General features: G+C 65.7%; 56 protein-coding genes, 2 tRNA genes and 1 pseudogene (1 of these 59 only partly in view). 23 read left to right on the top strand and 36 right to left on the bottom strand.

Features of this window, described 5'->3' with window-relative positions; translation table 11 throughout:
- On the bottom strand, window positions 1–1,260 hold the 5' portion of the coding sequence (locus AC5W54_RS14470) for an NCS2 family permease (RefSeq protein WP_495962786.1). It extends 45 nt beyond the left edge of the window; 1,260 of the gene's 1,305 nt are visible here — the first part of the coding sequence; its start codon is at window positions 1,258–1,260; its stop codon lies off the left edge, out of view.
- A gap of 187 nt (window positions 1,261–1,447) precedes the next feature.
- Window positions 1,448–2,077 carry a riboflavin synthase subunit alpha gene (locus AC5W54_RS14465; protein ID WP_495962785.1) on the bottom strand — a complete coding sequence of 210 codons (630 nt, stop codon included), beginning with the start codon at window positions 2,075–2,077 and terminating at the stop codon, window positions 1,448–1,450.
- A 421-nt stretch (window positions 2,078–2,498) separates the two neighbouring features.
- Here AC5W54_RS14465 and AC5W54_RS14460 point away from each other — a divergent pair, with 421 nt between their 5' ends.
- The 4 genes from AC5W54_RS14460 (at window position 2,499) to AC5W54_RS14445 (ending at window position 5,616) form a co-directional block, all read left to right on the top strand.
- Window positions 2,499–3,626, top strand: a complete 1,128-nt coding sequence (locus AC5W54_RS14460) for a methionine ABC transporter ATP-binding protein (protein WP_495962784.1) — start codon at window positions 2,499–2,501, stop codon at window positions 3,624–3,626.
- Window positions 3,607–4,260, top strand: coding sequence for a methionine ABC transporter permease (locus AC5W54_RS14455; protein ID WP_495962783.1), 654 nt, complete (start codon window positions 3,607–3,609; stop codon window positions 4,258–4,260). Before AC5W54_RS14460 ends, AC5W54_RS14455 begins: the two co-directional genes overlap by 20 nt.
- A 73-nt stretch (window positions 4,261–4,333) precedes the next feature.
- Window positions 4,334–5,146 (top strand): MetQ/NlpA family ABC transporter substrate-binding protein, encoded by an 813-nt coding sequence (locus AC5W54_RS14450; protein WP_495962782.1) that lies wholly within the window; start codon window positions 4,334–4,336, stop codon window positions 5,144–5,146.
- Entirely contained in the window at window positions 5,143–5,616 is a 474-nt protein-coding gene (locus tag AC5W54_RS14445; protein WP_495962781.1) for a GAF domain-containing protein, read from the top strand. The genes AC5W54_RS14450 and AC5W54_RS14445 overlap by 4 nt, the downstream gene beginning before the upstream one ends.
- A gap of 41 nt (window positions 5,617–5,657) precedes the next feature.
- On the opposite strand, the gene AC5W54_RS14440 is transcribed toward AC5W54_RS14445, so the two are convergent.
- From AC5W54_RS14440 to AC5W54_RS14420, 5 genes are all read right to left on the bottom strand, one after another.
- Window positions 5,658–5,734, bottom strand: a tRNA-Val gene (locus AC5W54_RS14440).
- 35 nt (window positions 5,735–5,769) lie between these two features.
- Window positions 5,770–5,846: transfer RNA gene (locus AC5W54_RS14435), tRNA-Val, on the bottom strand.
- A gap of 204 nt (window positions 5,847–6,050) precedes the next feature.
- A complete protein-coding gene (locus tag AC5W54_RS14430; RefSeq protein ID WP_495962780.1) occupies window positions 6,051–7,730 on the bottom strand; it encodes a glycerol-3-phosphate dehydrogenase/oxidase in 1,680 nt (559 codons plus the stop codon).
- 112 nt (window positions 7,731–7,842) lie between these two features.
- Window positions 7,843–9,348 carry a glycerol kinase GlpK gene (gene glpK / locus AC5W54_RS14425; RefSeq protein WP_495962779.1) on the bottom strand — a complete coding sequence of 502 codons (1,506 nt, stop codon included), beginning with the start codon at window positions 9,346–9,348 and terminating at the stop codon, window positions 7,843–7,845.
- 76 nt (window positions 9,349–9,424) lie between these two features.
- Entirely contained in the window at window positions 9,425–10,246 is an 822-nt protein-coding gene (locus AC5W54_RS14420; RefSeq protein WP_495962778.1) for an MIP/aquaporin family protein, read from the bottom strand.
- A 548-nt stretch (window positions 10,247–10,794) separates the two neighbouring features.
- Here AC5W54_RS14420 and AC5W54_RS14415 point away from each other — a divergent pair.
- From AC5W54_RS14415 to AC5W54_RS14405, 3 genes and pseudogenes are all read left to right on the top strand, one after another.
- The gene (locus tag AC5W54_RS14415) at window positions 10,795–11,553 is read left to right on the top strand and encodes a DeoR/GlpR family transcriptional regulator (protein WP_495962777.1); all 759 of its coding nucleotides are present in this window, start codon (window positions 10,795–10,797) and stop codon (window positions 11,551–11,553) included.
- 143 nt (window positions 11,554–11,696) lie between these two features.
- A pseudogene (gene glpD / locus AC5W54_RS14410) lies at window positions 11,697–12,671 on the top strand (glycerol-3-phosphate dehydrogenase); the annotation flags it as partial.
- Window positions 12,672–12,829: 158 nt separating this feature from the next.
- Window positions 12,830–13,198, top strand: coding sequence for a glycerol-3-phosphate dehydrogenase C-terminal domain-containing protein (locus AC5W54_RS14405; protein ID WP_495962776.1), 369 nt, complete (start codon window positions 12,830–12,832; stop codon window positions 13,196–13,198).
- A 74-nt stretch (window positions 13,199–13,272) separates the two neighbouring features.
- Here AC5W54_RS14405 and AC5W54_RS14400 read toward each other — a convergent pair whose 3' ends face one another.
- Window positions 13,273–13,956 carry a helix-turn-helix domain-containing protein gene (locus AC5W54_RS14400; RefSeq protein ID WP_495962775.1) on the bottom strand — a complete coding sequence of 228 codons (684 nt, stop codon included), beginning with the start codon at window positions 13,954–13,956 and terminating at the stop codon, window positions 13,273–13,275.
- 311 nt (window positions 13,957–14,267) lie between these two features.
- Between AC5W54_RS14400 and AC5W54_RS14395 the strand changes: the two genes are divergently transcribed.
- Complete coding sequence (locus tag AC5W54_RS14395; RefSeq protein WP_495962774.1) at window positions 14,268–14,729, top strand: hypothetical protein; 462 nt, start codon at window positions 14,268–14,270, stop codon at window positions 14,727–14,729.
- Window positions 14,730–14,747: 18 nt separating this feature from the next.
- Here the strand turns inward: AC5W54_RS14395 and AC5W54_RS14390 are convergent, their stop codons facing one another.
- Both AC5W54_RS14390 and AC5W54_RS14385 read right to left on the bottom strand, forming a co-directional pair.
- Window positions 14,748–15,503, bottom strand: coding sequence for a helix-turn-helix domain-containing protein (locus AC5W54_RS14390; RefSeq protein WP_495962773.1), 756 nt, complete (start codon window positions 15,501–15,503; stop codon window positions 14,748–14,750).
- 151 nt (window positions 15,504–15,654) lie between these two features.
- Window positions 15,655–17,034, bottom strand: coding sequence for a class II fumarate hydratase (locus tag AC5W54_RS14385; RefSeq protein ID WP_495962772.1), 1,380 nt, complete (start codon window positions 17,032–17,034; stop codon window positions 15,655–15,657).
- Between the two features lie 145 nt (window positions 17,035–17,179).
- Between AC5W54_RS14385 and AC5W54_RS14380 the strand changes: the two genes are divergently transcribed.
- The 4 genes from AC5W54_RS14380 (at window position 17,180) to ehuB (ending at window position 20,369) form a co-directional block, all read left to right on the top strand.
- Window positions 17,180–18,217 carry an alpha/beta hydrolase gene (locus AC5W54_RS14380; RefSeq protein WP_495962771.1) on the top strand — a complete coding sequence of 346 codons (1,038 nt, stop codon included), beginning with the start codon at window positions 17,180–17,182 and terminating at the stop codon, window positions 18,215–18,217.
- 136 nt (window positions 18,218–18,353) lie between these two features.
- A complete protein-coding gene (locus tag AC5W54_RS14375; protein ID WP_495962770.1) occupies window positions 18,354–18,710 on the top strand; it encodes a phasin family protein in 357 nt (118 codons plus the stop codon).
- 144 nt (window positions 18,711–18,854) lie between these two features.
- Entirely contained in the window at window positions 18,855–19,397 is a 543-nt protein-coding gene (locus AC5W54_RS14370) for a hypothetical protein (protein ID WP_495962769.1), read from the top strand.
- Window positions 19,398–19,502: 105 nt separating this feature from the next.
- Window positions 19,503–20,369, top strand: a complete 867-nt coding sequence (gene ehuB, locus AC5W54_RS14365; RefSeq protein WP_495962768.1) for an ectoine/hydroxyectoine ABC transporter substrate-binding protein EhuB — start codon at window positions 19,503–19,505, stop codon at window positions 20,367–20,369.
- Window positions 20,370–20,388: 19 nt separating this feature from the next.
- Here ehuB and hda read toward each other — a convergent pair whose 3' ends face one another.
- Together hda and AC5W54_RS14355 are read right to left on the bottom strand one after the other, a co-directional pair.
- Window positions 20,389–21,090: a DnaA regulatory inactivator Hda gene (gene hda, locus AC5W54_RS14360; RefSeq protein WP_495962767.1), complete on the bottom strand. Its 702-nt coding sequence runs from the start codon at window positions 21,088–21,090 to the stop codon at window positions 20,389–20,391.
- Entirely contained in the window at window positions 21,087–22,163 is a 1,077-nt protein-coding gene (locus AC5W54_RS14355) for an AI-2E family transporter (RefSeq protein WP_495962766.1), read from the bottom strand. The genes hda and AC5W54_RS14355 overlap by 4 nt, the downstream gene beginning before the upstream one ends.
- Before the next feature lie 163 nt (window positions 22,164–22,326).
- Between AC5W54_RS14355 and purM the strand changes: the two genes are divergently transcribed.
- Window positions 22,327–23,391: a phosphoribosylformylglycinamidine cyclo-ligase gene (gene purM, locus AC5W54_RS14350; protein ID WP_495962765.1), complete on the top strand. Its 1,065-nt coding sequence runs from the start codon at window positions 22,327–22,329 to the stop codon at window positions 23,389–23,391.
- Entirely contained in the window at window positions 23,388–24,128 is a 741-nt protein-coding gene (gene purN / locus AC5W54_RS14345) for a phosphoribosylglycinamide formyltransferase (RefSeq protein ID WP_495962764.1), read from the top strand. Before purM ends, purN begins: the two co-directional genes overlap by 4 nt.
- Window positions 24,129–24,322: 194 nt before the next feature.
- Here purN and AC5W54_RS14340 read toward each other — a convergent pair whose 3' ends face one another.
- Together AC5W54_RS14340 and AC5W54_RS14335 are read right to left on the bottom strand one after the other, a co-directional pair.
- Window positions 24,323–26,365 carry a TRAP transporter permease gene (locus AC5W54_RS14340; RefSeq protein ID WP_495962763.1) on the bottom strand — a complete coding sequence of 681 codons (2,043 nt, stop codon included), beginning with the start codon at window positions 26,363–26,365 and terminating at the stop codon, window positions 24,323–24,325.
- A 120-nt stretch (window positions 26,366–26,485) separates the two neighbouring features.
- Window positions 26,486–27,505, bottom strand: a complete 1,020-nt coding sequence (locus AC5W54_RS14335; protein WP_495962762.1) for a TAXI family TRAP transporter solute-binding subunit — start codon at window positions 27,503–27,505, stop codon at window positions 26,486–26,488.
- Between the two features lie 319 nt (window positions 27,506–27,824).
- On the opposite strand from AC5W54_RS14335, the gene AC5W54_RS14330 reads away from it, so the two are divergent.
- Complete coding sequence (locus AC5W54_RS14330) at window positions 27,825–28,607, top strand: IclR family transcriptional regulator (protein ID WP_495962761.1); 783 nt, start codon at window positions 27,825–27,827, stop codon at window positions 28,605–28,607.
- A 15-nt stretch (window positions 28,608–28,622) separates the two neighbouring features.
- Here AC5W54_RS14330 and ilvB read toward each other — a convergent pair whose 3' ends face one another.
- From ilvB to AC5W54_RS14290, 8 genes are all read right to left on the bottom strand, one after another.
- Window positions 28,623–30,422 carry a biosynthetic-type acetolactate synthase large subunit gene (ilvB, locus tag AC5W54_RS14325; RefSeq protein WP_495962760.1) on the bottom strand — a complete coding sequence of 600 codons (1,800 nt, stop codon included), beginning with the start codon at window positions 30,420–30,422 and terminating at the stop codon, window positions 28,623–28,625.
- Window positions 30,423–30,424: 2 nt separating this feature from the next.
- On the bottom strand, window positions 30,425–31,168 hold the full coding sequence (locus tag AC5W54_RS14320; protein ID WP_495962759.1) for a 4-carboxy-4-hydroxy-2-oxoadipate aldolase/oxaloacetate decarboxylase: 744 nt from the start codon (window positions 31,166–31,168) through the stop codon (window positions 30,425–30,427).
- 96 nt (window positions 31,169–31,264) lie between these two features.
- Entirely contained in the window at window positions 31,265–32,158 is an 894-nt protein-coding gene (locus AC5W54_RS14315; RefSeq protein WP_495962758.1) for a TauD/TfdA dioxygenase family protein, read from the bottom strand.
- A gap of 28 nt (window positions 32,159–32,186) precedes the next feature.
- Window positions 32,187–33,155 (bottom strand): Bug family tripartite tricarboxylate transporter substrate binding protein, encoded by a 969-nt coding sequence (locus tag AC5W54_RS14310; protein WP_495962757.1) that lies wholly within the window; start codon window positions 33,153–33,155, stop codon window positions 32,187–32,189.
- Between the two features lie 98 nt (window positions 33,156–33,253).
- Window positions 33,254–34,399, bottom strand: coding sequence for an alpha-hydroxy acid oxidase (locus AC5W54_RS14305; RefSeq protein WP_495962756.1), 1,146 nt, complete (start codon window positions 34,397–34,399; stop codon window positions 33,254–33,256).
- A 51-nt stretch (window positions 34,400–34,450) separates the two neighbouring features.
- Entirely contained in the window at window positions 34,451–35,962 is a 1,512-nt protein-coding gene (locus AC5W54_RS14300; protein WP_495962755.1) for a tripartite tricarboxylate transporter permease, read from the bottom strand.
- A gap of 45 nt (window positions 35,963–36,007) precedes the next feature.
- Complete coding sequence (locus AC5W54_RS14295) at window positions 36,008–36,454, bottom strand: tripartite tricarboxylate transporter TctB family protein (RefSeq protein WP_495962754.1); 447 nt, start codon at window positions 36,452–36,454, stop codon at window positions 36,008–36,010.
- Between the two features lie 356 nt (window positions 36,455–36,810).
- Window positions 36,811–38,058 carry an MFS transporter gene (locus tag AC5W54_RS14290; protein ID WP_495962753.1) on the bottom strand — a complete coding sequence of 416 codons (1,248 nt, stop codon included), beginning with the start codon at window positions 38,056–38,058 and terminating at the stop codon, window positions 36,811–36,813.
- A gap of 117 nt (window positions 38,059–38,175) precedes the next feature.
- Between AC5W54_RS14290 and AC5W54_RS14285 the strand changes: the two genes are divergently transcribed.
- Genes AC5W54_RS14285 through AC5W54_RS14255 form a run of 7 tightly spaced genes read left to right on the top strand, consistent with a single transcriptional unit; the run spans window position 38,176 to window position 43,875 of the window.
- Complete coding sequence (locus tag AC5W54_RS14285; protein ID WP_495962752.1) at window positions 38,176–38,955, top strand: enoyl-CoA hydratase/isomerase family protein; 780 nt, start codon at window positions 38,176–38,178, stop codon at window positions 38,953–38,955.
- On the top strand, window positions 38,952–40,568 hold the full coding sequence (locus tag AC5W54_RS14280) for an acyl-CoA mutase large subunit family protein (RefSeq protein ID WP_495962751.1): 1,617 nt from the start codon (window positions 38,952–38,954) through the stop codon (window positions 40,566–40,568). The genes AC5W54_RS14285 and AC5W54_RS14280 overlap by 4 nt, the downstream gene beginning before the upstream one ends.
- Window positions 40,569–40,617: 49 nt before the next feature.
- Complete coding sequence (locus AC5W54_RS14275; protein ID WP_495962750.1) at window positions 40,618–41,013, top strand: cobalamin-dependent protein; 396 nt, start codon at window positions 40,618–40,620, stop codon at window positions 41,011–41,013.
- Entirely contained in the window at window positions 41,010–42,188 is a 1,179-nt protein-coding gene (locus AC5W54_RS14270) for a CaiB/BaiF CoA transferase family protein (protein WP_495962749.1), read from the top strand. The genes AC5W54_RS14275 and AC5W54_RS14270 overlap by 4 nt, the downstream gene beginning before the upstream one ends.
- A gap of 3 nt (window positions 42,189–42,191) precedes the next feature.
- Entirely contained in the window at window positions 42,192–43,139 is a 948-nt protein-coding gene (locus AC5W54_RS14265; RefSeq protein WP_495962748.1) for an ArgK/MeaB family GTPase, read from the top strand.
- On the top strand, window positions 43,133–43,696 hold the full coding sequence (locus AC5W54_RS14260) for a cob(I)yrinic acid a,c-diamide adenosyltransferase (protein ID WP_495962747.1): 564 nt from the start codon (window positions 43,133–43,135) through the stop codon (window positions 43,694–43,696). Before AC5W54_RS14265 ends, AC5W54_RS14260 begins: the two co-directional genes overlap by 7 nt.
- Window positions 43,693–43,875 (top strand): DUF1289 domain-containing protein, encoded by a 183-nt coding sequence (locus tag AC5W54_RS14255; RefSeq protein WP_495962746.1) that lies wholly within the window; start codon window positions 43,693–43,695, stop codon window positions 43,873–43,875. Before AC5W54_RS14260 ends, AC5W54_RS14255 begins: the two co-directional genes overlap by 4 nt.
- Window positions 43,876–44,016: 141 nt before the next feature.
- Here AC5W54_RS14255 and dcd read toward each other — a convergent pair whose 3' ends face one another.
- The 6 genes from dcd to AC5W54_RS14225 form a co-directional block, all read right to left on the bottom strand.
- Window positions 44,017–44,583, bottom strand: coding sequence for a dCTP deaminase (dcd, locus tag AC5W54_RS14250; protein ID WP_495962745.1), 567 nt, complete (start codon window positions 44,581–44,583; stop codon window positions 44,017–44,019).
- A gap of 235 nt (window positions 44,584–44,818) precedes the next feature.
- Window positions 44,819–45,622, bottom strand: coding sequence for an iron-sulfur cluster carrier protein ApbC (gene apbC, locus AC5W54_RS14245; protein ID WP_495962825.1), 804 nt, complete (start codon window positions 45,620–45,622; stop codon window positions 44,819–44,821).
- Between the two features lie 150 nt (window positions 45,623–45,772).
- Window positions 45,773–46,744: a coiled-coil domain-containing protein gene (locus AC5W54_RS14240; RefSeq protein ID WP_495962744.1), complete on the bottom strand. Its 972-nt coding sequence runs from the start codon at window positions 46,742–46,744 to the stop codon at window positions 45,773–45,775.
- A 106-nt stretch (window positions 46,745–46,850) separates the two neighbouring features.
- Window positions 46,851–47,612, bottom strand: coding sequence for an RNA pseudouridine synthase (locus AC5W54_RS14235; protein WP_495962743.1), 762 nt, complete (start codon window positions 47,610–47,612; stop codon window positions 46,851–46,853).
- A 97-nt stretch (window positions 47,613–47,709) separates the two neighbouring features.
- On the bottom strand, window positions 47,710–48,321 hold the full coding sequence (locus AC5W54_RS14230; RefSeq protein ID WP_495962742.1) for a hypothetical protein: 612 nt from the start codon (window positions 48,319–48,321) through the stop codon (window positions 47,710–47,712).
- Window position 48,322: 1 nt separating this feature from the next.
- A complete protein-coding gene (locus AC5W54_RS14225; RefSeq protein ID WP_495962741.1) occupies window positions 48,323–48,997 on the bottom strand; it encodes a spermidine synthase in 675 nt (224 codons plus the stop codon).
- Window positions 48,998–49,198: 201 nt separating this feature from the next.
- Here AC5W54_RS14225 and AC5W54_RS14220 point away from each other — a divergent pair, with 201 nt between their 5' ends.
- Complete coding sequence (locus AC5W54_RS14220) at window positions 49,199–50,134, top strand: YihY/virulence factor BrkB family protein (RefSeq protein ID WP_495962740.1); 936 nt, start codon at window positions 49,199–49,201, stop codon at window positions 50,132–50,134.
- 13 nt (window positions 50,135–50,147) lie between these two features.
- Here AC5W54_RS14220 and AC5W54_RS14215 read toward each other — a convergent pair whose 3' ends face one another.
- From AC5W54_RS14215 to AC5W54_RS14180, 8 genes are all read right to left on the bottom strand, one after another.
- Window positions 50,148–50,375, bottom strand: coding sequence for a lipopolysaccharide assembly protein LapA domain-containing protein (locus AC5W54_RS14215; protein WP_495962739.1), 228 nt, complete (start codon window positions 50,373–50,375; stop codon window positions 50,148–50,150).
- 132 nt (window positions 50,376–50,507) lie between these two features.
- Entirely contained in the window at window positions 50,508–50,741 is a 234-nt protein-coding gene (locus AC5W54_RS14210) for a hypothetical protein (protein WP_495962738.1), read from the bottom strand.
- A gap of 44 nt (window positions 50,742–50,785) precedes the next feature.
- The gene (gene ureG, locus AC5W54_RS14205; RefSeq protein WP_495962737.1) at window positions 50,786–51,424 is read right to left on the bottom strand and encodes an urease accessory protein UreG; all 639 of its coding nucleotides are present in this window, start codon (window positions 51,422–51,424) and stop codon (window positions 50,786–50,788) included.
- A gap of 21 nt (window positions 51,425–51,445) precedes the next feature.
- Window positions 51,446–52,144, bottom strand: a complete 699-nt coding sequence (locus tag AC5W54_RS14200; protein WP_495962824.1) for an urease accessory protein UreF — start codon at window positions 52,142–52,144, stop codon at window positions 51,446–51,448.
- Window positions 52,134–52,679: an urease accessory protein UreE gene (locus AC5W54_RS14195; protein WP_495962736.1), complete on the bottom strand. Its 546-nt coding sequence runs from the start codon at window positions 52,677–52,679 to the stop codon at window positions 52,134–52,136. The genes AC5W54_RS14200 and AC5W54_RS14195 overlap by 11 nt, the downstream gene beginning before the upstream one ends.
- A 161-nt stretch (window positions 52,680–52,840) precedes the next feature.
- A complete protein-coding gene (gene ureC, locus AC5W54_RS14190) occupies window positions 52,841–54,544 on the bottom strand; it encodes an urease subunit alpha (RefSeq protein WP_495962735.1) in 1,704 nt (567 codons plus the stop codon).
- Window positions 54,541–54,876 (bottom strand): urease subunit beta, encoded by a 336-nt coding sequence (locus AC5W54_RS14185; RefSeq protein ID WP_495962734.1) that lies wholly within the window; start codon window positions 54,874–54,876, stop codon window positions 54,541–54,543. Before AC5W54_RS14185 ends, ureC begins: the two co-directional genes overlap by 4 nt.
- A gap of 13 nt (window positions 54,877–54,889) precedes the next feature.
- Complete coding sequence (locus AC5W54_RS14180) at window positions 54,890–55,192, bottom strand: urease subunit gamma (RefSeq protein ID WP_495962733.1); 303 nt, start codon at window positions 55,190–55,192, stop codon at window positions 54,890–54,892.
- Between the last annotated feature and the right edge of the window lie 281 nt (window positions 55,193–55,473).

The following is a 55,473-nucleotide window of genomic DNA, read 5'->3' as shown; positions in this document are numbered from 1 at the left end:
GATCACCGCCGGGTTGAGGTCCTGGAAGCGACCGGACAGCGTCTTGATCGCAGCATAACTGATGAAGCCCAGGGCGATGCCCTCGGCGATCGAAAAGGTCAGCGGCATGGCCAGGGCGGCGATCAGCACCGGCGCGGCATCGGTGGGATCTTCCCAGTTGGCTTGGGCGAGGCTGCCGGCCATCAGGACGGCCACGTAGAGCAGTGCCCCGGCGGTGGCGTAGGCCGGGATGGAGCCCGCCAGCGGGGCGAAGAAGAGACTGACCAGGAACAGCACGGCCACCACCACGGCGGTCAGGCCGGTGCGTCCGCCCGAAGCGATGCCGGCGGTGGACTCGATGTAGCTGGTGGTGGTCGAGGTGCCGAGTACCGCGCCGGCCATGGAGGCACCGCTGTCGGCCATCATGGCGCGACCAAGCCGGGGCAGCTTGCCGTCCTTGTCGAGCAGGCCGCCGCGATGGGCCACGCCCACCAGGGTGCCCGAGGTATCGAACAGGTCGACGAACAGGAAGGCGAAGATCACGCTGAGCATGGCGATGTCCAGCGCGCCCCAGAGGTCGAGCGCCATGAAGGTGGGAGCGATGGAGGGCGGCATGGAGACCAGCCCCCCGAACTCGTTGTGCCCCAGCAGTATCGCCAGGAGGGTGATGGCGAGGATGCCGATCATCACCGCCCCGGTGACCCGGAGATAGGCCAGCGCGGTGATGGCGAAGAACCCCAGCAGCGCATAGATCGCCGGCGGCTGCGACAGGTCGCCCAGGGTCACGTAAGTGGCCTGACTGGCGACCACGATGCCGGCGTTCTGCAACGCGATCATCGCCAGGAAGAGGCCGATACCCGCGGCGATCCCCAGGCGCAGGGAGAGCGGGATCGAATTGATGATCCACTCGCGCACCCGGAACACGCTGAGCAGGAAGAAGCAGAAGCCGGAGAAGAACACCGCCCCCAGCGCCGCCTCCCAGGTGTAACCCATGCCGAGTACCACGCCGTAGGTGAAGAAGGCGTTGAGCCCCATGCCCGGCGCCTGGGCGATCGGATAGTTGGCCCACAGCCCCATGATCAGGCAGCCGAAGGCGGCGGCCAGGCAGGTGGCGACGAACACGGCGCCGGCATCCATGCCGGTCTGGGAAAGGATGCTGGGATTGACGAAGATGATGTAGGCCATGGTCAGGAAGGTGGTGATCCCGGCGATGACCTCGGTCTTCACATTGGTATTGTGCTCGGCCAGCTTGAAGTGGCCGTCGATCAGGCGTTTCAGCATGGGTCGCGTTCCTGCGCGGTGGACAGCGTCGTCCTGGGTGCGAGAAAAGCCGCCCATGGTACCCAATGCCCCGTCGCGATGCGAGACGGCGGGCCCACCATGATACGGCTCGGTCTGCCTTATATAAGCAACCAACGGGCCACTCGCCAGCCGGGCCGCCAACGCAGACTCGACGGAGCGCCCTGCGTCATCCCCCGCGTGCCGCCAGCACCCGCTCCACGGTCTCGACGATGGCCTGGGTCTGGGGATCGATCTCGATGTTGACGACATCGCCGGGCACCCGGTCGACCAGAATGGTGCGCGCCAGGGTCTCGGGGATCAGGTCGACGCAGAAGCGCGGTCCACGGGTGGCCGTGGCGGGCCTTACCGCGCCGATGGTCAGGCTGATGCCGTCCACCCCGATGTAGCCCTTGTCGAACAGGAAGCGCCCCAGGGCGTGGGGCAACTCGAACCACAGGCGCCGGTTGTTGGGCGCCTCGTCGAGCTCGACCAGCTCGGCCATGGCCATCACATGGCCGGACATGGCGTGACCGCCGATCTCGTCGCCGAAGCGCGCCGCGCGCTCGATATTGACGCGGTCCCCCACCTCGAGCGCACCGAGATTGGTCACCCGCAGGGTCTCGCGCATCAGGTCGAAGCTGACCCGCTCGCCGTCGATGGCCGTGACCGTCAGGCAGACACCGTTGTGGGCCACCGAGGCGCCGAGCTCGAGCCCGCGGCGCAGCGCCTCGGGTAAAGTGACCACATGGGTGCGAAAGGCCTCGGCCTCCTCGATGGCCACCACTTCTGCCGTGCCCTGCACGATGCCTGTGAACATGGACGCTCCTCGCTGTCGCGGCCATCGACCGCGGAATACCGGAAAGCGTGACAGTGTAGGGAATCTCCGGCCTCGCCGTCCACGCACCGTCCGGGGCGTGTCGCGTGGTCCCACAGAAAATAAGACAGATATCGGCCATCATATCAGGACGATTCTCCGGCCCCGCCGCCCAACGGCCGAAACATGGACCAGCAAGCTTGACAGCCTGAGGCTTTGGTCGTAGGCTGCGCGCACATTTTGATGGCGCCGATTTGACCCCGGATTGCGGGCGCCAGCGTCGCGGTCGCCTCGAGGGGCGGCCGTACCGTGAAGTGCAGCTAAAAGGGTGTGTCCAGCGTTGATGGCCACCCGCCAGGGTGGCCTTTTTTTGCCCCGCTGCATGGCCCGCGCCGCCCGGGCGCCCTCCCCTGCGGAGGCTTTCATGATCCGACTGCACAACGTTTCCAAGACCTACTATCTCAAGGGCGGTCTCAAGGGCGGCCTCAAGGGCGGCCTCAAGAACCGCGGCAAGGGGGGTGCCGATGCCTCACCCGGGCGAGACGCCGGGCCCAGGGCCATCGAGGCCCTGAAGAACGTCGATCTGCACGTCCCCCAGGGGCAGATCCACGGCGTCATCGGCCTGTCCGGCGCCGGCAAGTCGACCCTGATCCGCTGCGTCAACCTGCTCGAGCGTCCCACTGCCGGCACCGTCATCGTCGACGGCCAGGAACTCACCGGCCTCGCCAACGACGCTCTCAACCAGGCGCGCCACCGCATCGGCATGATCTTCCAGCACTTCAACCTGCTGACCAACCGCAACGTCTTCGACAACGTGGCGCTGCCGCTGGAACTGATGGGCATGAAGCGCGCCGAGATCCGCGAGCGGGTCACGCCGCTGCTGGAGCTCGTGGGGCTGGACGACAAGGCCGACCAGTACCCCGCCCGGCTCTCCGGCGGCCAGAAGCAGCGGGTCGCCATCGCCCGGGCACTGGCCAGCCGCCCGCGGGTACTGCTGTGCGACGAGGCGACCTCGGCGCTCGACCCCCAGACCACCGGTTCGATCCTGGCGCTGCTGCGCGACATCAACCACAAGCTCGGCCTGACCATCCTGCTGATCACCCACGAGATGGAGGTGGTCAAGTCGATCTGCCACCGGGTCAGCCTGATCTCGGGGGGCGAACTGGTCGAGGAAGCCGACGTCGGCGATTTCTTCACCGCCCCGCGCACCCGCCTGGGCCGCGAGTTTCTCAACGACTTCCTGCAGCTCGAGCCGCCCCGGGCCCTGATCGAGCGGCTCGAGGAGGCCCCGGGCGAGCACACCCATCCGGTGGTGCGCCTGGCCTTCTCCGGCGACGCCGTCTCGACCCCGCTGATCTCGCGGCTGGCCCGGGAGTGCGGCGTGGACGTCAGCATCCTGCAGGCCAAGGTGGAATCGATCCAGGAGCGCACCCTGGGGCTGATGATCGCCGAGCTGATCGGCACGCCCGGCGAGACCGCCCGCGCCATCGACTATCTCGAAACCCATGACCTTCACGTGGAGGTGCTCGGCCATGTCCAGCGCGATGCTTGACCTCATCATCAGGGCCACCCTCGACACGCTCTACATGGTGGGCGTTTCGGGGCTGATCTCGACGCTGCTCGGGGTCCCGCTGGGCGTCTTGCTCTACGTTACCCGCCCGGGCCAGATACTGGTCCACCCCCTGGCCAACCAGGTGCTCGGCACCGTGACCAACATCGGCCGTTCGGTGCCCTTCATCATCCTGATGGTGGCGATCATCCCCTTCACGCGGATGATCGTCGGCACCTCCATCGGCACCAATGCCGCCATCGTGCCGCTGACCATTGCCGCCATCCCCTTCGTGGCACGCCTGGTGGAGGGCGCCCTCAACGAGGTGCCGCCCGGCCTGGTGGAGGCCGCCCAGTCCATGGGCGCCACACCCGGCCAGATCATCGCCAAGGTGCTGCTGCCGGAGGCCAGGGGCGGCATCATCACCGGGCTGACCATCACCGTGGTGACCCTGATCAGCTATTCGGCCATGGCCGGCGCCGTCGGTGGCGGCGGCCTCGGCGACCTCGGCATCCGCTACGGCTACAACCGCTTCGACCCCACGGTGATGCTGATCACCGTGGTGATCCTGGTGGTGCTGGTGCAGGGCTTCCAGATGCTCGGCGATCACCTGGTGCGGCGTACCGACCACAAGTAACCGGGAAAACACTGATTTCAGAGCCTTATCCGCCGACGCCACCTGAGCGCGGCATGCAAAGGAGAATGACGATATGCAACTGACCCTACCCCGTCTGCTCGGCGTCGCCGCCCTGGCCGGCGCCACCCTGCTGGCCGGCTGCGGCGACGACTCGGCAAGCGACAACCGGGCCATCAAGGTCGGCACCGTGGCCGGCCCCGAGACCGAGGTGATGGAAGTCGCCGTCGGCATCGCCCGGGAGGAGTTCGGGCTCGAGGTGGAGATCGTCGAGTTCACCGACTACGTCTCGCCCAATGCCGCCCTGGCCGACGGCAGCCTGGACGCCAACGCCTACCAGCACGAGCCCTACATGCAGAGCATGGTGGACGACCGCGGCTACGACTTCGCCATCGCCGGGCGCAGCTTCGTCTACCCCATCGGCGCCTACTCCGAGAAGTGGGAGAGCATCGACGAGTTGCCCGAACGCGCCATCATCGCCCTGCCCAACGACCCCTCCAACGAGGGCCGCGCCCTGATCCTGATGCACAACCAGGGGCTGATCGAGCTCGACGACCCGACCAACCTGGAAGCGACACCGATCAACGTGGCCGACAACCCGAAGAACTTCCGCTTCCGCGAGATCGAGGCCGCCCAGTTGCCGCGCGTGCTGCCCGATGTCGACATGGCCTTCATCAACAACACCTTCGCCCAGCCCGCCGGCCTGAGCCTGGACGACGCCCTGATCAAGGAGGGCCCGGAGTCGCCCTACGTCAACCTGATCGTGGTGCGCGGTGGCGACGAGGAGCGCGAGGAGATCCGTCAGTTGGTGCAGTCCTACCAGCGCGACGAGGTCGCCGCCAAGGCGGAGGAGCTGTTCAAGGGGGCGGCGATCCCCGGCTGGAAATGATGACACCGAACTACGCCCTGCTCGCCCGCCAGCTCGACGCCCTGCTCGACACCCGCGATTGGCTGACCAACAGCGCCCAGACCTGCGCCTTCGTCATGCAGGAGATTCCCGACCTCAACTGGGTCGGCTTCTACCTGCAGCGCGAGCCCGGCCTGCTCGGCCTGGGGCCCTTCCAGGGCAAGCCGGCGTGCCACCCGATCCCCTTCGACAGGGGCGTCTGCGGCGCCGCGGCGCGCACCCGGAAGACCCAGCGCATCGATGACGTCCACGCCATCGCCGACCATATCGCCTGCGACACGGTGTCGGCTGCCGAGCTGGTGGTCCCCATCGTGGTCGACGACCGGCTGTGGGGCGTGCTCGACCTCGACAGCCCGCTGCGCGGCCGCTTCACGGCCGCCGACCAGGCCGGCATCGAGGCTCTGTTGGCGGTATTCGTCACCAACACGGACCTGGAAATGGGTCTGGAATGAGCAACGCCCCCGCAGCGAGGCTGCGGGGGCGTTGCGGAAGCTGGTAGGACCAAGCGGATTTGAACCGCTGACCTCCACGATGTCAACGTGGCGCTCTAACCAACTGAGCTATGGTCCTGTCACGCTGTTGCCAGGATCGCAGCCGCCGGGGATTGGTAGGACCAGGCGGATTTGAACCGCCGACCTCCACGATGTCAACGTGGCGCTCTAACCAACTGAGCTATGGTCCTGCATCACCGCTACGGCATGTCTTCGCCGTGACAACGGATGCGTATTTTACCCATCCACCCCGGAAATGCAAGTCCTGAAACGGCCCCCACCCGGTATCCAGCAACGCCGCGGGATCAATGACTTGACTCAAGCGACCGAGCCGCGCGGCCGGTGCACGCCCCCGTCATGTCGACGGGGGCTCCAGTATGCCACGGCCCCCTGCCCTACCAGTTCAGTGACTCGGAGTGAGCCGGATTGTCGGCCTCGGCCTCGAGACTGAGCCTTTCGGGGGTCCATTCAGGGGGGGCGGCGAAGTACTCGTCGAAGCGTTCCCGAGCCTGGTCGCCGAAGAGGATCTCGCAGGCCTCCATCAGCCCCGGGGAGTGGCGGATCCTTGCGTTGCTGACCACCAGGGAGATCTTCGAACGACGACGCAGGAAATCCTCGAGCCGGGTGATCATCTCGCGACGCTGTGCCTGACCGAGTTCGCAGCGCAGATACTCGGTCCCCTCGATCAGCAGCTCGCCCTGACGCGGGTCCTCACGGATCTCCTCGAGCATGTCGAGGGCGTGAGTGCCGTAACGCCGCCACAGGCGGGCCGTCAGGGGCTCGGAGGCCCCCGGCGAGGTCATGGCGTCCAGATCCATCAGCTCGGCCTGATGAAGAAACTCCTTCCTGACCGATTCGGCGGGCTCGCCGTACCAGCGATAGTCCGGATACGGCACCGAGACCCCGAGCCGCTTCACCTCGGCGACGATCTCTTCCCCGACGTTCAGGCAGTCGGTGAGCTTGCCGCCGAAGATGCTGATATGGGCCTCGGCATCGTCGGTATCGATGGCATGCTTGCGCGAGAGTTGCAGGAAGTCACGCCCCCCACTCGCGCTGGCCTTGACCGCGAGTGGACGCACGCCGCAGCGGGAGGCAATGATGTCCGCCCTGCCCAACGGCTTTGCCAGTTGCAGACGCTTGTTGATATTGTCCAGCACGAACTGGGTATCCTCGTCCGTGACATGCACCTCGGGGTTATCCACCCGGGTATCGGTGGTACCGATGCAGGTGTGCTGCCCCATGGGGATGACGAAGAACAGGCGTCCGTCGTCGGCGAAGAACGCCAGCACGCGCTTGTTCTCGGTCAGGCGTGGCACGATCAGGTGGATGCCCTTGGAGTAGACATGCTGGTGCCCGGCCTTTTGCCCGGTCAATTCATTGTGCTGGTCGACCCAGGGGCCCGCAGCGTTGATCAGCACCCTCGAGCGGATCTCGAAGGTGTCGTCGTTCATGACGTTACGGGCACGTGTGATCCAGACGCCATTGTCACGCCGTGCGCCCAGCGACTCGACATAGTTGGCCGCCATGGCCCCGTAGTTCAGCGCGGTGCGCACGAAGTTGAAGACGAAACGCGCGTCATTGTCGTGCAGATAGGCGTCGGAGTATTCGAAGCCTCCGAGGGAATCCCGGGTATCGATGATCGCCTCCCGGTTCTTGATGGCAGAAGGGGTCAGGAAATGCGGAATCCGCGTGAAGCCGTTGCCCATCAGCCAGTAGAGCCAGCTGCCGGCCCAGAGATAGCGCGGGTGGTAGCGAAATCCCTTGGCGATGGTGGTCAGGAAACGGATCTCCTGGACCGTGGAAGGGAAGCTCTTGATCAGGTGATTGCGGCTCTTGCAAAGCTTGCGCACCAGGGCGAAGTCGTAGCTCTCCATGTACTTGATGCCACCCCATACCAGATTGGAGGAGTGCATGCTGGTCTCGCCGGCGAAGTCGCCGCGGTCGATCAGGCCGACCTTGACGCCTTGGCCGGACAAGGCGGCGGCCGCTGAAGCGCCGTTGATGCCTCCGCCGATGACCAGGACATCGAAGGTCTCGCGGGAAAGTTTCTCGATATTGCTGTCACGCAATTGCATGAAGGGCCCCTTCACGGGTGAATGAGGTTCTGTCCGGAGGACACCGACAGAGAGCGTCCAGGCGCCCGTCATGTTCGATGGGCCCCGGGGAAACACCTGCTGACGAAGAGGGTCACTCCTCCTCGTCCCGCTCCCAGTCCATGGTGCGCCGGACGGCCTTCTTCCAGCCCTTGTAGCGGCGCTCGCGGCTGGCGGCGTCCATGTGGGGCTCGAAGGTGCGCTCCAGAACGCCCTTGCCGACCACCTCCTCCTGGGTCCATAGGCCCACGGCGATGCCGGCCAGATAGGCCGCGCCCAGGGCGGTGGTTTCCGTGACCTGCGGGCGGTCGACGTTGACCCCAAGCATGTCCGCCTGGAACTGCATCATGACAGTGTTGGCCACGGCCCCCCCGTCCACGCGCAGGGACTTCAGCGTGATCCCGGAATCGGCCTGCATGGCATCGATGACATCCTTGGTCTGGTAGGCCAGGGAATCCAGCGTGGCCCGGATGATGTGTTCCTTGCGGGTGCCGCGGGTGATCCCGAAGATCGCACCACGCGCATACATGTCCCAGTAGGGCGCGCCCAGCCCGGCGAAGGCCGGCACCACGTAGACCCCGTCGGCGTCTTCCACCTTGCCGGCGTAGTACTCCGAGTCCTCGGCCGAATCGATGAGCTTGAACTCGTCACGCAGCCACTGCACGGCCGCCCCGGCGATGAAGATGGAGCCCTCCAGGGCATAGCAGACCTTGCCGTCCACGCCCCAGGCGATGGTGGTCAGCAGGCCGGACTTGGATGTTACAGGGGTCTCGCCGGTATTCATCAGCAAGAAGCAGCCGGTGCCGTAGGTGTTCTTGACCATCCCCTTCTCGAAGCAAGCCTGCCCGAACAGGGCGGACTGCTGATCACCGGCCATGCCGGCGATGGGCACACGGGCGCCGCCGAACATCTCGGTCCCCGTGGTTCCATAGACCTCGCTGGAGGGGCGGACCTCGGGAAGCATGGTTTCCGGAATACCCAGCTCCTCGAGCATGCGCTTGTCCCACTCCAGGGTGCGGATGTTGTAGAGCAGCGTCCGCGAGGCGTTGCTGTAGTCGGTCACATGACGCTCGCCACGTGTCAGGTTCCATACCAGCCAAGTATCCATGGTGCCGAACAGCAGGTCGCCGCGCTCGGCCCGCTCCCGGGCGCCCTCGACGTTGTCGAGGAGCCAGCGGATCTTGGTGCCGGAAAAATAGGCATCCGCCACCAGGCCGGTGGCCTCACGGATGTAATCCTCCAGGCCACGCGCCTTGAGTTCGTCACACAGCGGCGCGGTACGCCGGTCCTGCCAGACGATGGCGTTGTGGATGGGCTTGCCGGTGTGGCGATCCCACACCACCGTGGTCTCGCGCTGGTTGGTGATGCCGATGGCGGCCACTTCGGAGGGCTTGATGCCATGGGTTTCCAGCACTTCGCGGGCCACCCCCATCTGGCTGCCCCAGATCTCCATGGCGTCATGCTCCACCCAGCCTGGGGTCGGGTAGTACTGGGTGAACTCCTTCTGGGCGATCCCGACGATCTGCGCGTCGCGGTCGAAGAGGATGGCGCGGCAGCTGGTGGTGCCCTGGTCGAATGACAGGATGTATTGTTTTTCCATGGGGGGTTACCTCGTGTGGTTCGGATAGGAGGTTGTTAGTTGTGGCTTCCCGTTGCGGGCTGGGCTGCTGCGACCTTCATTCCTGCTCGGGTAGCGGATGCCGATGCGCCCACCACCGCTCGACGATGAAATCGACCGCCAGGCACATCACCATCACGGCCAGGGCAAGCGACATGGCCAGCGCGCTGCCTTCAATGAACACATGGCGATAGAAGAGACCGCCGGCGGCCCCGCCGATCAGCGGCCCCACGACGGGAATCCAGGCATATTTCCAGTTCGACCCTCCCTTACCGGCGATGGGCAGGATGAAATGCGCCAGGCGCGGTCCCAGATCCCGGGCCGGGTTGATCGCGTAACCGGTGGTGCCACCCAGGGACAAGCCGATGGCGAGGATGAAGAGTCCGATGACCAGGGGATTGAGCCCCTGGGTGAATTCGTTGGCGCCGATGGCGAGCACACCCAGGACCAGCACGAAGGTCCCGATGATCTCGCTCATCAGGTTGGAGGGCGTGTGGGAAATCGCCGGGGCGGTACAGAACACGGCCAGCTTGGCGCCCTTGTCCCGGGTAGCTTGCCAGTGCGGATAGTAATGCAGCCAGACCACCACCGCCCCCAGAAAGGCACCGATCATCTGGGCCAGCACGTAACCGGGCACCCTCGACCAGGGGAATTCGCCGATGACCGCGAGGCCGACGGTGACCGCCGGGTTGATGTGGGCACCACTGAACTGCCCCACCGCATAGATCGCCATGGCGACGCCCAGCCCCCAGCCGAAGGTGATCACGATCCAGCCGCTCGCCTCGGCTTTCGACCCCTTCAGGACCACACCGGCGACGACACCGCCTCCGAAGATGATGAGGATCATCGTGCCGAAGAGCTCTCCCAAAAAAGGTGTCATGGCCTTACCTCATACTGTCGTTGTAGTTGCCGATGGAATACGCGAATTGAATGTTCGGTTTCAAACATTAATGTCTGTTTTCGATCATGACAATGCCCATCGTCAGAAAAATCGGCAGATGATCTCATCCTTCTGTTATTATAGACATTTCTACCCATTAGACTTTTGTCTAAAGCTACAAGGCGGTAAAATCAGCTTCCTTTCATGAACGCTTTAGCTCAAAAATCGCTTTCTCATGTTCTTGTTCGAACTCATTGCGCAAAGCCAAAGCCGCCGGCAGGGCATGGCCGGCCTTGCAGGCCACTGAGGCAAGGCAGGAACTCGGGGGGGAGATCGGCAGGAGCCCAGTCCGATGCTTTTGGCTCCGATCATTCACGCTTGAACAAACAGCCCTTCGAGAACCAGAACATCGTGAGGCACTGAAAAAGGGGAGCCAGTCACTCTCCGGTGGGCAGAAGGAAGCGCCGTCGCTGCTACCGACTCCGCGCGCCCAACCATCCCCCAAGTGACAAAAATGCAGTAGAATCATGCTTAGCCAAGGAGATGCCATGAACCAGCAGCAACGCCAGGATGCCATCGTCGACCTGGTCCGCCGCCAGGGCTATGCCAGCATCGAGCAGCTTACCGACCACTTCACGGTCACTCCCCAGACCATCCGTCGCGACCTCAACGCCCTGGCCGGCGAGGGCCTGATCCGCCGGGTCCATGGCGGCGCCGGGCTCGAGTCGAGCACGGTCAATACCTCCTACAACACCCGCAAGACCCTGAACCTGGAAGCCAAGCGCCGCATCGCCGCCCTGCTCGCCAGCCACATTCCCGACCACTCTTCGCTGTTCATCAACATCGGCACCAGCAACGAGGTGGTGGCCGAGGCCCTGCTCGAACACCAGGGCCTCGAGGTGATCACCAACAACCTCAAGGTGGCGGCCATCCTCCAGCACAAGGAGGACTTCAACGTGATCATCGCCGGCGGCCAGGTGCGCCCCCGGGACGGCGGTATCATCGGCGAGGCCACCATCGACTTCATCAACCAGTTCAAGGTCGACTTCGGCATCATCGGCATCAGCGGCATCGACGAGGACGGCTCGCTGCTCGAGTTCGACTATCAGGAGGTGCGGGTCGCCCAGGCGATCATTAGCAACTCGCGCCAGGTGTTCCTCGCCGCCGACCACTCCAAGTTCCACCGCAACCCGGTCGTACGCCAGGGCAACCTGGGCCAGCTCGACGCCCTGTTCACCGACCGCCGTCCGCCGGAGACGATCCTGCGCCTGCTCGAAGCCCACGACGTGGCCCTGTATATCGCCTGACCCCTCGCACCTTGCCCCCTTTCGCCCGCCCCGAGGGGAGAAATTCGCCTTGCCACTTGATGTTCGATTTTGATTCATCTATTTTCGTTTTCAAACATCCATCATGACGGCAGCGGCCCGGCCCGGTCGGACAGGAGACATCCATGAGTGGCAAGGCAAACGACAGGCTCGATCTCTTCGTCATCGGGGGCGGCATCAACGGCGCCGGTATTGCCGTCGATGCCGCCGGGCGAGGCCTCAGGGTGTCGCTGTGCGAGCAGGCCGACCTGGCCAGCGCCACCTCCTCGGCCAGCAGCAAGCTGATACACGGTGGTCTGCGCTACCTGGAGCATCGCGAATTCCGCCTGGTTCGAGAAGCACTGCGCGAGCGCGAGGTGCTGCTGGCCAAGGCGCCGCATATCATCTGGCCGCTGCGCTTCATCCTGCCCCACCGCCCTCATCTGCGGCCGGCCTGGATGCTGCGCACCGGTCTCTTCCTCTACGACCACCTCGGCCGCCGGCAGCGCCTGGCCGGGTCGCGAGGCGTCAAGTTCGACGACGACGACGGGCTCAGCCCCGACATCTCCCGCGGTTTCGAATACTCCGACTGCTGGGTGGACGATGCCCGTCTGGTGGTGCTCAATGCCATCCAGGCACGGGAGCATGGCGCCGAGATCCTGGTACGCACCCGCTGCATCGAGGCCCGGCAGGAGGCGGACCACTGGGTGATTCGGCTGGAGGATGTGGAGAACGGCACGCGCTTCGAGCGCCGGGCGCGGGTGCTGGTCAATGCCGCGGGGCCCTGGGTGGAAAGCGTGGTGCGCCACCAGGCCGGACGGCGCTCGCGCTACGCCATCCGCATGATCCGCGGCAGTCACCTGATCGTGCCGCGCCTCAACCACGACGAGCGCGCCTACATCCTGCAGAACAGCGACCGGCGCATCGTCTTCGTGCTCCCCTACGAGGAGTCGTTCAGCCTGATCGGGACCACCGACAGGCGCCACCATGGCGACCCGGGCCGGGTGACGGCCAGCGAGGAGGAGATCGACTACCTGCTCGAGGTGGTCAACGGCCACTTCCGCCGCCAGTTGGGGCGCAGCGACGTGATCGCCACCTTCGCCGGGGTGCGCCCGCTGTGCGACGACGAGTCAGCGGATCCCTCGGCCATGACCCGCGACTACACCCTCGACCTGGACACCACCGGGCCCCCTTGCTGTCGGTGTTCGGCGGCAAGATCACCACCTACCGCAAGCTCGCCGAGACGGCACTACGCTCCCTGCGTCACTACCTCCCCGGGATGGCGGGCCCCTGGACCGCCACGGCTTGCCTGCCCGGCGGTGACATCGGCGACCAGGCGGACTTCGCCGTCCGACTGCTGGCCGACTACCCCTTCCTTGGCGAGGCCAGGGCGCGGCGCTTCGCCCGCAGCTACGGCAGCCTCTGCCTGCGCTTCCTCGAGGGCGTGCGTGACGAGAGCGAGTTGGGTGAGGCGTTCGGCGCGGGGTTGACGAGTGCCGAGGTGGACTACCAGATCGACCACGAGTGGGCGCGCAGCCCCGACGACATCCTCTGGCGCCGCACCAAGCTCGGGCTGCGCCTCGACCCTGGCCAGACCCAACGGCTGGCCGAACACGTCGAGATGCATCGGCGCCTGATGGCGGCCTGATGGCGATCCTTCGGGCAACCCGCCACGGCGCTGAGCGCCACCGGGTCCCACCACCTTCTGCCGGGAGACCGTCGCTACCCGCTTCCCCGCCGCCCGCTCGACTCGGCCAGCCGGATGAGCCGATCGAGATCGAGAATGTGGAAGTCGCGCCCGCTGGCCTTGAGCAGCTCCTGCTGCTGGAAGCGCGCCAGGGTGCGGCTGACGGTCTCCACCGTCAGGCCCAGGTAGCTGCCGATGTCGCTGCGCGACAGTGCCAGGCGGAACTGCGTCGGCGAGTAGCCGCGACGCCGGAAGCGCGCCGATATGGCGACGAAGAAATACGCCAGGCGCCCGCCGGCGGTCCGGTGCAACAATGATCTGAGCATCAGCCGCTCGTTGTGCATCTCCTGGCTCAGGTTGCGACACACCTGCTGCCGCAGCTCCGGCAGCCGTATGCCGAGCTCGCCCATCCGCTCCCGGGACAGCACGCTCACCGTCAGGGTCTCCAGCGCCAGGGCCGTCCCGGGGTAGACATCCTGACCCATGGCATCGAGCCCCACCAGGTCCCCCGGCATCGCGTAGGCCATGACCAGGGGGTCCCCGCCGTGGATCGTCGACACCTGCTTGAGGCTCCCGGAGCGCACCAGGAACAGCCCGGTGAACGGGTCGCCCTGCTCGAAGAGCGCTTCGTCCTTCCTCAGCAGCGTGAATGTCTCGGTATCGTGAAGTTCGGGGATCTCATCCAGGGGTAGCCCCAGGGGCAGGCGCAAGCAGCTCATGTCGGTGATTACGTCATCTCCAGAAGGGTCGTTGGCGTGATCGGCGACACGAGGCCGCGCCGCTCCCGCTCGCCGAGCCCTGACACCATGCCTGAAATTACGCATCCACGGTGCATCATTCGGCACGATTCTTGACAACTGTCACTCGGTGCCGGGCTTTCCACTGGCACCGGGGGAGTTCCGGGCATTCGTCGCGGGAGTTGATACCTGTCATGGCCGTTACCGCCGTCCGCTCACTACTCTGACAGTCGGCCAACGCCCAGCACCTCGCTGCATCGCCATGCGAGTCTTCCCCGGAGGTATGACACCCCATGAACACCTTGATCCCCCTCACCCTCCTGCCCCAGGAACAGCTCGCACTGGCCAGTGCCCATGAGACGAAGGAGAGGCACCGCTATCGGGGTCTCGCGCGCAGGCTCCGGCCCACCGCCCCCGAAGCGAGTCGTCTGATGGCCGAACTGGGCAGGGAGTGCGAACAGCGACTCGAGACCCTGCAGGACGCGGCCAGGGCCCTGGGACTTTCCGCCTGCCTCGTCAGCGACGACGCCGAGGCGTCGCCGCAGGACAAGCGGCAGCGCCTCTTCAGCGTCGATGCCGCCCTGGAGAGGCAGGCGCTCGAACAGACCCTGGCGGGCGCCGAAGCCTCGCGCCGGTTCTTCGAATGGCTGCTGGAAACCAATGCCACGCCGGAGCTGTATCGGCCACTGCTCGCTTGCGTTGCCCAGAAACGCGCCGAATGTCGCGTCCTCGGCGAGAGGCTGGCGCAGTCCTAGCAGCCGAACCGGCAGCGATCACCCCTCGCTGCTGCGCCGCCCACTCGTCTCGGCCAGGCGCTCCAGCCGGGGCATGTCGAGGAGATGGAACTCCTGGCCATGAGTGGCGAGTAACCCCTGCTCGCGATAACGCACCAGGGTACGGCTGACGGTTTCCAACGTCAGCCCCAGGTAGTTGGCGATATCGCCGCGCGACATCGCCAACCGGAAGCGGTGGGGCGAATAGCCACGAAGCCGGAAGTGCTCGGACATGGCGACGAGGAAGTGCGCCAGCCGTACCTCGGCGGTCCTGCGCAGCAGCAGGCGCATCCACAACCGCTCGCTCCCCATTTCCTGGCTCAGGTAACACAGGAACCGCCGGCGCAACTCGGGCACACGGGTGCCGAGCTCGGAGAACTCCGCGAACGGCAATTCACAGACCGTGGCGGTCTCCAGTGACACGACATCGCCCGGGTAGCGGCCTTCGCCGAGGGCATCGAGGCCGATCAGCTCTCCCGGCAGGAAGAACGCCGTGACCAGGTATTCGTCGCTGGCGGTCGTGGTGACCTGCTTGAGACTGCCGGAACGCACCATGAAGAGGCTGGTGAAGGGCGAGCCTTGCGGGATGAGGAGATCGCCCTTGTAAAGCGTCGCCAGGCGACGAATGATATCGCCGAGTTCGGGGACCTCGTCGATCGGCAAGCGTCCGGTGAAACAGAAGGGACTCGACCGGCATGACAGGCACTCGACGTAATGTCGAGCGGCAAAGCGCACTACTTTGCTGTGACTCGTCATGTCATACCCCCTCCCGAAACTCGTTCGGGGATACTCCGTTGTCCTGAGTATGAGTCCCGGGCAGAGTGACGGCCGTCATGCTTTCGTCGAAGGTGGCCCCCTCCGGGCGTCGTGACGGCCAGTCGGTACACACGAGGAACCAGGCGCCTGGCTACTCGGGAATCCCGCCCCGGGTCAGGGCCACGGGGTCGAGCAGGCGCTCGAGTTCCTCGCGGGAGAGGTCGGTCTCCTCCTCGGCCACCTCGATGATCGGCCGTCCGGCCTGGTAGGCCCGCTTGGCGATGGCCGCCGCGGCGTCGTAGCCGATCACCGAGTTGAGTGCCGTCACCAGGATCGGGTTGCGCGACAGCGGTCGCCGCAGGTTCTCCTCGCGCACCTTGAAGGTGGCGATGGCGCGATCGGCCAGCAACCAGGCGGTGTTCGCCATCAGGGTGATGGCGGTCAGCAGGTTGTTGGCGACCAGCGGCAGCATGACATTGAGCTGGAAATTGCCGCTCTGGCCGGCCACCGCCACCGCCGTATCGAGGCCGATCACCTGGGCCGCGGCCTGGGCCGCAGACTCGGGAATCACCGGGTTGACCTTGCCCGGCATGATCGAGCTGCCCGGCTGCAGGGCCTCGAGTTCGATCTCGCCGAGCCCCGCCAGCGGGCCGGAGTTCATCCAGCGCAGGTCGTTGGCGATCTTCATCACCACACAGGCGAGCCCGCGGAGCTGGCCCGAGAGTTCCACGGCGGCATCCTGGGAGGCCAGGCCGGCGAAGAAGCTGTCGTTCGGGGCGAGCGCCAGCCCGGTCTGCTGGCTCAGGTCCCGGGCCATGCGCACCGCGAACTCGGGGTGCGCATTGATGCCGGAGCCCACCGCGGTGCCGCCCTGGGCCAGCCGACAGAGGCGCACCATGGCGCTGTCGAGACGCTCGATGGCCTGCCCCACCTGGCTCGACCAGCCGCCCAGTTCCTGGCTCATGCGCAGCGGCATGGCGTCCATCAGGTGCGTCCTGCCGGTCTTGACCACGTGATCGAGCTCACAGGCACGGACCTCGATGGTCTGGCGCAGGTGCACCAGCGCCGGCCGCAGTCGCGACTGCACCTCCAGCGCCGCCGAGAGGTGGATGGCGGTGGGAATGACGTCGTTGCTCGACTGTCCCATGTTGACGTGATCGTTGGGGCCCACCGCCAGGCCATCGCGGCTGGCCAGACGGGCGATCACCTCGTTGACGTTCATGTTGCTCGAGGTGCCCGAGCCGGTCTGAAAGACGTCCACCGGGAACTGGTCATCGTGCTCGCCGGCGATCACCGATTCGGCGGCGGCAGCGATCGCCTCGGCCCGCTCGGGGTCGAGCAGGCCAAGGCCTCGGTTGACCCGTGCCGCGGCCAGCTTGATGCGGGCAATGGCATGGATGAAGGCCGTCGGCATGGGTTGGCCGGAGACCGGGAAGTTGTTGACCGCACGCTGGGTCTGGGCACCGTAGAGGGCCTCTGCGGGCACCTCGAGCTCGCCCATGCTGTCACGCTCGATGCGATGGTCGCTCATGGCCTTCTCCTTGTCGCCGGCCGATGCAGGGAATCTCCCTCTCACCATGGTGCCGCCGCTCCCCGCTTGCAAGGCGGCTCTCGCCAATTCCACCCGCACTCCGCTATGGTCGGTCGAGGTGAGCAACGCCAGGAGGGAATCGGGCATGACAGGCCGCCTATCTCGCTGGACCCGGGCCGTGGGGCGGCTGCCGTTACTCGCCGTCTTCTGGCTTGCCGGCTGTGCCGCCAGCGGCGCCGCCCCGGCCCCGGCCGATCCTCCGGACCCGGTCATCGCCGAACTACGCGATGGCCGGGTGATCGCCGAGGATGGCTACCAGCTGCCGATGCGCCGCTGGCTGCCGCCGGGGGATCCCGAGGTCGTGATCCTGGCGCTGCACGGGTTCAATGACCATGCCGGCAGCTTCGCCCCCCTGGCACAGGCGCTGCGGCCCCGCGGCATTGCCGTGCATGCCTTCGACCAGCGCGGCTTCGGCACCACCCGCGGCCGCGGTCTCTGGCATGGGGAGCAGCGCCTGGTAGACGACGCCCGCCTGGTCGCCCGCCTGCTGCGCCAGCGCTACCCCGACACCCCCCTCTACCTGGTCGGCAAGAGCATGGGCGGGGCCGTGGCCCTGCTCGCCCTCGCCAACGACCCACCCGCCGAGGTGAACGGTACCGTACTGATCTCGCCGGCGGTGTGGGGACTCGAGACCATGCCCTGGTACCAGCGGCTCGGCCTGCGCGTCGCCGCGAACCTCTTCCCCGGCCTGAGCTTCTCTTCCCGAGTCACGCGCCGCCTGGGCATCCGCCCCACCGACGACCCGGAGGTGATACGCGCCATGCTCGACGACCCGCTGATCCAGCGACGCGCACGCGTCGACACCCTCCATGGCCTGAGCCGGCTGATGGACGCCGCCAACCGGGCCGGCGCACGCCTGCCGCCGCCGGCCCTGCTGCTCTACGGCGAGCAGGACGAGGTGATTCCCCCCGAGCCGATCTGCCGGCTGCTCGGACGCCTGCCCGATGCCCCGGCCCACCGGCTGGTACTCTACCCCGATGGCTTCCACATGCTGACCCGCTACAGCGGCGATGCCGCGACCCATGCGGACGTTGCCGCCTGGTTGCTGGACCCGCAGGCACCACTGCCCTCCGGCCATGAGGTCGACCGCGACGGTGCCCGCAGCCGGCTCTGCGACCCTTGATCCCCGTGGCGAAGACCCGCAGGAAGATTCATGTTGCACTGCACAAAGCACTCTGCTATTGTGCGCTGCAACAGGAAGGCAAAGCGGCACCCCGCGTGACTTCCCGACACTTCACAGAGCCCTGGAGGGTTTCACGATGCAAAACTTCGATACCAAGCAGTTCGAGTCCCTGTTCTTCGCTCCGGCACGCGCCTACGCGTCGCTCACCGTCGACTACGCCGAGAAGCTGGTCAATGCTCAGCTCGACGCCGGCAAGGCCTACACCGACACCGGCCTGGCGCAGCTGCGCAGCCTGTTGGACGTCAAGGATGCCGAAGGTCTGCGCGCCTACATGGAAGGCCAGCAAAAGGTCGCCAAGGACCTGACCGAGCGCTTCAAGGGCGACGCCGAGAAAGTGGTCTCCCTGCAGCAGGACTTCGTGCAGCAGAGCCAGAAGCTGACCGAAGAGAACGTCAAGCAGGCCCAGGCGACCGCCACCAAGGCCACCAAGTAAGCCTCGGGCAGAGCCAGGCCGGTTCCGCACCGGCCAGCACTCTCCCGAAGGGCCGCCGATCATCGATCGGCGGCCCTTTTGCGTTAAGCTCTCCTGCTCAGGACCGGATGCCGGTCCGGAGGATCGTTCACCGGGAGAAAGACCATGAGACGCTGGATTCTTGCCATGCTGCTGGCCGCACTGCTGGCCGGCTGCGAAATCATGCCCCCTGCGCCGGCGCCGGCGCCGACCGACCGTATCGAGGTGATCGACAGGGAGATCGAGCGCGAGCCCCGGGTGGAGCGACCCACGCCGGGACGCGTGGCCCGCCGGGTGGCGTTTCCCGAAGCGGAATACGCGGCCCTGCAGAAGGCCGGCAGCGGGGTCATCAGCGGTCGCCTGAGCCTCAACGGCATTCCCGGCGCCAACGAGACCATCGCGGTGGCACCGGTGACCACCTACTCCGCCGAAGCCGCCGAACAGGCTCTCGCCGGCCGTGCCGTGGAACCTGCCGACCCCCGGGCCCGGGAGTACACCCATACCACGCGCACCGACGGCCAGGGGCGCTTCACGGTGAATGGGATGCCGGCCGGCGAGTTCTATGTGTCGGGCAGTGTGGTGGACCCGGCCAGTGGCGAGCGGCGGATCATCATCCGCCAGGTGTCGCTGGGCAACGGCCAGCGACTGGAAGTGAACCTCAGCCGCTGAGGCGACGCCTGGCGTGGGCCGCCCCCGTCTCCTATGTTGATGCCTAAGGTTCACCAGGCTTGCGACGATGCTCGGGGGCCATCACCCACGGAGGGACGTTTGCCCATGCGCAACGACAGCAGACACGGCTGGCCGATGCGACTGGCCATCACGGCACTACTGCTCGGTCTGACCGGTGCCCCGGCCAGCGCCGCCAGCCTGGAGGAGATCCGGGAACGCGGCATTCGCATCGCCGTGGCCAATGAGGAACCCTACGGCTATCTCGACGAGAATGGCGAGCCCCGTGGGGCCGGACCCGAAGTGGCCCTGCACCTGATGGACGAACTGGACATCGAGTCGATCGAGTGGCTCGAGACGACCTTCGATGACCTGATTCCCGGCCTGCGCGAGGGGCGCTTCGACATGGCAGCAGCGGAGATGGCCATCTTCCCGGAGCGCTGCGAGCTGGTCCTCTACTCCGAGCCGAACACCACCTATGGTGAAGGCCTGCTGGTCAGGGCCACCAACCCCATGGCGATCAATTCCTACACCGACTTCGCCCAGCGCGACGACATCCGGGTCGCCGTCATGGCCGGCGCCGATCAGCGCGAGATCCTGACGGCGCTGGACGTGCCCGCCGACCGGATCGTCGCCATCGAGCGCAACGAGGATGCCATCGGGGCGATCACCGGCGGCGAGGTCGACGCCTACGCGGCCACCGGCCTGACGGTCACCGCCCTGGAGCGAGCCGACAATGACGTGGAAGTGGTCCTCGACTTCGTCGACCCGGTGATCGGCGGCGAGGCGGTGCGCAGCTGGGGCGGCTTCGCCTTCGGCCCCGATGCCGAGGAACTCCGCGATGCGGTCAACGAGGCGCTGGTGGCCTACAAGCGTACCAATGCCTGGGAACAGACCCTGACCGACCACGGCTTCACCCAGGACGACGTGCTGAACTCCTTCCGCTTCAGCACCGAGCAGCTCTGCAGCGGCTAGCCGCCTACCAGCCCAGCGCCTACCAGCCCAGCGCCTGCTTGACGAAGGGAATGGTCAGCTTGCGCTGGGCGGACAGCGAGGCGCGATCCAGCGCCTCCAGGGCCTCGAACAGCTCGCCCAGGCGTCGCGGCCCGCGATGCAGGATATAGCGCGCGACCTCATCGGGCAGTTGCATGCCACGGACCCGGGCACGCAGCGTCAGGGCCGCCAGGCGCTGCTCGTCATCCAGCCCCTGTACCTGGAAGGTCACGCCCCAGGTCAGCCGCGAGGCCAGGTCGGGGAGCCGTACGGGGAGCTGCCGCGGGGATGCCTCGGCCGCGATCACCAGCCGCTTACCGCCATCCCGCAGCCGGTTGAAGGCGTGGAACAGTGCCTCCTCCCAGCGCTTGCGCCCGACCACCCGCTCCAGGTCGTCGATGACCACCAGGTCGAGCCGCTCGATCTCCTCGAGCATCAGCGGCGGGAAGTGTCCCAGCTCCTCCAGCGGCAGGTAGAGGGCCCGCCGGTCCCGGTCGGACGCCGCATGGCACGCCGCCTGCAGCAGGTGACTGCGCCCCACGCCGGGCTTGCCCCACAGGAACAGGAAGGGTTCGCCGCCGTCGTCGAGCTGATGGACGAGGTGATCGACCAGGGAGGCGTTGTCGCCGGCAAGAAAGTTGGCGAAGGTGGCGTCGTCACGCAGCCCAACGCCCAACGGCAGCTGCGCGGGTGCTCGGCTCATGTCGACTCCTCGTCGTCGGTGCGGCGTTGCCTGGTATCGTACAAGGTACTGTGCTTGTAGCGATCGTTGAGTTCCCGCAAGAGTACCATGATCACCGCCGCCGCCGGCAGCGCCAGCAGCACCCCGGTGAAGCCGAACAGGTTGCCGCCGGCGAGCACGGCGAAGATCACCGCCACCGGGTGCAGCCCGATCCGGTCGCCCAGCAGCTTGGGCTGCAGGACGGTGCTCTCGATGACCTGGCCGATGGAGAACACCACCACCACGCCGAGCAGGGCCAGCCAGCCGCCGAACTGGAAGAAGGCCACGATCAGCGCCACGCTGATGCCGACGATGAAGCCCAGGAACGGCACGATGCTCGCCAGCCCCGCGACCAGGCCGATCAACACACCGAAACGCAGGCCCATCAGCGACAAGCCGACGGCATAGATGATCCCGAGACAGAGCATCACCAGCAGTTGACCGCGCAGGAAGGCGGCGAGCACCTCGTCGCAGCGCCGGGCCAGGCGTACCGCATCGGCCTCCCAGTCGCGGGGGAACAGGTCACGGATGCTGGGGATCAGCCGGTTCCAGTCGAGCAGCAGATAGAAGGTCACCACCGGGATCAGCGCCACATAGGTGACCCAGGTGACGAAGGCCATGCCGGAACGCCCGACCTGTCCCAGGAACTGGGCCAGGTAGCCACCGGCATCCTGCCAGTGCTCGGCGAGGGTCTCCTGGACATTGCCGATCTCGGCGGTCACGTCGAGGCCGGTCCAGGCCAGGAGCTGGGGCGCCAGTACCGACTCGATCCAGCCGAAGATACCGGGAATCATCTGGCCGAACTGCCGGAACTGCTGGGCGAGCAGCGGGATCAGCACCAGCAGCCCCACCGCCAGGACCACCGTCAGGACCAGGAAGACGCCACACACCGCCAGCGGGCGCGACAGCCCCCACCGCTCCAGCCGGTTGGCCAGGGGGTCGCCCAGGTAGGCGAGAATCATGCCGGCGAAGAACGGCATCAGCATCGCCTCGAGGCGAAACAGCAGCCATATCAGCGCGACCGCCCCGATCAGGATCCACCATTCTCTGCGCATCGTTTCCTCCCTGTGTCGGATGCCTGACCCCGGCGATGCAGGCAAGCCGACGGCTGCCAGCCCGGCATCATGATGCTACAATTCACGCCCCGATCTTGCCCACTGCCCGTCGGCCGGTGACCGCCGGCGACGCACCGACAGCCATTCTTACACAGGACAGGTCATGACCGATTCCACTTCCCGCCCCTCGCTCAGCTACAAGGATGCCGGCGTCGACATCGATGCCGGCAATGCCCTGGTCGATCGCATCAAGGGCGTAGCCAAGCGCACCACCCGCCCCGAGGTGATGGGTGGGCTGGGCGGCTTCGGCGCCCTGTGCCAGTTGCCGGCCGGCTATCGCGAGCCGGTGCTGGTCTCCGGCACCGACGGAGTGGGCACCAAGTTACGCCTGGCCATGGACCTCGGCCGCCACGACACCATCGGCATCGACCTGGTGGCGATGTGCGTCAACGACCTGGTGGTGGCCGGCGCCGAGCCGCTGTTCTTCCTCGACTACTATGCCACGGGCAGACTCGACGTGGACATCGCCGCCGACGTGGTCACCGGCATCGGCGAGGGGTGCGCCCAGGCCGGCTGCGCCCTGGTCGGCGGCGAGACCGCCGAGATGCCCGGCATGTACGAGGGCAGCGACTACGATCTGGCCGGCTTCTGCGTCGGCGTGGTGGAAAAATCCGAGATCCTCGACGGCAGCCGGGTCGCCGAGGGGGACGTGCTGCTCGGCATCGCCTCCTCCGGCCCGCACTCCAACGGCTACTCGCTGATCCGCAAGATCCTCGAGGTCAGCCGGGCCGACCTGGACACCGCCATCGACGGCCAGCCGCTCGGTGATGCCCTGTTGGCCCCCACCCGCATCTACGTCAAGCCGCTGCTGTCGCTGATCAGGGAGAGCGGCGTGCCCGTCCATGCGCTGTCCCATATCACCGGCGGCGGCCTGCTGGAGAACGTTCCCCGGGTCCTGCCCGAGGGCCTCGCCGCGCGCATCGACGTCTCGAGCTGGGACCGCCCGGCGGTATTCGACTGGCTGCAGCGGCAAGGCAACGTCGACGAGCAGGAGATGCACCGCGTGCTCAACTGCGGCATCGGCATGGTGATCGTGGTCCCCGCCGACCAGGCCGACCAGGCCCGCGCCCACCTGCAGGCCCAGGGCGAGACCGTGCACCGCATCGGCGAGATCACCGCTCGCCACGGCGACGAGGCGCCGGTGCAACTGGAGAACCTCAAGGCATGAGCGAGCCCGGCTACCAGAGCGATACCCTGCGGGACTTCACCCCGGAGCCGAGCGAGGCGCGCCGGGTGGTGGTGCTGATCTCCGGCAACGGCAGCAACCTGCAGGCGCTGATCGACGAGCAGACCCACGACCGACTGGGCGGCGAGATCGTCGCGGTGATCTCCAACGAGCCCGACGCCTACGGGCTCACCCGGGCGCGGGAGGCCGGCATCGACGCCGTGGTCCTGCCGCATCGCGAGTACGAGAGCCGCGATGCCTACGACGGCGCCCTGATCAAGGTGATCGAACGTCACGAGCCCGACCTGATCGTGCTGGCGGGGTTCATGCGCATCCTCACGCCGCGCCTCGTGCAGCGCTTCCTGGGGCGCATGCTCAACATCCACCCCTCGCTGCTGCCCGCCTATCGGGGCCTGAATACCCACGCCAAGGCACTGGCCGACGGCGTGTCCGAGCACGGCTGCAGCGTGCACTTCGTTACCGAGGAGCTCGACGGCGGGCCGGTGGCGATCCAGGCCGCCGTGGCCGTCGCCGACGACGAGACCGAAGAGAGCCTCAAGCAGAAGGTGCACGCCCGCGAACACCTGATCTACCCCATCGCCGTGAAGTGGTTCCTGGAGGGGCGCCTGCAGCTCGCCGCCGAGGGCGCCACCTTCGACGGCCTGCCGTTGCCGCCCCAGGGCCTGCGCCTGTCCCACGCCGACGCCGCCGAGGAGCTCGACGAGGATCAAGAGCGGTAAGCTGTAAGCTGGATGTCCCGCAGCGGGCACAGGTCGACTCGTCCAGGCCGTTGAGCAGCCGCGTCATCGTGACCTGGGAGGAACGCGACCCAGCAAGAGGCGTCAGGCCTCGCGCATGGGCCCGGGCTGTCTGTCATGCGCACTACCCGTGGGCCCAGCGCACCAGCCGGGCGCCGGGAAGTTCGAGAAACGGATTAGCCGGCATGCTCATCGTGCCCTTTTCCCGATCGGTGAAGGGCTGTCACGGCTCGGAACCGGTGCAAGGCCAGTCCCACCAGGATGCACATCGCCCCGATCATGTCCACCCAAAGGCCCGGGGCGACCATGACGATGGCGCCTCCCCCCACCAGTAGCCGGGACACTGGCCCCATGCCACCCCAAAGATGTCCGATGGCCGCCACCGACAGGAAGCCGATGCCCACCAGGGCGCTCAGCACCGCGACCAGGATGGCCAGGGGATTGCCAGCGAGGGTGAGTTCCGGGTTCAGGATGAACAGGAACGGCAGGAGGTACAGGCTACAGGCCAGGATCAGCGCATAGCGGGCCGTGCCGAAGAAAGTGCCGCCGCTGATGGCGATGGCGGCAAAGATCCCCGCCGCGACCGGCGGAGTGATAGCCGACACGCTGGCGAAGAAGTACAGGAAGAGATGCGACGGCAAGCGATCGAACCCCAGGTTCAGCAGCGGTGGCGCCAGCACCGCGGCCGCCACGGCGTAGGCCGCCGGTGTCGGCATCCCCATCCCCAGGATGATCGCCAGTACCATGGTGAGCGCCAGCGAGATGAACAGGTAATCCCCGCCGATGGACAGGATCACCTGCGACAGCGTCACGCCCAGCCCGGTCAGGTTGATGATCGAGACCATGATCTGGGCGGCGGCGATGATCATGGCGATGTACACCACGCTCACCGCGGCAGTGTACAACCCGCGATAGGTCGACACGGCCACACCGGCGAGACGCTGGCCCGCGGTGCTGACGGCTGCCTGCTGTGTCCGAGGTGTCTCGTCGGCCTCGAGGCCCGCCACCCGCCGCGCTCGCTCGCTGGCCGCGGTCTCGACTGGCTGGCGGCGAAACAGCGCGCCCGCGACCATCATCCCGCTGATGGAGACCAGCGACCAGAACACCGCCGTCTGGATGGTGTAACGCTGCAGGATGAAGAACAGCAGAACGCCGATCGGCACCAGCAGGCTGGCCATGGCCACGGGCTCGAATGCCTCCCGCCGCGACGGAATCAGCTCCGCGGGCAATGCCTCCAGCCGATAACGCCGCGCCATCAGATAGACGCCCAGCAACAGCGCGGTGAAGAACAGCACCGAGGGCACGAGCGCGGCCTTGACCACATCCAGGTAGGCGATACCCAGCAGCTCCGCCATCAGGAAGGCACCTGGCCCCATGATCGGCGGCATGATCTGCCCGCCTGTCGAGGCGACTGCCTCGATGGAGCCCGCGAGATTGCGATCGAACCCCAGCCGGCGCATCAGCGGGATGGTCAACACCCCGGTGCTGGTCACGTTGGCCACCGTGCTGCCGTTCACCATGCCCATGAAGGCGCTACCGATCACGGCGACGATACCCGCGCCACCGCGGATGTGCCCCCCGAGCCGCATGGCGATGCGGATGAAGGTGTCGCCGGCCCCGCTGGCGTTGAGCAATGCCCCCAGGATCAGGAACAGGGTCACCACGGTCGCCGAAATGCCCATCAGCGTGCCGAGAATGCCGTTGTTGCCCATGTAGAAGACGTAGATCATCCGCTCCAACGACAGGCCGCGATGAGCCAGCGGCCCCGGCATGTACGGACCGAAATAGGCATAGACGCAGAAGAACAGGATCAGACCGACGAACAGCCAGCCCAGGGTGCGGCGCACGGCTTCCAGCAACAGCACGAACAGCGCGACACCAAACGCCTTCTCCACCGCCTCGTTGATGTACCAGTTGCTCATCACGATGGCGTCGTAATTGACGAAGACATATCCCAGCAGCACCAGACAGGCGAACGCGCACGGCAGGTCGATCAGCACGAGTTGCAAACGGGGAAAGCGCGTGTGCCCCTGGTACAGCAGAAACACGAAGAACAGGGCACCGCCCAGGTGGACGGCGCGTTGCTGATAGTTGGGCAGCGTCCCCACGCCGGCGGTGACGATATGGAAAAGGATCCACGCCAGGGCGAGGACACCGATCAGACAGCCAACCACACCGCTGAAGTGGCGCAGGTGGGTGACGCGTTCATCAGAACTCATAGGCTAGGCCCCCGAGGTCCCCGGACCTTGGCAGCGAGCGGTGGCCCTGCCGCGGCCCCGCTCGCCGTGACGACTTGGAATGTCATGGTTGGCACGCGCTTTCTGCCCTGCCGGACGCCATCACTCGCTGTATTCCGGCGGCACCAGTCGCTCGGGAACCTCGTGCCCCTGTTCCTTCAGGTAACGCACCACCCCGGCATGCAGAGGGGCTACGCTGGCGTTGAGGGTCAGTTGCAGCGGGTCGACCTGGGCGGCGGGCGCATAGCCGTCGGCCGCCGCCTGGACCCCCTCCTCGGAAAAGGCGCGCGCCACGATCCCGTAGGCGACCTCCTCGGCGAGATCATCGGTGGTGTTGATACCGATCCCGGTCTGGATGGTGGTCAAGGGGCTTTGCTGCTCGCCATAGAAGTCAGCGGGGTCGACCTCGCCGACGCTGAAGTACGGCCGGGCGTCGGCCACCTGTTGCGCCTGGTCCGGGGTCATCGACAACAGGCGCACCGGCCGCGACGAATGGGCCTGCTGGATATAGCCATCGGGATGCAGACCGGCCTTGACGAAGGCATCGAGACGTCGGTTCTGGTAGGCATCCAGCGCATCGCTGCCCCCGGCACGATAGTAGTCGGGTTGGATGCCGAGGATCTCCAGCGCGGTTTCTGTCTGCCCTTCCGTGGCGGTGCCGCGCCCTCCGGGATTGAAATCGCGCCCGGCCAGGTCCTCGAGGTCAGTGATTTCGGATTCGGCCGCCACGACCCAGTTCAGCGGCAGCGGCGCGAAGAAGTACAGCGTGCGCAGGTTCTCCGCCGGGGAGCCGTAATCCCCCTCGCCCTGGACGGCTTGATGGTCCGAGGACGTCACCGCGATCCCCATGTCCACTTCGCCGCGCAGCAAAGCCTGGGTCGAGGCAGCGGCCCCACCCAGTTCCTGGACGCTCATCCCGACACCATCGACAGTGTCGTTCCAGTCCGAGACCACGGCGACCTGGTAGGAGTAGAAGGCCGATCCGCTGTGGGTCGCCCCCATGGCGAGTCTGGCCTGGGCCTCGGCGGTGAGCGGCAGCAGGCTCGCCGCAATGATCCCCGCCGTGCCCAGGGTGAAGGCATTCAGATAGTTTCTGGCTGTGCCGTTGGTTGTGGCTGGCATTGTTGTTGTCCTCTATGGCATGTGCGAGTCCTTACGATGGCATGCCCACCGGCGGTGGTGACCTTCCCTGGCTGTCGTGACCTCCGGATAGCGATTCACGACGCTTGCTTCCGGACGGTGTTGTTATTAATAGCCCAACGCTAGCATTTTTTCATCCCTGTGTAACACTTTTCATAAAGCCGAAATATCTTATACTTTGGTCAAGCCAGGCGACACATCCGACGCCGCCGCCGATCGCTCCCCTGACGACGGTCTGGCAATCGGCCATGTCTCATGTAAGCTCTCGGGCCATGCCCGCAATGCGAAGAGAGGACAGGTGATGAAGCGAACTCCCAGCTCAGCCGGCGACAGTCCGGAGCGCGGCAAGGCCGAGAGCGTGAAGACAGCGGCGCGCACTCTGCGTCTTTTCGAGACGTTTGCCGAAGACCAGACCCCGCTGCCTCTGACGGACCTGGCCAAGCGTATCGATGCACCCATCAGCAGTTGCCATGCCTTGATCAAGACCCTCCAGGCCCTGGGCTACGTCTACGTGCTGGAACAGAAAAAGCGGGTTTACCCCACCAAACGTCTGCTGCAGATCGCCCAGGCCATCGCCGCCCACGATCCGCTGCTGGAAAGCGTCTCCCCCGTCCTGCATGCACTCCGCGACGAACTCGGAGAGACCGTCATTCTCGGCAAACGTCAAGGCGATGGCGTGGTGTACCTGGAGATCATCGAGGGAACCCACACCGTGCGCTACGCCGCCCGCCCGGGCGATGCCAAACCCCTTCACTCGAGTGCCATCGGCAAGGCCATGCTGGGACAGGAATCCGACAAGCGCCTGCAGGCGCTGCTCGACCGCCTCCCGCTCACCGCAGCGACAGGCCGAACGCTCACCGATCGCCACCAATTGCTCGATGACATCGTGGAAAGCCGCAAGCGGGGGGACTTCATCACACGTGGCGAGAACGTAGAAGACGTCATGGCCATTGCCATCGCTCGCCAGGTCTACGGTGAGACACTGGGCCTGGCAATCGCCGGCCCGATGGAACGCGTGACACGCAATCTCGAGCGCTATCGGAACGTCCTGAAACATCATGGCGATCGCATGACGGCGCTCTGACATGGCCCGTGGCATTCACGAATCGTCGATGCTGCCTTCTCCCCGGGAGAAGATCACCTCGCGATAACTGCGGCCGGCAGGAATCATCGGGAAAACATCGCTTTCCCGCTCTACGATCACGTCCAGTAAATAAGGTGCTGTGGGATCTGCCAGCATGCGCTCGATGGCGGCGGGCAAGGACGCCTTGTCCACTATCCGCTCCGCAGCAACCCCATATCCTCCCGCTATTGCGAGAAAATCCGGGTAAGGCGCACTCTCCCTGCCGATTTCGGCCTCGAACAGCGTGTCCGCCGTAGCCGACACGACCCGGTTGCTTGTATAGATCATGTCCTGCCACTGGCGAACCATGCCCAGCCACTGATTGTTGACCACGAATATCTTCACACCGATGCCATTGCGCCGGCAGGTGGAAAGCTCATTGATCACCATATTGAGGCTGCCATCGCCATCGATATCGATGACGGTGGAACCCGGCGACGCCACCTTCGCGCCAATGGCGGCTGGCAACCCGAATCCCATGGTGCCGAACCCGGAGCTTGACAGAAAACCGCGCGGCGTTGATACCCGGCAGTGTTGCATGGCCCACATCTGATGCTGGCCCACACCAGTAGTGACAATAGCGTCGGCTGTCAGATGACCGGCCAGACAGGCAATGGCCGACGCGCCCGTCATGACACCCTCTTCCGTTTTCGGGTCCAGCGGATGCCGATGGCCAACCTGCTTCAGATAGCCTTGCCACTCGCTGGTGTCAAGCGGCACAGCAATCTCGAGCAGTTGCCAGAGTGCATACCGAAGATCTGCGGTGATGCCCATGTACACAGGCTTGTTCTTACCGATCTCGTTGGCGTCTACATCGATGTGAACGATACGGGCAGCATGGGCGAACGCCTCGGGATCGCCGATGACCCGGTCATCGAAACGAACCCCCAGAGCCAGTACGAGATCGGCTTCATTCACCGCCACATTGGCCATCTGAGCCCCATGCATGCCCAGCGGCCCAAGCATGAGGGAATGGTTCGCCGGCATGGCGCCCAGCCCCATGATCGTCAGTGCGACAGGACATGCCAGTCGCTCCGCCAGCTTGACCAGTAAGGCGCCGGTGTCCGAGCTGATAACGCCACCGCCCGCGTAGATCACGGGACGCTTGCTGGATCGTAACAGGTCACGGAGTGTCTCGGCCTGTTCGGCAGACAAGCCCGTCGTCGTGTTGGAGGACCCCGTTGTCGTGTTGGAGAACGTTGTATGGCGCGACATATCGAGACCGGCCAGCGCCGGCATGGCCGGCAGTACCGCCTGCTGGACATCCTTCGGAATGTCCAGCAGTACCGGGCCGGGGCGCCCCTCAAGCGCCGTTCGGCACGCCTGGGACAAGGCAGCGGCCACCTCCTCCACGGCCCCGACCTGAATTGCCTGTTTCGTAATGGGCGTGACGACCGAGACGATATTCACTTCCTGGAAGGCATTACGCCCCAGCCAGGTCGTCGCGACGTTTCCCGTAATGGCCAGAATCGGGATGGAATCGCTATTGGCATCGGCGATCCCCGTCACCAGGTTGGTCGCGCCCGGGCCAGACGTGGCCAGGCATACGCCAAGACGGCCACTGGATCGCGCGTAACCCTGGGCAGCGAAAACGGCACCTTGTTCGTGCTCAGTGCGAATCAGTCGAATGTCCACACGGGACAGGGCGTCCAGGATCTCGAGGTTTGCACCGCCCGGGTAGCAGAACACCGTGGTCACACCCAGTGCCACCAGGCCATGAGCCAACACGTCGGCGCCCTTGACAAGCTCCCTGGCCACCGGCTGCATGGTTTTCATGGCTAGCGCATCCTGTCTTCAGTGGCTCCCCCCTCGGAGGGCCCATCATCAAAGGCCATGTCGAGTTCGTTGATGGTCATTCCCGCATAGCTAGCCGCCGCCCCGCTCAACTCCCAAACGGAGGTGCCGTCGGCAATTGCCGCGCTGGCTTCGTCCTCCTTGTGCATACGGGCGATGGCAAGGTCCACCACCTCGTCGGCACATTGCTTCGGCACACGTAGAACGCCATCTCCGTCGGCGACAATGAGATCCCCCGGGTTCACGGTCACGCCATCGCACACGATGGGCGCATTGACCGAACCGTGCCCACGCTTGTCCGGATGAATCGAACTGACATGCGTGGACCACACCGGAAAGCCGAGGGTCCGGACCGTGTCCGTATCCCGTACACTGCCGTGGACCACGACCCCGGCCAGCCCTTTCTTCAGCGCGTACCGTGTTGCCACATCGCCCCACTGTGCGCCCGAGGTCGGTGCGGCGCAGACTACCACCAGCACATCGCCGGGCTGTGCCAGGTACAGGGCACGATGCATCATCAGGTTGTCGCCTGGCGAGCAGTAGGCCGTGACCGCGGGGCCAGCGATTCTCGCTCCCTCCTGCCGCGGACGCATGGCGCTGGACATGAGTCCGGAGTCACCGGTCAAATACAGGGCCTCATGCAGGTCGGACACCGTGACGGCACGGGCCCTGTCGCAGACGGCGTCATCAACGCGGTTTACGCGCAGATACACTTTCGATCGCAGCACGCCGCTTCTCCTCTTCTCGTTGAGGTTGAACCGCCTGGAAAGGCGGTAGTCGACTGCCCTGACCTAGCGTAGCGGGCCACGGCAGTCTTGATGGCCCTAGTGCGGCGAGCAGTAAGCATCGCTGGGAAGACGGAACGTCGTACGCTTCATGAGCCTCGGTTGATCGAGGCGCATTTCGTCGCGGCGGTGCATGGTGCAGCCGTTGTCCCACATGATCACATCGCCGTTGGAGCACTTGTGTCGATAGACGAAGTCCTCCCGGCCGCCGATCTCGAAGAGGATGGGAAGAAGACGTTCATTCTCTATCTCGCTCAGCCCGTCGATGGCCACCAGCGTAGTAGGGTCGGCATATAACGCCTTTCTGCCGGTAATCGGATGCGTCAGCACCACCGGGTGATGGGCGTCCGGCAGGCTGGTCATGGCCTTGACCTGCTCGCTACTCTTGTCCTGAAGTTCCAGCGGATTGAGAATGGCAAGACGCTTCTCGTACTTGTACACGCCCATCCTGCCGTCGATCTTTTCCTTGATGTCATCCGGCAAAGCCTCCCAGGCGGCGTACTGGTTCGCCCAGTAGATATCGCCGCCATCCTTGGGCACTTCCACGCCATAGAGCAGGGCACCCGTGGCCGGCCTCTCCTTGAAGGTCTGGTCCGAGTGCCAGTCGACATCCTCGCCGCCGGCAAAACCACCGATGAAGCTACCATCGGCATAGCGCAGGGTGCTGAAGTAAATGATTTCCTCGAAGTATGGCGACTGGATATCCTTGCGGTTGGCGCTTTCGCAATGACCGAAGAACCCCGAGAATCTTACCTGCTCACTCTCTTGCATGCACTGTCGCCTGAACACCATGACCGGTGATTGTTGCCACAGCTTCCGGAGTTCCTCCATGGCATCGCTGTCCTGCAGCAGCAGATCAATACGCTCATCGACTTCTACGACGAAATCGTCCTTCAGAAACCGATGTTTCACTTTTCCCGTTTGAACTGACATAGCAATCTGACTCCTGGAATGTTTTGACTTATCGGCCGTCGAGACCAGCGGCACGGATGACCTCGCCGTAACGGTCCCGCTCACCCTGCTCCCACGCTTCCAGTTCCTCGCGCTCCATCCAGGGCGCCAGTTCGAACCCCAGGTCGCGCATGGCGTCAGCAGTGGACGGATCGTTCAGGATCGTGCGCATTTCGTCCCGCAGACGCTCACGGACCTCATCTGGCGTGTCAGAGAGAACGTAGAGTACGTTCCAGGCGGTCACACTGAATCCATCGACCCCCTGCTCCGCCACTGACGGCAGATCAGGCAGGGAGGAGGCGGCACTCGGGGATGTAACGGCAATGGGTGTGAGCCGCTCGAAGTGGCGACGTGAAGCGCCCAGGGTGTCGATCAGTACCGGCACCTGATTGCCCAGCACGGCAGCAGTGGCTTCGGCGGAACCGCCGTAGTTGATGCCATTCAGGGGTGCGCCTTCGTCTTTCAGCAGTTCCAGTACCAGTTGGGCCGTGACACTCGGCAGTGCAACATCCACCTCACCCGGATTGGCCTGGGCATACTCCATCAGTTCCGGTATGGAGCTGACGCCGATGGAAGGATGAGCCGAGATCGCCATAGGAATAACGATGGTGGCGGCAACAGGATCGAAGTCGTCGGCCGCATCGTAGCCAGGATCCTCGAACATGGCCGGATTCATGGCATGCGTTCCGGAGGCCCCCATCAGGATGGTGTAACCGTCCGCCTCTTCGCGGGACGCCGACGCCGTGCCGACATTGCCACCGGCACCGGGCCGGTTGTCTACCACAACATTCTGTCCGAGTGCCTCAGACAGCTTCTCGGCATAGAAACGAGCGGCCAGGTCCGTCCCCTGGCCTGCGGGATAAGCCACGACCATGGTGATGGTCCGGCTTGGATACTCATCGGCGATGGCACCACCGGTCAACGCCAACGCAGCCATTGCACCAACCGCTGCTCCGAACAGTCTGGATTTGACAGTCATCTCTGGTACTCCTTGCATCAAGTCCCGATCGGGACGCGGTTTATGTCTCCTCGCCCGGAATCGAGCGGAGAGTATCGATGCAGGGCCGCGAAATCCGTCTACCGCAGGTATTCCGGACCAAGCGCATCAAAGCTGGTGCAGCCGATCTGTCCCAAGATCAGGTCGATCTCGTTTTGGATGATTTTCAGCGCCTTGTCGGCACCGGGCTTTCCGCCGGCCACTACGGCATACAGCGTTGGCCTGCCAAAGAAACAGAACCGTGCTCCCAGGCAGCGGGCAATCACGATATCCGAACCACGACGAACGCCGCTGTCCAGCATGATCTCCAGCCGATTCTCGACGGCCTCGCGGATCTCGGGTAGTAACGCGATGGGCGATGGTGCGCAGTCCAGCTGCCGGCCGCCATGATTGGAAATAATGACGCCCTGAGCCCCCAGATCGACCGCCATGCGCACGTCCTCTGGATGCATCAGCCCCTTGATGACCAGTGGCCCCTTCCAGGCATCCCGAATCCATTTCAGTGTGTCCCAATTGGTCATGGACGCCGGTGTCAGGCTGCCGTACAGATCTGCGATCTCGGCAGCGCTCGCGCCCTGGCGGCCGTAAGGCTGCCAATTGTTCATCATCGGCATGCCGCCGGAGCGCAGATAGCGCAGCACCCATGCCGGATGCCCCAGGGCGTCGAGTACGATAGCCGGCGTCATCCGAAACGGACGAGTGAAACCGTTTCGCCGGTTACGCTCGCGGTTCGAGTTCACTGGCACATCCACCGAGATCACCAGCACCTCGATATTGGCATCGGCGGCGCGCCGAATCAGATCCCGATTGATCTTGTCATCGGACGTGCAGTACATCTGGAACCACAGATTCTGCGGTGCGATCGTCGCCGCTTCTTCCAGGGAAATGTTGCTGGCGCTTGATAGCAAGAACGGTACATTCGCGTCCCGTGCTGCCGCCGCCAGCATGCCGTCAGCACCTTCGCGAAACAGGCCCGCCAACCCGGTGGGTGAAATGCCGATCGGACTCGAATAGGTCTTGCCTAGCACCGTGGTGGACTGATCCCGTTCACAGACCCCGGCCAGATACCGGGGAACCAGCGTATGCTGCTCGAAGGCACTCCGGTTGCGCTTCAGACAGACTTCGTCGTCGGCCCCCCCGTCGATGAAATCGAAGGCGATCTTCGGCAGTTTGCGCCGGGCCATGACCCGGAAGTCATGCAAGTTAATGGCTTGGTCGATGTTCATGCGCTGAATCAACTACTCGCTGTTGTTCAAAACCGGTCAGCCCCATCGTCGTCAGGCTTTCGCGTCATGGAGATTCTTCACTCGCCTGGAACGTAGCGCACTGAAGATGCCCCAGAGGAGAAGGGCCGTGCAAAGCACCAGAATCGTCGCACTGATTGGTCGTTGCAGGAATGTCATCGGATCACCGCGAGAGATGAGCAACGCCCTGCGGAGGTTCGCCTCTATCAATGGACCGAGAACAAAGCCCAGAAGTAGCGGTGTGGCATCGAAACGAAGGATCCAGATCGCATAGCCGATGGCGCCAATGATAGCTACCATGAGAATATCGAACGTGCTGTTATTCACGCTGTAAACACCCAACGCAATGAAGATTAAAATAGCGGGGTACAGCACATGGTAGGGAATGCGAAGAATCGACACCCATAGCCCGATCAGCGGGACATTCAGCACAAGCAACATGATGTTGCCAATGAGAAAACCGGCGACCAGAAGCCAGAACAGCTCGGGCTGCAACACCAGCAACATCGGCCCGGGCTGGATGCCGTGAATGATCAGTGCCGTCAGCATGAGCGCCATCACCGCATCTCCTGGGATACCAAGTGAGAGCGTTGGAATGAAGGAGGTCTGACTGGCTGCATTATTCGCTGCTTCAGGCCCCGTCAATCCTTCGATCGCCCCCTTGCCGAACCGGGAGGGGTCTTTGGCTACTTTCTTTTCCACGGCATAGGCCATGAAGGAGGCAATCGACGGCCCGGTACCCGGCAGCGCACCAAACAAGCCGCCCACCCCGGTGCCACGAAGGATGGAGCCGACGGAGCGTTTCGCCTCCGACCATGTCGGGAGCATGCTGCCGAACGAGATCTTCTCCTTCGGCCTGCTGTCCGGCCGGCTGTTGCAGCTGCTGATCACTTCAGACACGCCAAAGACCCCCATGGCCAGCGCGATGAAGTTGATGCCATCCAACAGCTCGGGAATGCCAAAATGGAAGCGATGTACACCCGTATTGACGTCCGTACCGATGGTGCCGAGAAACAACCCCAATACCACCATGCTCAGCCCCTTTACCGCGGAACCGGAAGTCATGGTGGACGCAGCCACCAAGCCCAACAGCATCAGAGAAAAGTATTCCGGTGCACCGAAATTCAGGCCAATCTCGGCGACAGCGGGTGAGAATAGCGCCAAGCAAAACAGCCCCACCATAGAGCCAACGAACGACGCGATGGTGGTCATGAACAGAGCCACTGCCGCCCTGCCCTGCTTGGCCATGGGGTGTCCATCCAGACAAGTCACCGCGTGGGATGGCGTGCCCGGAAGATTCAACAGGATCGACGAGGTGGAACCACCGTACTGAGCACCGTAGTAGACCCCGGCCAACATGATGATCGCCGCGGCCGGCGGGATATGGTAGGAGACCGGCAGGAGTAGCGATATGGTGGCCAGGGCACCAATACCGGGCAGAACGCCGATCAACGTCCCGATGAAAACCCCGAAGAAGCAATACATCAGGACATCCAGCGACATGGCCGCGCCGAATCCGGTGAACAGAGCGTCAAGACTACCCATCAGACATCCCAGAACCGGCAACCACCGGTCTCTCGCTCTTGTCGGTCAAAAAACACTCGGCCATAGAGGCAACCTCATATTGAGCCCAAGCATGAAGACCACATAGGTAACCCCCACAACGCACACCACGAGAACAAGACGGCCTTTCAACGCCAGTACCGGCGACGCCATCGAAGACAATAGCACCGCCAGACCAGTGCTGAGCAGCAGCCCGAGGGTACGCAGCGTCAGGGCATAGAACAGCAGACTGCCGACGACGAGCAGATAACTGCGCCAGTTCACGCTGATCGGCGTTCCTGTTCTGAAAAACGCGGGAATGGCAATCAAGCAGCCGAAGATCGCCAGCAGCACGCCCAGCACCAGAGGGAAATACCCCGGCCCCATATTGGCCAGGGTGCCGATGTCATAGCGTTGTACATAAATGATGATGAACACACCGACAGTCAGCATCAGCATGCCGCCAACGAGGTCTCGGTGATCGATTGACGTCACACGCACTCCCTCCATACCGCGCAGGACACCGTGCTGGCCGACGAACGCGCTTCTCCCATCGGCAGGGTCTCGGCATTACACCAAGACAGGCTGACAGTGACGTTCTCAGCACTGAATAGAACAAATCTTGCCAGGCAATGCCTTGTTTTTTCGTCGTTCAGGGGCGTCATTATTATTGTCCTCTTGCAATTGCGAATCCCTGGGCGCCATCGCCATGCCCCTCCCTGGGTACCGCTGTACTTACTAATAACCCAACATTCCAATATTTTCCACTGTATGCATAAACTTTCGGCATACTGAATATTTCACCCGGTCGCAAGCTGTTGATGTGCCGACATCCTGATACGTCATGGCGTTCACCTGTCGATGCCGTGGGCGTTCGGCGCCTCCTGGGGGCGGCTGGACTCCCTGAGACAGAAGAGGGCCAGCAGCGAGGCCACCACCGGCAACAGGAAGCCGATGGCGTAGCTGCCGCCCAGCGCCACGATCAGGCTGAACAGCGCCGGCCCCGTCAGTACCCCCATGTACGTGAGTACCAGTACGGCGGCCGTTGTCTCCGCCACTTCCCCCTGGGGGCTGCGATTCGCCACCTCCGAGAGGTACACACCGTTCCAGCCGATGGCCGTCGCCCCGACCGCACTCAGCAAGACGATCACCAGCCATGGCGGCGTGCCGGGGACCAGTTGGGTCATGGCCAGGAACAACAGCAGCATTGCGACCGTCAGCCCGTGAAGTACCGGCACACTTCCCCCCAGCCGATCGGCCAGCATCCCCCAGCCCACGCGCCCGAATACGCCCGAGGCGTGTATGACGGACATGATGATGCCGGCCGTCACCAATGAGACCAGCAATTCCTCGACCATGAATGCCACGGCGAAACTGAGCAGCGACAGCTGAGCGGCGGCCAGGCAGAACCCGACCAGGCCCAGCCACAGCATGGGACGCCGTCGATACAGCACGTTCAGGCTGCCGAACCCCTGCATGCGAGCAGAGAGAGCCCGGTCGCTGTCCCAGAGCCGTCGACGGATCTGGAGCGCCAGCGATGTGACAAGCGTGCTGATTCCCAGGGCCGCGAAAGCGCCATGCCAATCCCACGCCTGAGCCAATGAGGGAGCAACGGCCCCCGCCAGTACACCCCCCAGAGGAACCCCGGACTGCTTGATCGAATAGATCAGGTTGCGATGTTTGCGTGGCGTGAAGCGTGCCAGCAACTGGGCTGCCGCCGGGTTGGTCAGCCCATAGGCCATCCCCAGGAGAACCGTTGCCGTCACCAGCATCGCGGGCGTGCCAGCCAACGCAACCGCACACCCTGCGGTGACCAACAGCATGGCTACCTGACTGGCCCGGCAGGCTCCGAGCCGCCGGGCGAGCGACCCCGCCTGCATCGAGGAGAGCATCGCCACGCCATATAGCAGGCTGACCTGCAACCCCACCAGACTGGCCGGCACACGGAAGTCGGCAGCGATCCGGGGAGCCAGCACGGGAACCAGTAGCATGGCGGTGCTGCACAGGGCCTGCACCCAGGTGGTGGCGGCGAGCACCGTCATTGCATCTCGCGACCCGATGCCCTCCTCGCCGGACACCTTCTCCTCGTTACGATTCATCACGCCCCCGCTGGCCGGTATATCCCTGTTGGTCTTGACAGGCACTATTTCACATACAAGTATAGTTATTCAGTATAGTGTAAATACAAGTCACAAGTGCCACCCAGGAGAAACCCGATGGCAGCCGCTCACCTCGTCGTCGACTCGGATGGCCCCCTGCTGCGGGTGACCATCAACCGCCCGGAAAAACGCAATGCCCTGTCCCGTGCGGTACTCGACGATCTCGCCGACGCCTTCACACAGCACGCCGAGACGCCCGGGCTCAAGGCCGCCGTACTGACCGGCGCCGGCGACAAGAGCTTTGCCGCCGGCGGCGATCTGCGCGACCTCTCCGCGGTGCGCTCCGACGCCGACGCCGTGGCCATGAGCCGCGATGCCCGACGCGCCCTCGATGCCATCTCGCGCTTTCCGGTCCCGGTCATCGCCGCCCTCAACGGCGACGCCCTGGGCGGTGGCGCGGAACTCGCGGTGGCCTGTGATTTCATCGTCGCCGGCCCCACCAGCCGCATCGGTTTCATCCAGGGCAAGCTCAACATCTCCACCGCCTGGGGCGGCGGTCCCCGGCTGCTGCAGCGGGTGGGCGCGACCCAGGCCCTGCGGCTCCTGTCGCGGGCCGAACTGCTCACGGCCAACGACGCCCTGCGCATCGGCCTCATCGACCAAGCCACTGCACCCGGCGACACACTCGACAACAGCGTGGCGGCGTTCTGCCAACCCATCCTCGCCCAGGTTCCGCAGGTGCTCCGGGCATTCAAGGCACTGGCCAACGCCCATCGCGATGGCCAGCCAGCGGCCGCCCTCGAGGCGATCGAGACCCGCCATTTCGTTGAGACCTGGACCCACGACGACCATTGGGCCGCCGCCGACAAGGTGCTGAACAGCAGGAGGACCCGATGAACGATTCAGCCCCCCAGAACCGCACCCCACCGATTCCCGAGCCGTACACCGCATCCGGTATCGAGATTCCCGAGCTGGTGACAGCGGACATGCTGCAGCACCCCGACCCGGGGCTGCCCGGCAAGCCCCCCTACACCCGGGGCATCTTCCCCAACGGCTATCGCGGGCGGCTGTGGACCTTTCGCCAGTACTCGGGATTCGGCACGGCGGAAAACACCAACGAGCGCTATCGCTTCCTGCTGGAGAGCGGCCAGACCGGTCTCTCGGTGGCCCTGGATCTCCCAACCCAGTGCGGCTATGACCCGACCGATTCCATGGCGCGCTCCGAAGTCGGCAAGGTCGGTGTCTCGCTGTCCAACCTCGCCGAAGCCGAGATCCTGTTCGACGGCATCGATCTGAGCGGCATCTCCACCTCCTTCACCATCAACGGCACCGCGGCGATCATCTATGCCATGTACTGTGCGGTGGCCGACAAGCAGGGCGTGCCCCGCGAGAAACTCACCGGCACCATTCAGAACGACATCCTCAAGGAGTACGTGGCCCGCGGCACCTGGATCTTCCCGGTGCGGCCCTCGATGCGGTTGATTTCCGACACCATCCTGTTCTCCAACCGCGAGACACCGCGCTTCAACCCGATCAGCATCGCCGGCGCCCACGTGCGTGACGCCGGGGCCACCGCGGTCGAGGAGCTGGGCTACACCCTGGCCAATGGCCTGGCCTACGTCGAAGAACTGATCCGCCGCGGCGGCGACGCCACCAAGTTCGCCAACCGGCTAAGCTTCTTCTTCTACGTGCACATGGATTTCTTCGAGGAGATCTGCAAGTTCCGCGCGGCACGGCGGCTGTGGGCCAGGCTGCTCGAGGAGCGCTTCGGGATCACCGACCCCAAGGCGCAGCGACTGCGCTTCGGCGTGGTCTGCGGCGGCTCGTCGCTGACCGCCGCACAGCCCTACAACAACATCGTGCGCGTGGGAATCGAAACCCTCGCGGCGACGCTGGGGGGCGCGCAATCGGTGTTCACCTGCGCCTACGACGAAGCCTTCCAGATCCCCACGGAGTTCAGCGCCGAGCTCGCCCTGCGAACGCAGCAGATCATTGCCTACGAGAGTGGCATCTCCAAGACGGTCGACCCACTCGGCGGCAGCTACTACGTGGAGTGGCTGACCGACCGCATGGAAGAGGAAACGCGCCGGGTCATCGAGGAAATAGACGACTACGGTGGTGTCGTGAAGGCGATCGAGGACGGCTACCTGCAGGCGCGCATCGCCGAACGTGCTCACCAACGCAAGCAGAAGGTGGACCGGGGGGAAACGGTGATCGTCGGCCAGAACTATTTCCGCCGCGACGACCAGACCGACGATTTCGGGGAGGTGTTCAAGGTCGACCCGCAGGCCTCGGAGCGCGTGCAGGAGAAATACCAGCGCCTCCTCACCGAGCGCGACCCGGCCCAGGTCGAACGGACCCTGAAGGCGCTGGAAAAGGCCGCCGGTCAGGATGACGAGAACCTCATGCCCTACCTGATCGACTGCTGTCACGCTTACGCCACCGTGGGCGAAATGGTCGCCACCCTCAAGTCGCAATGGGGCGAATTCCAGGAACCCATTCGTCTGTGAGCGCGGCCCCCGGCCGTAGGGCCCCGCCACGCGTCATTGGAGAATCCCCATGAGTTTGAAAGGCAAGAGAATCCTGATCGCCAAACCCGGCCTCGACGGCCACGACGTGGGCGCCAAGGTGATCGCCCTGGCCCTGCGCGACGCCGGCGCCGACGTCATCTACACCGGACTGCGCAAGAGTTCCGAGTACATCGCCAAGGTCGCGGTGGACGAGGACGTGGACGTGGTGGGACTGAGCATGCTCTCGGGCAGCCACCTGGAGCTGGTGCGCGAGACCATGCGCTGCCTGGAGGCGTACGATGCCGGCGACATCAAGGTCTTCGTGGGCGGCACCATTCCCGAGAAGGACCGCGAAGCGCTGCTGAACGCGGGAGTATGCGGTGTCTACACCTCGGAAATGCCCCTGGAAGACGTCCTCCGCGACATCGAGAGGCAACTGCAATGAACGATGCCACCCACGCCCAGGGCCCGCTCACCGGCATTCGCATCCTCGAGGTGAGCCATATGCTGGCCGGGCCCTACTGCGGCATGCTGCTGGCCGACCTGGGGGCGGACGTGATCAAGATCGAAGCGCCCGGACAGGGCGATATCGGGCGCCAGATCGGGCCGAATTACATCGGCCCCCACAACGCCTACTTCGCCAGCCTCAACCGCAACAAGCGCAGCCTCTGCCTGGACCTCACCAGCGAGGCCGGGAAACGCCGCCTCGGCGAGCTGACCGCGAACTCGCACGCCCTGCTCACCAACATTCGCCCCGCCGCGATCCGCAAGCTGGGCCTGACCTACGACGCCCTGCGCGTGCACAACGACAAACTCGTATGCCTGGCCCTCACCGGCTACGGGCTGGACGGCCCCTTCGCCGACAAGCCCGCCTACGACTATGTCATTCAGGCTCTCGCGGGGGTCATGGCCATGACCGGCGACCCCGACGGCCCGCCGGTGAAGACGGGTTACTCGGTGGTCGACAACTCCGCGGGCATCATGGGGGCACTGGGCCTGACCGCCAAGCTGGTGGAGGGCCGCGGCGGCCAGGTCGACGTGTCGCTCTACGACACCATGCTCTCGCAATTGAACTACCTCGCCAGCGCCTATCTGAACGCCGGGCAGAAGGTCCAGCGTTACCCCGGCGGCGGCCACCCCTTTATCGTGCCGGCGCAGATCTTCCGCACCCTGGACGGCCACCTGGCGCTGTTCATCACCCACGACGGCTTCTGGGCGGACTTCTGCCGCGAAGTCGGTCATCCGGAATGGATCGACGACCCCCACCGCTCGACCATGGAGGCACGCGCCGCGAATCGCGAGCACGTGGTCGACGACATCCAGGCGGTGCTGTCGACCGGCACTACCGACAGCTGGGTGGACCGGCTCTCGCCGCTGGGCGTGGTGGTGGCGGGCGTGCAGAGCCTGGAGACGGCACTCGAGTCGGCGCTGACCCAGTCGCGCCAGATGGTCGTCTCGGTACCCACGGCCCATGGGGAGATCCGCATGGTGGGCAACCCCATCAAGCTGCCGGACCAGCCACCCCACTACGCTCCCCCACCGCTGCTCGACGAGGACAGCGAACCGCTCCAAGGCAGGCGCTGGGACATTCTTCCGCCGCACGACACCGAGGGAGGCTAACGCATGTCCCGGCTCGATCCCCGCTCACGTCGCGCCTTGGGTCGCACCCTCACCAGGCTCGCCTCGGCCTCCGTGGCCGAGAGTCTCGACCAGGTGGCGCACCGACCAACCTCCGACGGCGGCACCACCCGCATCGGTTTCACCGGCGCCCCTGGCGCGGGCAAGAGCACCCTGGTCAGCCGCCTCGCCAAGCGACGCCTGGCCGCCTGCCGTGACCAGGGTGGCATCGCCATCCTGGGAATCGACCCGACCAGCCCGCTCTCCGGCGGCGCGATCCTCGGCGATCGCATCCGCATGGACAACATCGTCAACGAGCCCGAGCTCTACATCCGCTCTTTGTCCAGCCGCTCCGCCAATGACGGCCTGGCCGACAACGTGGCGGACCTGCTCGATGCCCTGGATGGCCACGGCTTTCGCGAGGTGCTGCTGGAAACCGTGGGGGTCGGCCAGGCCGAGCACGCCGTGCGCCACGCGGTGGACAGCCTGGTCATGGTGTTGCAACCCAATTCCGGCGACGCCGTGCAGGCGATGAAGGCCGGGATACTCGAGCTCGCGGATATCTATGTCATCAACAAGGCGGACCTGCCCGGCGCCAGGAAGACCGCCTCGGAAGTGCGCAGCATCGTGCAACGCCACCGCCACGCCCGCGCCTGGCTGCCACCGGTCATCGAGGTGAGCCAGGACAGCGAGGAAGGCCTGGCCGAGCTGGATGACGCCATCACCCGACACCTCGCCTGGCTGAGCGAACGGCGCGACCCGACGCAGACACGCCGCCTGCGGCGGCGCTATCATGTCCAGTCACTGATCGTGCGCCGGGTGGCGGAACTGCTGGACGACCATCCCCAGCTGCTCGACGAGCCGACCCTGCGCGACACCTACCGCACGGCCCTCCAGGCCCTGGCCGGGGACGAGGCCGCGGCAGACCCTGAGGCAAGACGAGAGACATGGTGAAGCTCAACAAGATCTACACCCGCACCGGCGACAAGGGCGACACCGGGCTCGGCGACGGCAGCCGGGTGGCGAAACACGACCTGCGCGTGGACGCCTACGGGACGGTGGACGAAACCAACGCCGCCATCGGCCTGGCCCAGCTGCATGCCGAAGGCGAGCTGCAGCGGGTCCTGGCGCGGATCCAGAACGACCTGTTCGACGTCGGCGCCGACCTCTGCACCCCGGAGCAGGACGCCCCCAGACATCCCCCGCTGCGCGTGGCGGCCTCGCAGGTCGACTATCTGGAAGGGCAGATCGATGCGCTCAACGCGCACCTCGCCAGCCTGCGCTCGTTCATCCTCCCCGGCGGCACGCCCCTGGCCGCCCACCTGCACCTGGCCCGCACCGTCGCCCGGCGCGCCGAACGCCTGATCGCAGAACTCATGGAAGCCCAGCCGGTGAACCCCGAGGTCCTGCGGTACATGAACCGGCTCTCGGACCTGCTGTTCGTCGCGGCTCGCAAGGCCAACGCCAACGGCGAGGACGACGTGCTCTGGGTGCCCGGCGCCAACCGATGAGCGACGACACCCGGGCCCAACGGATCGCCTCACCCTGCACCGGCGTCTGCCGCCTCCCGCCGGGTGGCAGCTACTGCCTCGGCTGCCTCCGCACACTGGACGAAATCGCCACCTGGTCGTCGCTCAGCGATGCCGAACGCCACGCCATCATGAACCAACTGCCGCAGCGCAGGAGATGAGGGTAGAGCGCGAGCATCCCGTCCTCACTCACCGATGCCTCGTCACTTCTGACTTGCACAGCGGGACGGGTCCATTAAGGCCGGCTTGCCGGGGAAACCGACCAGCCCCTTCGGTAACGTGAAACACACCCACCCGCAGATTCACGCCTGGGGCAGGGTCACCCCCCGCTGCCCCATGTACTTGCCGCCGCGGTCCTTGTAGGAGATCGCACACTCCTCGTCGGACTCGAGGAACAGCATCTGCGCCACGCCCTCGTTGGCGTAGATCTTGGCCGGCAGGTTGGTGGTGTTGGAGAACTCCAGGGTCACGTGCCCCTCCCACTCCGGCTCGAGCGGCGTCACATTGACGATGATCCCGCAGCGGGCATAGGTCGACTTGCCCAGGCAGATGGTCAGCACGCTGCGCGGGATACGGAAATACTCGACGGTGCGCGCCAGGGCGAAGGAGTTGGGCGGAATGACGCAGACATCGCCCTTGATGTCGACAAAGCTCTTCTCGTCGAAGGCCTTGGGGTCCACCACCGCCGAATGGATGTTGGTGAAGACCTTGAACTCGTCGGCACAGCGCACGTCGTAGCCGTAGCTGGAGGTCCCGTAGGAGATCACCCGACGATCGTTCACGTAGCGCACCTGGTCGGCCTCGAAGGGCTCGATCATGCCTTCCCGCTCGGCCATGCGGCGGATCCACTTGTCGGATTTGATGCTCATCGGGACGTCCTGGTGAGGTATCGAAAGGAGGAATCGGGGCCGCCATGATAGCGGCCCCGGCGGTGTGCGTCATCCGCCCTGTCGATCGCCCAAGGGTAGTGCAATAGCCACACGGGGCTGATCCGGCGGCAGGCCTGCGAGGAGGCGCTGTAAACCCGTTCCTGGGCGCTACTTTTGCCTTCCCTGGCAAAAGACCTCCTCTTCGGCCTGCCCCCGGCGCCCCTTGCTTGGGGAGTCAATCGTCGCTGAAGGAGATGGCCGGCCCCTCGGACGAGTCATCCTGTAACCGTTCCGCGATCTGGCGCGCCATGTCGCGGAAGGTGGCCGTCACCTCGCCGTCCGGCTCGGCCACCACCGTGGGGTGCCCGCCGTCCACCTGCTCGCGGATCGCCAGGGTCAGCGGCAGTTGCCCCAGCACCCGGGTCTCATATTCGGTGGCGATGCGCTCGCCGCCGCCCTCGCCGAAGATCGGCTCGCGGTGGCCACAGTTCGAGCAGACATGCAGGCTCATGTTCTCCACCACTCCAAGCACCGGCACATTCACCTTGCGGAACATCTCGATGCCCTTGCGGGCGTCGAGCAGGGCGATGTCCTGGGGCGTGGTGACGATCACCGCGCCGTCCACGGGCACCTTCTGGGCGAGGGTCAACTGGACGTCCCCGGTCCCCGGGGGCATGTCGATGAACAGATAATCCAGGTCGTCCCAGGCGGTCTGGGTCAGCAGCTGCTGGAAGGCACCGGCCACCATCGGGCCGCGCCATACCATGGGCTCGCGGATGTCGACCATGAAGGCCATGGACATGGCCTGGATGCCGTGGGCCTGAAGCGGCCGAAAGCGATTCTCGCCGGCCGCCTGGGGGCGCACGCCCTCGCCCACCCCCAGCATCTGGGCCTGGCTCGGCCCGTAGATGTCGGCATCGAGGATACCGACCCGGTAGCCCTCGGCGGCCATGGCCAACGCCAGGTTGACGGTGACGGTGGACTTGCCCACGCCGCCCTTGCCGGACGCCACGGCGACGATACGCTTGACCCCTTCGATCACGACTCACTCCTCAATGCTGGTGGGCTGGGCCGTCGATGGACGGCCGCACGACCAGTATACCCACCAGGGTCATGGGCCGTGCAATGGGTAGACACCACGAACGGCGAGACAGGCTCGCCGTTCGCCCCCTTGCCGACAGGGTTCGCCTCAGTTCTGCTCGGTTTCCTGCTCCTGACCGGCTTCCAGGTTGGCCTCCAGTTCGGCCAGTTCGGAACGCCAGGCGCTCAGTTGTGACTCCAGGCGCTCGAGCTGTGACCGGCGGCGTTCGATATCGGCCTCGATGGTCTCGACCTCTTCGCGGCCGATCTCGATCGCCACCAGCAGGTCATCGTGTTCGCGGCGGCTCTGTTGCAGGGCTTCCTGTACCTGCTCATGTTCCTCGCGGGTCGCCTCGAGCCGCTGTTCGAGGTCACCCACTTCCTCCGCCAGGGCGTCGCGCTGCGACTCCCGCTCATCGATCTCGCCATTCAGCGAGTCGAGACGCGCCTCGGCCTCCTCGATCTCGCCCTGCAACGCCTCGAGCTCGGTGGCGGCCTGCTCGCGGGCCTGCTCGGCTTCCCGGCGCGCCTCCTCGGCCGCCTGCCGGTCAGCCTCGGCCTCCTGACGCGCCTCTTCGGCTGCCTGGCGGGCGGCTGCCGCCTCCTGGCGTGCCTGATCGGCATCCTGCCGGGCCCGGTCGGCCTCGTCGTACTCCTGCTGCAGCGCCGTCAGCGCCTCCTGGCTCTCGTTCAGGCGCGTCTCGGCTCCTTCGACGTCCTCCGTCATCGACTCGCGCTCGGCTTGCACCTCCTCGAGCTCGGCCCTGGCCGCGGCGATTTCGAGCTGGGCCCGCTCGAGCTCGGCCTCGGCGCCTTCCTGCTCCTCGCGGAGCTCCGCCAGCCGTGCCTCGAGGCTCTGGATGTCCGCCTCGGCTTCCTCACGCTCGGTGAGTTGGTTGGTCAGTGACTCGTTCTCGCTCTCCACGTTGGCGAGCCGGGACTCCAGGGCTTCGCGCTCCTCCTTGTGGGAGTTGGCGCTGGACTGTGCGAACAACGCCCAGATGACGGCCACGACCGCCACGGCGGCGAGCCCCCTGACACGGTTGTCCTTGAAGAATGAAGTCTGCGAGGTTTCCGACATGCGACGTCTCCTCTCGGATTCAGGCTGCGAATCAATACCGACCGGCTGGGCCGCGCGGCGTGGACTTTCAGCATACATAGCGATCGCGAGAGGGGAAAGCGAGCCCTCAGAAGCGTTCGCCCGACCGGAGGTAGCGCCACTCGCCTACCGGCACGCGGCCCAGGGAGACCCCGCCGATGCGCAGCCGCTTGCGCGACACCACGGTCAGCCCTACCCGGGTGCACATCGCCTCGAGCTGTCCCGGCACCATGCCCTTCAGGGCGAAACGCAGGCGGGTCTCGCTCTGCCGGCTGACCTTGCCGGGTGCCAGTCGGCGTTCCGGGAACACCGTGCCGCGTCGCAGCGCCTCCAACCGAGACTCGTCGAGGCAGCCCTGTACCTCGACCAGCCACTCCTGCTCCAGCCGGGCGATCTGCTCGTCGAGCCGTCTGGCCACCCCGCGATCCTGGGTGAAGACCAGCAAGCCGCCCTCCCCCGGCACCAGCGGCATCATCGTGGCCAGACCGCGGAAATGCGCTTTTAGCGGGCGCCGCCCCGTCGGGTCAGCCGTCCAGTGCGAGGCCGGGGTGATCAGCGCTCGGGCCAGCGCAGCCCCATCGGCCGCGTCATGGTCGGGCGGACAGTGGCACAGCAGGGTGGCGGGGGGAATCTCCTCCGCCCTGGCCTCCGGCGCCAGCTCGACACGCTGGTCGCCGACCTTGAATTGCGGCTCCTCGACGACCCGGCCGTCGACTCGCACCCAGGCACCGGCGATGTACTGCTCCGCCTCGCGCCGTGAACAGGACAGCAACCGCGCCAGGCGCTTGGAAAGGCGCTCCGTGGCGCCGGGGGCACCCGCAGCGGTCGATGGGGTATCGGTCGTGGTCATGGCAGGTCTCTGCAGGTGGGAGGGGGGATTGTACTCGCATTCACACCCCGTCGGGGCCCGACCGCACCGGCAGCGTGCGGGTGAGGGCCCGGGCGCCTCAGGGTGCCTCGACGCGCCAGTTCGACAACCAGGCAATCCCGCGAACCTCGACGCCCAGTCGCCGCAACCACTGGGCGGTGACGAGATTGGACTGGTGGGACAGCCAGTAGCCGCGCGGATAGGGCACGAACTCGAGGCCGAACTCGGCGCTGTAGGTCGGCGCCACGCCCTCCTCGAAGTGCGTATCGAGCCGGCGCTGGAGCGCCGTGACCCGCGCCGCTTCCACCTGGAGGGGATAGATGCGAGCCACACCCTCCGGCACCAACCGGTAGAGGTCGCGGGGCGAATCGATCCTCTCGTCGAACACCCCCCGCCCCAGCGCGCCGGTCGTCGGCCACAGCATCGCGGAGGCCCCGGCCAGCAGGTGCCGACGACCCTCGACGTACCATCCCCATTCGCCGTAGCTGTAGCGCACCATCCCGCCCGGCGAGCGGGGCAGCACCAGGCTGGCATGGCGACCATGGTCGAGCAGGTAGATATCGACCGGATCGACGGGTGCTTCGGGAGGCGTGAGGCGTCCCGCACAGCCGCCCAGCAGCGGTGCGGCGAGCAGCAGCAGCGCGGCGAGCAACGGCAGCAGGGCTCGAGCCCCGGCGCTACGCGCGCGCATGTCAGCCGGCCAACCAGATGCGGTGCTTCGCCCCCTTGCCGGGGCGATGGGCACGTACCGTGACCTCCTCGACCAGCAAGCCGACACGCCGCAGGCGCTCGGTGAAGGCCGGGTCCTGGCCCGCCGACCAGATCGCCAGCACCCCGTCCGGGCGCAGCGCCTCCTGGGCGGCGGCGAGTCCCCGGGGCGAGTAGAGCCAGTCGTTCTCCTTGCGCGTCAGCCCCTCGGGCCCATTGTCGACGTCGAGCATGATCGCATCGAAGCCGCCGGGCTCACGGCGCAACAGTTCACCCACGTCGCCCAGGCTCACGCGGGTGCGCGGATCGTCCAGCGGGTAGCCGGCGGCGGCGCCGAGCGGGCCGCGGTTCCACTCGACCACCCCGGGCACCAGTTCGGCGACCACCAGCTCGGCGTCCTCGCCGAGCGTCGCCAGCGCGGCGGCCAGGGTGAAGCCCATCCCCAACCCGCCGATCAGCACCCGTACCCCGGGGCGCTCGGCGACCCTGGCGCAGGCCAGTTCGGCCAAGGCATCCTCGGAGCCATGCAGTCGGGTATTCATCAACTCGCCGCTCTTGCCGGCGATGCGGATGGAGAACTCGTCATTGCGCTGCAACAGCCTCAGTTCACCGCCCTGGCCGGGAATGCTCGCCGTGCCGATCTGTTCGAATTTGGCCATGATGCCTCGTTGACGGAAGGAAGGTGGTCTCCGGTTGACCAGTCGAGCCACGCACCGGCGAAGTCCCGGACGATGGCCGGTGGCACCCATTATGCTGTCCTGACCGGCGACATGCCATGCACGGGTCGGTGCGGGCATGATTGACGGCGATCGTCGTTTCCGGCGTATGATGCCCTGACAGCCTCATGGACGGCACGGCAGATGACGGGCTCACCGCCACCCCCCGGATCACATCACGTCCTCTTCACCCTGCTGCCACGGGTGGCCCGCTTCCTGTGGCGTGTCCTCACGGCCTTCCTGCGCAACCACGGCATCCTGCTCGCCGGCGGGGTGGGCTACAACATCCTGCTCTCCATCGTGCCGCTGTTCGCCGTGCTGGTGGTGCTGCTGGCCCAGGTGGTGGACGAGCAGCACCTGCTCGAGGTGCTGACGGTCCAGGCGCGCCACCTGGCCCCGGCCCATGCCGGGGTCCTGCTCGATGCCGTGCGTACCCTGCTCGACTCGCGGGACGTCATCGGCATCCTCGGCTTTCCCGTGCTGCTGCTGTTCAGCTCCTTCGTCTTCCGCATGCTGGAGGACGCCCTGGCGATCATCTTCCACGCCCCCGACACCCATCACGCCGGCCGCAGCGTCTGGGTCTCGGTACTGATGCCCTATGCCTTCATGCTGGTACTGGGGGCGGGCCTGCTGGCCCTGACCCTGGTGGTGACCCTGGCCAGTTCCCTCAACGCCCTGTGGCTGGCACTGTTCGGCCGGGAACTGCCGCTGGCCGGGCTCTCCGAACCCATGCTCAACCTCACCAGCTTCCTCGGGGTCTTCCTGCTGTTCAGCGCCATCTACAAGGTGCTGCCGGTGGTGAGGATCGCGCTGAAACGCGCGGTGGTGGGCGGCTTCGTGGCCGCCCTGCTGTGGGAGGGGGTACGCCTGCTGCTGGTGTTCTACTTCGCCAACCTGTCGTTCGTGAACGTGGTCTACGGCTCGCTGGCGACCCTGATCGTGGTGCTGCTGAGCCTCGAGGTGGGCGCCATCATCCTGCTGCTCGGCGCCCAGGTGATCGCCGAGCTGGAGCGCAACGCCCGCCTCGGCCTGCCGTGGCATGTCGACCCCCGGCGCCAGGCGGTGACCCATGTGGATTGAGCCCCCGGTGGCCTCAGCGGCGCGGCCCCGGGGCGCGACCGGCGCGCAGGCGACGCATCAGCCCCATCAGGCTCTTGCCGCTGACCATGCCCAGCAGATAGATCGCCACCAGCAGCAGCGCCAGGGGCAACGAGAGGCTCCAGGTCAAAAAGCGCACCTCGACCACAGCAATGTTCTGCACGAAGAGGATGAGCACGAGCACCGTGATCGCGATCTTCACCGCCAGCAGCAGCTTGTCCATGCCGTCTCTCCCTGTCGAATCGGCCCCCTCCACGCCGGCCGGGGCGCCAACAGCCGCAGTATATCCTGCCGGATGCGATGACGCAGCACGCCCGGCCGAGGCCGGGCGCTGCAGCTGTACCGCTGGAGACGATCACGGTTGCCGGCGCAGGCTCAGGCGGCGCACGATGAAGCGGGTCAAGGCGACCAGGGCCGCGACGCCCAGCAGTGACATGGTGATCACCGCCAGCAGTGCCGGACTCCCGGTATGACTGTGCACCGCCGGGGCCTCGTGCCCGGAATGCGCCACGGCCAGGCCGGCGCCGAGCAGCAGGGCGGCAACGGCAACCAGTGCCGCGCGGGAAACAATGAAAAGATGACGTGTCATGAGGGCAATCTCCTGGGTAATCCTTGAATCGGTGGTTGACGGGATCAGGCGCTGGTGGTGGCGAGCCGGGGGCGGCGCTCCGGCAGCATGCCGCGGTCGAGGATGAAGGCGATGATCTCGTCGAGGCCGACCCCGTCGTAGAGGTTGGTGAAGACGAAGGGCCGCTCGCCGCGCATCTTCCTCGAATCGCGCTCCATCACCTCGAGCGAGGCGTGCACCCGCTCGGCGATGTCGATCTTGTTGATGATCAGCAGGTCCGACTTGGTGATGCCGGGCCCCCCCTTGCGCGGGATCTTGTCACCGGCGGAGACGTCGATCACGTAGAGGGTCAGGTCGGACAGCTCGGGGCTGAAGGTCGCCGAAAGGTTATCCCCGCCGGACTCCACCAGCACCAGCTCGAGGTTCGGGTGGCGCCCCTGGAGCTCATCGATGGCCGCCAGGTTCATGGAGGCGTCCTCACGGATGGCGGTGTGCGGGCAGCCGCCGGTCTCGACGCCGAGGATGCGATCCGCGGGCAGCGCCTCGTGCTTGAGCAGGAAGTCGGCGTCCTCGCGGGTATAGATATCGTTGGTGACCACGGCGATATCGTAGTGGTCGCGCAGCGCCAGGCAGAGCTGCTTGAGCAGGGCCGTCTTGCCGGAGCCCACCGGGCCACCGACGCCGATGCGTAGGCAATGTGTCATGTCGTTCTCCTGGTTATTCCACTAGCTGCGAAAAAGTCGTGAGTACTGGGTCTCGTGCTGGGCGCTGGCCAGGGCCAGGCCGGGCAGCGCCGGGCCGAGCTCGTCGTCGTCCAGACTCAAGGCCGTATCCACCGCGGCGACCAGGGCCGGACGCAACCGTTCCACCAGCCGCTGGGCGGCGGTATGCCCGAGCGGCAACGCCTTGCAGGCCACGGCGAGCTGGTTCTCGAGCCAGGCCCAGGCGAAGCCGAGCATGGCCTGGCGGGGCGCCACGCCGCGCACCTGGGCGGACCAGGCGAACACCGTCACGTAGCCGGCACCCGGCGGTAGTGGCGGCTCGCTGGGCAGCAACTCGAGGCTGCCGAGAAGACGTGCCAGCGACGCCCCGAGCCGCGCGTCCTCTGCCGCCAGCTCGGCGGTCTCGCGGTTGGCGGCGAGCCACTGGTCCCATTCGGCTATCGCCTCCCAGTCTCCACTCGCCCAGGCCACCTGCAGGTGTGTCAGCACTGGCAGCTCGCAGCGGGTCAGGCCGTCGTCGAGCACGCCGGCCAGCCACTCGCCGAGGCTTGCCTCGTCGTCCACCCAGCCCAACTCGAAGGCGCTCTCCAGCCCCTGGGAGAAGGCGAAGGCGCCGATCGGCAGCGCCGGGCTGACCAGTTGCAGCAGGCCCAGCAGTGCCAGGTCGTCGCCCAGCCCGGCGCCGGGCGGCTCAGTGCGCATGGGAGTGGCCATGCCCATGGTGGTGCGTGTGTTCATGGCCATGCTCATGATCGTGGCCATGATGATGACCGTGCGAGTGGCCCGGTTGGTGGTAGGCACCCGGCTCCGGGTCGAAGGGGGCAAGGTGGCGCTCCAGGCTGGCGCCCAGCAATTCGGCCAGTTCCTCCAGTACATGGTCCGGCGGGAAGCGCACGAAGCCCTGACCTGATGACGAGTGCGCGTCCTCACCCAGTGCCAGCTGCACGTGGCGGTTGCCCAGGTGGTAAGCGAGCCGCGCCAGCGGCAGGCCGGCGGTGACACGTGCGGTGACCACCGGCTCGACGGCCGCCCTGACGATCACAACCTCGCCGCTCTCGGCGCGCAGCCCCTCACCGTCGCGCAGCACCGGGCCGCGGTCGAGAAACAGGCCGAGTTCGCGGCCGGCGTCGCTCACTGCCTTGAGCCGGCCGCGGATGCGCAGCTCGTAAGGCAGCGTCAGGGTGTCGGTGGCCTGGCCCGCCGCGACGGGGCCCAGGCGTTCTGTCAGTTTCAGCATTGGTATCCCCTCGTTGAAATTTCCCGCGGCTGATCCGGGGGCAGGCCTGCGCGAGGGCGCTGTAAATACATCCCTGTACGCTACTTTTGCCTTCCCTGGCAAAAGACCCTCGCTACGGCCTGCCCCCGGCGCCGCTCACCTTGGTGCCCATAGCCCTTATTTCAGAAAAGGTGGTAACGCTGGGCCAGGGGCAGCTCGGTGGCCGGCTCGCAGGTCAGCAGCTCGCCATCGCAGCGCACCTCGTAGGTCTGCGGGTCGACGCTGAGCGCCGGGCAGGCGTCGTTGAGCTTCATATCGCCCTTGCGCACGCCGCGCACATTGCAACAGGCCGACAGAGGGCTTTGCAGGCCAAGCCGCTCCTTGATGCCGGCGTCCAGGGCCGCCTGGCTGACGAAGCTCAGTCGCGTCTGGCTGGCGGCACGCCCGAGGGCGCCAAACATGGTGCGGTAGTGCACCGGTTGCGGTGTGGGAATCGAGGCATTGGGGTCGCCCATGGGGGCGGCGGCGATCATGCCGCCCTTGAGGATCAGCGCCGGCTTGACGCCGAAGAAGGCCGGCTTCCACAGCACCAGGTCGGCCAGCTTGCCCGCCTCCACCGAGCCCACTTCGTGACTGATCCCGTGGGTGAGCGCCGGGTTGATGGTGTACTTGGCGATATAGCGCTTGGCACGGAAGTTGTCGGCGGCGAGCGCCTCGTCCTCGGGCAAGAAGCCACGCTGTACCTTCATCTTGTGTGCCGTCTGCCAGGTGCGGCATACCACCTCGCCGACCCGCCCCATGGCCTGGGAGTCGGAAGCGATCATCGAGATCACGCCCAGGTCGTGGAGAATATCCTCGGCGGCGATGGTCTCGCGGCGGATCCGTGAGTCGGCGAAGGCCACGTCCTCGGGAATGTTGGGGTCGAGGTGGTGGCACACCATCAGCATGTCGAGGTGCTCGTCGATGGTGTTGACCGTGTAGGGCCGCGTCGGATTGGTCGACGACGGCAGCACATAGGGCTTGGCGCAGGCGGTGATGATGTCGGGCGCGTGCCCCCCCCCGGCGCCTTCGGTGTGGTAGGTGTGGATGCCGCGCTCCTTGAACGCCGCCAGGGTATCCTCGACGAAGCCCGATTCGTTGAGCGTGTCGGTGTGGATGGCGATCTGCACGTCGTAGCGCTCGGCCACCGAGAGGCAATTGTCGATGGCCGCCGGCGTGGTGCCCCAGTCCTCGTGCAGCTTGAGGCCCATGGCGCCGGCCGCGAGCTGCGCCTCCAGCGCCTCGGGCAGGCTGGCGTTGCCCTTGCCGAGGAAGCCGATGTTCATCGGCAGGTCATCGACGGCCTGCAGCATCTTGCCGATGTGCCACTCGCCCGGCGTGCAGGTGGTGGCATTGGTGCCGGTGGCCGGCCCGGTGCCCCCGCCGAGCATGGTGGTGATGCCGCTCATCAGCGCCTCCTCCACCAACTGGGGGCAGACGAAGTGGATATGGGCATCGATACCGCCGGCGGTCAGGATCTTGCCCTCGCCGGCGATGATCTCGGTGCCCGGGCCGATGACGATCTCGACGTCGGGCTGGGTATCGGGATTGCCGGCCTTGCCGACCGCCGCGATGCGCCCGGCCTGGATGCCCACGTCCGCCTTGACGATCCCCCACCAGTCGAGGATCAGGGCGTTGGTGATCACGGTGTCCATCACCGAGTCATCGTGGCGCTGGCTCTGTCCCATGCCGTCGCGAATCACCTTGCCGCCGCCGAACTTGACCTCGTCGCCGTAGTGGGTGGCATCGCGCTCCACCTCGACCCACAGCTCGGTATCGCCCAGACGCACACGGTCGCCCACCGTGGGGCCGTACATATCGGCATAGGCCTGTCTCGAGATCTTCACGACTGCCCTCCTGTCTGGCTGGATGGATCGAGGCTGCCCATCACTTCTCCGTGAAAGCCATAGACATGGCGTCGCCCGACGTAGGGAATCAGCGTCACCTCGCGGGTCTGGCCAGGCTCGAAGCGGATCGCCGTGCCGGCGGCCACGTCGAGGCGATGGCCTCGGGCTTTCTTGCGATCGAAGACGAGCGCCGGGTTGGTCTCGGCGAAGTGATAGTGCGACCCCACCTGGATCGGCCGGTCGCCGGCATTGGCGACCTCGACGACGATCCGCGCGCGCCCCTCGCAGAGCGCGATTTCGCCATCCTGCAATTGATACTCACCGGGGATCATGGTGCCGGCCTCCTTACACTATCGGCTCGTGAACGGTCACCAGTTTGGTGCCGTCGGGGAAGGTGGCCTCGACCTGCACCTCGTCGACCATCTCGGCCACCCCCTCCATGACGTCATCGCGGGACAGGATCTCGCGGCCGACGCTCATCAGCTCGGCCACGCTGCGCCCGTCGCGGGCCCCTTCCATGATCTCGAAGCTGATCAGCGCCACCGCCTCGGGGTAGTTGAGCTTGAGGCCGCGGGCGCGGCGCCGCTCGGCCAGTTGCGCCGCCGAGAACAGCAGCAGCTTGTCCTTGTCGCGGGGGGTCAGTTCCATGTCGGATTGCCTCGTCATTCGTCTATGGTGCGGTCCAGGAGTCACGTTTCGCGGAGCGATGCGGCGCTGGCGGTTGTCTGCCACGTCAGCGGCTACCGCCGGGGCGCCTGCGGCGCCAATCGCTCGACGGAGCCAAGCTCCCACAGGGCAGGTATTCCCCTGATAGGGGTCGGGAAGGCTTAGCCTCCCCGCCCTCCGAACCGTGCGTGCGGTTCTCCCGCACACGGCTCTCCAGTCGATGGTTTCAGCATCGTGATTGGCTCGCCTTCCGCCAGGCTTCG

The organism is Halomonas sp. LMYGS-3 (assembly GCF_059509875.1).
The sequence above is the reverse complement of the archived record's forward strand: the minus strand, read 5'-3'. Positions and strand labels throughout refer to the sequence as shown.

Coding starts and splice junctions, on each gene's coding strand:
- AC5W54_RS14185 (WP_495962734.1), bottom strand. CDS start 54,876: ATGATCCCCGGTGAGTATCAATTGCAGGATGGCGAAATCGCGCTCTGC.
- AC5W54_RS14370 (WP_495962769.1), top strand. CDS start 18,855: ATGAGACGCTGGATTCTTGCCATGCTGCTGGCCGCACTGCTGGCCGGC.
- AC5W54_RS14340 (WP_495962763.1), bottom strand. CDS start 26,365: ATGAGTTCTGATGAACGCGTCACCCACCTGCGCCACTTCAGCGGTGTG.
- AC5W54_RS14210 (WP_495962738.1), bottom strand. CDS start 50,741: ATGACACGTCATCTTTTCATTGTTTCCCGCGCGGCACTGGTTGCCGTT.
- AC5W54_RS14225 (WP_495962741.1), bottom strand. CDS start 48,997: ATGGCCAAATTCGAACAGATCGGCACGGCGAGCATTCCCGGCCAGGGC.
- AC5W54_RS14300 (WP_495962755.1), bottom strand. CDS start 35,962: ATGGGTAGTCTTGACGCTCTGTTCACCGGATTCGGCGCGGCCATGTCG.
- AC5W54_RS14455 (WP_495962783.1), top strand. CDS start 3,607: ATGTCCAGCGCGATGCTTGACCTCATCATCAGGGCCACCCTCGACACG.
- ehuB (WP_495962768.1), top strand. CDS start 19,503: ATGCGCAACGACAGCAGACACGGCTGGCCGATGCGACTGGCCATCACG.
- AC5W54_RS14240 (WP_495962744.1), bottom strand. CDS start 46,744: ATGTCGGAAACCTCGCAGACTTCATTCTTCAAGGACAACCGTGTCAGG.
- AC5W54_RS14405 (WP_495962776.1), top strand. CDS start 12,830: ATGGCGGGCCCCTGGACCGCCACGGCTTGCCTGCCCGGCGGTGACATC.
- AC5W54_RS14285 (WP_495962752.1), top strand. CDS start 38,176: ATGGCAGCCGCTCACCTCGTCGTCGACTCGGATGGCCCCCTGCTGCGG.
- AC5W54_RS14465 (WP_495962785.1), bottom strand. CDS start 2,077: ATGTTCACAGGCATCGTGCAGGGCACGGCAGAAGTGGTGGCCATCGAG.
- purN (WP_495962764.1), top strand. CDS start 23,388: ATGAGCGAGCCCGGCTACCAGAGCGATACCCTGCGGGACTTCACCCCG.
- AC5W54_RS14375 (WP_495962770.1), top strand. CDS start 18,354: ATGCAAAACTTCGATACCAAGCAGTTCGAGTCCCTGTTCTTCGCTCCG.
- AC5W54_RS14445 (WP_495962781.1), top strand. CDS start 5,143: ATGATGACACCGAACTACGCCCTGCTCGCCCGCCAGCTCGACGCCCTG.
- purM (WP_495962765.1), top strand. CDS start 22,327: ATGACCGATTCCACTTCCCGCCCCTCGCTCAGCTACAAGGATGCCGGC.
- AC5W54_RS14400 (WP_495962775.1), bottom strand. CDS start 13,956: ATGAGCTGCTTGCGCCTGCCCCTGGGGCTACCCCTGGATGAGATCCCC.
- AC5W54_RS14450 (WP_495962782.1), top strand. CDS start 4,334: ATGCAACTGACCCTACCCCGTCTGCTCGGCGTCGCCGCCCTGGCCGGC.
- AC5W54_RS14215 (WP_495962739.1), bottom strand. CDS start 50,375: ATGGACAAGCTGCTGCTGGCGGTGAAGATCGCGATCACGGTGCTCGTG.
- AC5W54_RS14230 (WP_495962742.1), bottom strand. CDS start 48,321: ATGCGCGCGCGTAGCGCCGGGGCTCGAGCCCTGCTGCCGTTGCTCGCC.
- dcd (WP_495962745.1), bottom strand. CDS start 44,583: ATGAGCATCAAATCCGACAAGTGGATCCGCCGCATGGCCGAGCGGGAA.
- AC5W54_RS14380 (WP_495962771.1), top strand. CDS start 17,180: ATGACAGGCCGCCTATCTCGCTGGACCCGGGCCGTGGGGCGGCTGCCG.
- AC5W54_RS14260 (WP_495962747.1), top strand. CDS start 43,133: ATGGTGAAGCTCAACAAGATCTACACCCGCACCGGCGACAAGGGCGAC.
- AC5W54_RS14200 (WP_495962824.1), bottom strand. CDS start 52,144: ATGCGCACTGAGCCGCCCGGCGCCGGGCTGGGCGACGACCTGGCACTG.
- AC5W54_RS14180 (WP_495962733.1), bottom strand. CDS start 55,192: ATGGAACTGACCCCCCGCGACAAGGACAAGCTGCTGCTGTTCTCGGCG.
- ilvB (WP_495962760.1), bottom strand. CDS start 30,422: ATGAAAACCATGCAGCCGGTGGCCAGGGAGCTTGTCAAGGGCGCCGAC.
- glpK (WP_495962779.1), bottom strand. CDS start 9,348: ATGGAAAAACAATACATCCTGTCATTCGACCAGGGCACCACCAGCTGC.
- AC5W54_RS14430 (WP_495962780.1), bottom strand. CDS start 7,730: ATGCAATTGCGTGACAGCAATATCGAGAAACTTTCCCGCGAGACCTTC.
- AC5W54_RS14420 (WP_495962778.1), bottom strand. CDS start 10,246: ATGACACCTTTTTTGGGAGAGCTCTTCGGCACGATGATCCTCATCATC.
- AC5W54_RS14290 (WP_495962753.1), bottom strand. CDS start 38,058: ATGAATCGTAACGAGGAGAAGGTGTCCGGCGAGGAGGGCATCGGGTCG.
- AC5W54_RS14220 (WP_495962740.1), top strand. CDS start 49,199: ATGACGGGCTCACCGCCACCCCCCGGATCACATCACGTCCTCTTCACC.
- AC5W54_RS14310 (WP_495962757.1), bottom strand. CDS start 33,155: ATGACTGTCAAATCCAGACTGTTCGGAGCAGCGGTTGGTGCAATGGCT.
- AC5W54_RS14335 (WP_495962762.1), bottom strand. CDS start 27,505: ATGCCAGCCACAACCAACGGCACAGCCAGAAACTATCTGAATGCCTTC.
- AC5W54_RS14355 (WP_495962766.1), bottom strand. CDS start 22,163: ATGCGCAGAGAATGGTGGATCCTGATCGGGGCGGTCGCGCTGATATGG.
- AC5W54_RS14415 (WP_495962777.1), top strand. CDS start 10,795: ATGAACCAGCAGCAACGCCAGGATGCCATCGTCGACCTGGTCCGCCGC.
- AC5W54_RS14305 (WP_495962756.1), bottom strand. CDS start 34,399: ATGAACATCGACCAAGCCATTAACTTGCATGACTTCCGGGTCATGGCC.
- AC5W54_RS14255 (WP_495962746.1), top strand. CDS start 43,693: ATGAGCGACGACACCCGGGCCCAACGGATCGCCTCACCCTGCACCGGC.
- AC5W54_RS14390 (WP_495962773.1), bottom strand. CDS start 15,503: ATGACGAGTCACAGCAAAGTAGTGCGCTTTGCCGCTCGACATTACGTC.
- AC5W54_RS14395 (WP_495962774.1), top strand. CDS start 14,268: ATGAACACCTTGATCCCCCTCACCCTCCTGCCCCAGGAACAGCTCGCA.
- AC5W54_RS14195 (WP_495962736.1), bottom strand. CDS start 52,679: ATGCTGAAACTGACAGAACGCCTGGGCCCCGTCGCGGCGGGCCAGGCC.
- AC5W54_RS14280 (WP_495962751.1), top strand. CDS start 38,952: ATGAACGATTCAGCCCCCCAGAACCGCACCCCACCGATTCCCGAGCCG.
- AC5W54_RS14235 (WP_495962743.1), bottom strand. CDS start 47,612: ATGACCACGACCGATACCCCATCGACCGCTGCGGGTGCCCCCGGCGCC.
- AC5W54_RS14460 (WP_495962784.1), top strand. CDS start 2,499: ATGATCCGACTGCACAACGTTTCCAAGACCTACTATCTCAAGGGCGGT.
- AC5W54_RS14315 (WP_495962758.1), bottom strand. CDS start 32,158: ATGTCAGTTCAAACGGGAAAAGTGAAACATCGGTTTCTGAAGGACGAT.
- AC5W54_RS14385 (WP_495962772.1), bottom strand. CDS start 17,034: ATGAGCGACCATCGCATCGAGCGTGACAGCATGGGCGAGCTCGAGGTG.
- AC5W54_RS14265 (WP_495962748.1), top strand. CDS start 42,192: ATGTCCCGGCTCGATCCCCGCTCACGTCGCGCCTTGGGTCGCACCCTC.
- ureG (WP_495962737.1), bottom strand. CDS start 51,424: ATGACACATTGCCTACGCATCGGCGTCGGTGGCCCGGTGGGCTCCGGC.
- AC5W54_RS14330 (WP_495962761.1), top strand. CDS start 27,825: ATGAAGCGAACTCCCAGCTCAGCCGGCGACAGTCCGGAGCGCGGCAAG.
- AC5W54_RS14270 (WP_495962749.1), top strand. CDS start 41,010: ATGAACGATGCCACCCACGCCCAGGGCCCGCTCACCGGCATTCGCATC.
- AC5W54_RS14275 (WP_495962750.1), top strand. CDS start 40,618: ATGAGTTTGAAAGGCAAGAGAATCCTGATCGCCAAACCCGGCCTCGAC.
- hda (WP_495962767.1), bottom strand. CDS start 21,090: ATGAGCCGAGCACCCGCGCAGCTGCCGTTGGGCGTTGGGCTGCGTGAC.